Origin of the sequence: Nocardia sp. NPDC059180, from assembly GCF_042754945.1 — a bacterium.
Taxonomy (GTDB): Bacteria; Actinomycetota; Actinomycetes; order Mycobacteriales; family Mycobacteriaceae; genus Nocardia.
In genome coordinates, this window is the sequence record NZ_JBHZBU010000011.1 from 112,499 (window position 1) to 168,095 (window position 55,597).

Here is a 55,597-nt window from a genome sequence, read left to right on the forward strand (position 1 = left end):
ATCGGCGAGGAGGCCGACAGCGCGAGCAGATGCGGATACGACAGCAGCAGCGAGTTCAGGATCGGAAAGACCTTGTCCTGATGCGACACTCCGACGTGCACGTGCACGCCCCAGATCAGCATCTGCCTGCCCCACCACTGGGTGCGCTCGATCAGCTCGTCGTAATGCGGTGAGCGGGTCAGCTGCTGGGCCGACCACTGCGCGAACGGATGGGTGCCCGCGCAGAACAGGTCCACACCGAGCGGGTCGGCGGCGCGGCGCACCGTGTTCATGGTGGCGCTCAGGTCGTCGATGGCCTCACCGACGGTGTTGTGCACACCGGTGACGAGCTCGACGGTATTGCGCAGCAGTTCCTTGGTCACCTGTGGGGTGCCGTCGTGGGCACGCAGGTCACCGACCGAATCGAACACCGCCGCAGCGGTATTGGATAAATCGCGAGTCACCTTGTCGACGAGCGCGATCTCCCATTCGACGCCGATGGTCGGGCGGGGCGAACCGTGGAAGACAACCCTCTCGATCCCTGCCCCGCCCATGACGGCACGCTCCTACTGGATGACGCCGCAGGCGACACGGCCGCCCGCGTCGCCGGTCGCGAGGGTGGCCTCATCGGGGCCCTTGCCACCGTCGGCGCGGGTGTAGCGGCCGGGGATGTTGCCGAAGTTGTCGGTGTCGGCGTGGATCATCAGCGCTTTGCCGCGGATGTCGGCCATGGTGACCTTGTCGGTGGTGGTGACGAGGGTGGCGTTGCCGTCCTCACGGACCTGCAGCGAGGTCAGATCGCCGCTGGCCGGATGCGAGTTGGCGGCGCCGACCTGCAGGTGGCCACCGGCGGAGAGGAAGTCGCCTGCCGAACCACCGGTGGGGGCCACCGAATTGGGCTCGCACTTGCCGACCTGGTGGATGTGCAGGCCGTGGAATCCGGGACGCAGACCGTGGGCCTCGACGCTGATGCGCAGGAAGCTGCCCGCCTCGGTGATATCGGCGGTGCCGACGGTGGTGCCGGAGGCGTCCTTCAGCTCGACCTTCGTGCCACCGGCGGCCGGGGCCTCGCCGTGCCCACCGGTGCTGCCGCCGTGGCCGCTTTCGGTACCGGCCGGGGCGGGCGAACTCGTCCACACCGGCGGAGTCGTTCCCTGGACGTCACTCGACTCCTGGCTGTTCGTGCAGGCGGTGAGGCCGAATACGGCGATCGCCAGCACCGGGGTCACGGTCCGCCAGGACGGGCGACGAGTTGTGGACGGTGCCATCGGGGAACTCCTTTACGAGTACCGAGTTTACGAGTAAAGCTGGGTGGACACGTTTGTTTTATCGGTCAAGATGATGCCACGCCCGCCGTGTCGCTCGATTCTCGGGCCGTGTCGGGCGGCTCAGTTACCGGTCACCACGACGACCACGCCGGTCGAACCGCCCAATCCGGCGATCATCGGCGCCACGCCCGCGCCCAGCACTGCCGCAACGGCTTCGGCGGCCGCTTTGTCGCCGGCGGCCTTGCCGTAATAGACGGTGGTGGCCGCAATCGTCGAGCCCGCATAGTTGCCCGCCGAGGCGTTGGTCCAGCCATTGGCGGCGAGCTGATTCACCGTTTTGGAGGCCAGTCCGGCGACCAGGCTGTTGTTGAGCACGCGGATCGGGGTCGTCTGATCCACTACCGGCGTGGTGCTGGTGGTGGTCGGAGCAGCCGTCGTGGTGGGTACGGCGGTGGTGGTCCGCGCGGAGGTGGCCTGCGGGGCCACTGCCACCGACGTCGTTTCTGGCGCGCTGGTCTCGGCCGACTCGGTGTCGGAGTCCGCGCTCGACAGCGACATCGCGCCGAGACCGGCGAAGACGATGGCCAGTGCGATCAGCACCATCGCCAACGCTCGCAGCGGGATCCCGCCGGAAGTGGGTTTCGGATAACTCACCTGTTCGAGCCTAGTCCGTCACACCTGAAACCCGAGCCGCCGCGCGGCGCGGGCCTTCTGCCTGCTGGCCCGCAGCCTGCGCAGCCGTTTGACCAGCATCGGGTCCGCGGCGATCGCCTCGGGCCGGTCCACGAGCGCGTTGAGCACCTGGTAGTAGCGGGTGGGCGACATCGAGAACAGTTCCCGGATCGCTTCTTCCTTGGCTCCGGCGTATTTCCACCACTGGCGCTCGAAGGCCAGGATGTCGTGTTCGCGACGGCTCAGGCCGTCGTCACCGGCCTGCTGGGTGGCCGTAACCTCTTCGCTCGTAGAAGGGCTGTCCTGGATTGCGGAAAGGTCCCGCGCTGCTGCGCCGTCCATCTTGCTCCCTCGCCGAGTCACCGTCGGACGAAATGATGCTTATACGTCGCGGATCATTCAACCACGGGAATAGCCGTAAGCGCCGTCTGTACAACGGCGTGTCCGGTACCAGCGGTTACGTGTCGCGCGGGCATGGTGACAGCCCCGCTGACCGGCTTCGGCCACCTGGAAAAGCACCCGCCGAGGGGCGGCGCGCACCCGATGACGACGGGGCGGCAAAATTGTGCGCATGGCAATCCTCCCTATCGTGATCGTCGGCGATCCCGTTCTGCACAATCCGACCGAACGGGTGACTCAGTCGCCGGAGGAGCTGGCCGGGCTGATCGCGGACATGTACGAGACGCTCGACGCGGCCAACGGCGTCGGCCTTGCGGCGAACCAGGTGGGAAAGCCGCTGCGGATGTTCGTCTACGACTGCCCGGATGAGGCCGCCGACGGCACGGTCACCCGCCGCCGCGGCGCGGTGATCAACCCGGTGCTCGAGACCTCCGAGATCCCCGAGACCATGCCCGATCCCGATGACGACGAGGAAGGCTGCCTGTCGGTTCCCGGTGAGCAGTTCCCGACCGGCCGGGCCGACTGGGCCAAGGTCACCGGCGTCGACGAGCACGGCGAGCCGGTGGAGATCGAGGGCAAGGGCTTCTTCGCCCGGATGCTCCAGCATGAGGTCGGCCATCTCGACGGCTTCCTCTATGTCGACGTGCTGGTCGGCCGCAATGCCCGCGCCGCGAAGAAGGCCATCAAGCGCAGCGGCTGGGGCACACCGGGTTTGAGCTGGATGCCGGGCACCGTGCCGGATCCGTTCGGGCATGAATGATTTCGCCGATATTCCGCTCGGCCGCCGGGTGGTGCTGCGGTATCTACTACCCGAGGGCTATCCACAGCCGATGACGGATGTGATCGGCGAGCTGGTCTCGCTCGATCCGCCGACCGTGCGCGGCGCCGACGGCCAGGTCGTGTCGGTGTCCACCGATCGTGTCGTCGCACTGAAAGCGGTGGGACCGAGGCCGATTCGGACCAGCGAGATCCGTACGGTGGAAGCGGCTGCGGCCGACGGCTGGCCCGGCGCCGAACACGCCTGGATCGACGGCTGGTTGGTGCGCGCCGGGCACGGCTACACCGATCGCGCGAACTCCGCTGTACCGCTGGGTAATTCGGATGGCCCCGCGCTGGTGTCCGCGGATGCCTTGCATCGGATCGGTGCGTGGATGACCGAGCGCGGCCTGCCGTTGCGGTTGCTGCTGCCGGATCGGCTGGCGCCGCCGCCGTCGGGCTGGCATACCTGGGGCGAGACGGCCGTGCTCGGGATCGATCTGGACAACTTCGTCCTGCCGCGCGGCCCGTCGATGGTGCGAATCGCGCCCGCACCCGACGCGGCGTGGATTGAACTGCATCGTCATCGCGGCACCGAACCGGCGGACCCGAACGCTCCGAATCCCGAGCCGGATGTGCTGACTTCGGTACGCGACGGTGAGCTCGGCTTCGCTTCGCTCGGCGTCCCCCAGCCCATCGCGATCGGCCGCGGCGCGCTCACCACCGCTCCGGACGGGCTGCGCTGGGTCGGGCTGACCTGCGTGGCGACCACGGCGCAACACCGACGGCACGGGCTGGCCTCGCTGGTCTGCGCCGAGCTGATCCGCTGGGGCCGCGACCGGGGCGCGACGCATGCGTATGTGCAGGTAGAGGTGGATAACGCCGAGGCGCTGGCGCTGTACCGTGCGCTCGGCTTCCTCGACCATCACCACTACCGCTACGCCGCCCCAGGACCCCGCATCCCCGTGGTGCGGTAGAACGGGATCAGACCCTCCATTCCACCTCTCTTCGACAAGGAACCCCGTGCGCCTCGCGACCTGGAACGTCAACTCGATCCGCTCCCGGATGGACCGGGTCGCGGCCTTCCTCGACCGCCAGGACATCGACGTGCTGGCCATCCAGGAAACCAAATGCCGCGATGACCAGTTCCCGTTCGAACGGTTCGACGAGCTCGGCTATGAGGTGGCCCACCTCGGCATCAACCAGTGGAACGGGGTAGCCATCGCGTCCCGAGTCGGTCTGGCCGAGGTGGAACTGGCGTTTCCGAATCAGCCCGGCTTCGACAAGAACGCAGGCGAATCGCTGATCGCCACGCCGGTGGTGGAGTCGCGCGCTATCGGCGCCACCTGTGGTGGGGTGCGCGTGTGGAGCCTGTACGTGCCCAACGGCCGCGCGCTGGAGGACCCGCACTACACCTACAAGCTGGAGTGGCTCGCCGCACTGCGCGACAACGCGGTCCGCTGGCTGACCGAGGACCCGCAGGCCAAGATCGCATTGGTCGGCGACTGGAACATCGCCCCCACCGACGACGACGTCTGGTCACCCGAATTCTTCGCAGGCAAAACCCACACCTCCCAGCCCGAACGCGACGCCTTCACCGCCGTGCTCGACACCGGTTTCGCCGACGTCATGCGCCCCTTCGCCCCCGGCCCCGGCGTCTACACCTACTGGGACTACACCCAGTTGCGTTTCCCCCGCAAAGAGGGCATGCGCATCGACTTCCTCCTGGCCTCTCCCGCCCTCGCCGCCACGGCCACCGATGCCGTCGTCGACCGCGAGGAGCGCAAGGGTAAGGGCGCCAGCGATCACGCGCCGGTGATCGCGGAGTTCACCGACTAGGCCGGCCTGCTCGCAGTCGCGGCAAGCTCGGCGACCGCGGCAGAAGAGGCATCGGGCTAGGGGTTCATCTCGTATGCACTGGACAACGCGCGGGCCTGCTCGAAAACCCGCTCGAACCGCGTCCGGTCGGCGACAGGACGGCGGACCAGATCCATCGCCCGGGTCTGCTGGGCGGCGGTCGCGGTGGGTTTGGTGTGCAGGGTCAGGGCGTGGGTGGAGAACTGACGGACGAACAGGTCGAAGATCTGGTCGAGCACGGCGTCATCGGTGTTGTCGATCTCGGCCTGCTCCAGCACCAGTTGGGCGTAGGGCACGGCGGTGAACAGTTCACCGAAGGCAAAGAGGAAGTCGACGTCGCGTTGCTGCTGCGGGGTTGGGCCTGCGGCGACAAGCAGCGATTGGAAGGCGCGGGCCTGTTCGAGGAACAGTGCGACGTTCGGCACGTGGGCGAATCGCTCGAAGACCGCTCGCCAGTCGTCGAACCGGATCCGGCCGAGCCCGCTGCTCGGCCCCTGCCGGAACAGGAACTCGTCGTCGGAGGCGTCGCGACGCGTCGGGACCGGCGCATGTTCGGCAGCGCGCAGTTGTGCGCCGAGCGCGGGCACCGCTGCGGCAGCGCGCGGGGTGAGGCGCCTGCTCGACCAACTCAGTGCTCCGGCAGCCGCGCGGACCGCTCCCTTCGGGGCGGCACCCGCGCCGGGCAGATAACGCAGCGCCACCAGGCCGGCGTCGGATGAGTGGAACATGTAGCCGGCCATGAACTTCAGCGACAGTGCCATGTTCACGTGCACGGTGCCTTCCAGCCGCGGCAGGCCGAACAGCCCGAGCATCGCCATCGGGAAGTACATGTCCTTCTCGAACCCGCGGGCCGCGATCACGTCGGCGAGGTCTTCGATGATGCGCTGGCCCTGCCGGGTGACCGTCATCTTCTCGATGGCGTTGAACAGCAGGTAGCGGCGGTCCTGCGGCGAGGCCGAACGCATGTAGTCGATGGCTCGCGCGCTGTAGAGCTTCATCGCGATCAGCCGGGCGTAAGAATCGGTCACCAGCGCCTGCACCTGCGGGAACTCGGTCACCCGGTGGCCGAACAGGACGCGGTTGTCCGCGTGCCGAATCGCCTCGTAGAAGGCGTGTTCACAGGCGCCGATCGCACCGAAGCCGAGGTTGAACTTACCGACGTTGACGGTGTTCATCGCGGCGTGGAAGGCGGCCTCACCCCGATGCAGGATGTCCTCCTCGGCCACCGGGTACCGATCCAAATCGAAGGCCGCCACATACATCTGGCCGTCGACGACATTGCCGCGCAGCCGGTAGTTCTCGTGGCCACTGTCGGCGACGAAGAACAGGTAGCCCTCATAATCGTCCTGAGTCGGCTTGTCCCGCAGTGCCTTCGAGCTGTCGATGATCGGCTTGTCGGCGCGGCGGCCGAATACCGACACCATCGCGGCCGCATTGCCGTTGCCGATGTAGTGCTTACCGCCGGTCGCGAGAAAGCCGCCGTCGCCGGAAGGTTCGAGCACCATATCGGTGGAGTACACGTCCGCGCCGTGCTCCTTCTCCGATAGGCCGAAGGCGAAGATCTCCCCCGAATCCAGCAGTGCCGCGGCCCGCCGTTTGGCGGCGGCGTTATCGCTCTGCCAGATCGGGCCGAGGCCGAGAATGGTGACTTGCCAGACGTACCAGTACTGCATGCTGTAGAAGCCGAGGACCTGGCTCATCATCGCGATCCGCCCGGTGTCCCATCGCTTGTCCGGGTCGCCGTCGGCCTCGGCCGCCGGGGTCAAGAACGTGGCGAACACCCGCTCACGCTTGACGAAATCGAGGAACTCCGAATACCAGATCCGGTCGCGATCCTCCTGCTTCAGCACGGCCTTGCCACGCGATTCGAACCAGTCGACGACGGCGCGCAGCAGGCGCCTGGTCGTGGCATCGAACTCCGCGAATTCGCAGGTCTTGGGGTTGAACAGGGGGCCGGTCGCGCGCATCACGTCAGTTCTCCTCGGGCCGGGTCGGGCGGTCCGGCGCACAGCCGGAGGCAATTCCTACATTACCGTAGCATTATTATTCATCAGTGTAGGAATAGCCGGTAGCGCACGCAAGACCAGCGACAACGCGGACGCAGCCGCTGATATCGTGGGATTCCATGAGCACCGAATCGGCTGTGCGGCCGCGACGACGGGCGCAGCATCTCGGCCCGGAACGCCGACGGCCCCAGGTGCTCGACGCCGCGCTGGCCATCGCGATCGAGCAGGGTATCGCTGCGGTGACCGTCGCCGCGATCGCCGAGCGGATGAGCGTCACACGGCCGGTGGTGTACGCGTGTTTCCCGGACCGGGTCGCGTTGATCGAGGAACTGATTCGCCGGGAAGAGTCCTATGTGATCGGCGGGGTCCTCGGCGCGCTGCGCAAACGTGCGGTCGACGCCGGTGAGCCGGTGTTCGTCGAGGGGTTCCGGGCGCTGTTCGAGGTGGTGACCGCACGGCCGGATTCCTGGCTGCTGCTCTACGGCAACCCGGATCCCGCCGTGGCCGATTCGTTCGGGCGCGGACGCGGGCTCGTGGTCGAACGATGCACCCGCCTGCTGCGCCCCACCCTGCTCGCCTGGGGCACCGAGGACGTCGACCGCAAGCTTCCGGTCCTGGTCGAGCAGTGGATATCGGCCGGTGAGGGCGCAGTGCGGAGCCTGCTCTCCGATACCGGCGCGTGGACGCCCGAGGAGCTGGGCGCGTTCGTCGGCGCCGCCGTCTACCGGGCACTGCGCAACGCCTGAGATCGGCGCAGCAACCCGAGGCCAGATTATTCGCCCGGCGATATCGGCGGGTAATCGCTGAGCCGACCCGGGTGCCGCGAGCCGCACCTGGGTTGCGCGTGCGCGGCATACGATGGAGCTGGCTGTCCGTCCGTTCGGCGGGAGGTGTGCTCATGGCTTTCTATCGGCAGGTGGGGTCGGTGCCGCCGAAGCGGCATACCCAGCATCGTGACGATCAGGGGCGCCTGTTCTACGAGGAGCTCATGGGCGAGGAGGGCTTCTCCGGCGATTCGTCACTGCTGTATCACCGCGGCCTGCCGCCGGCGATCATCGACTCCACGGTCTGGGAGTTACCCGATCAGTCGACGACACCCAATCATCCGCTGCATCACCGGCATCTGCGATTACACGAATTGTTCCCCGGCGACAGTTGGGCAGAGGTGGACGTAGTCACCGGACGGCGGTTGCTGCTGGCGAACGCCGATGTGCGGTTGTCCTATGTCGTCGCAGGCGCCGCGTCGCCGCTGTACCGCAATGCCATCGGCGACGAGCTCGTCTACGTGGAGTCGGGCGCCGCAGTGGTGGAGACGGTGTTCGGCGCGCTGCCCGCCCGGAAGGGCGATCACGTTCTGATCCCGCGAGCCACCACCCATCGCTGGATGCCTATCGGCCCGGATCCATTGCGAGCCTATGCGATCGAGGCATCGAGCCATATCACCCCACCCAAACGCTACCTGTCGAAATTCGGTCAGCTACTGGAGAATTCGCCGTACTGCGAACGTGATCTGCACGGGCCGGGCGAACCACTGCTCGCCGTCGGCACGGAGATCGAAGTCCTGGTCAAGCACCGTCCGGGCGCCCAGATCGCAGGCACGCGGATGGTGTACGCGACGCATCCGTTCGATGTGGTCGGCTGGGACGGCTGCCTGTATCCGTTCACCTTCAATATCGATGATTTCGAACCGATCACCGGGAGGGTGCATCAACCGCCGCCGGTGCATCAGGCCTTCGAGGGTATCAATTTCGTGGTCTGCAATTTCGTTCCGCGCAAGGTGGACTATCACCCGCTGTCGATTCCGGTGCCGTACTACCATTCCAATGTCGATTCCGACGAGATCATGTTCTATTGCGGCGGGAACTACGAGGCCAGGCGCGGTTCCGGGATCGGCCAGGGCTCGATATCGGTGCATCCTGGCGGTTATGCGCACGGTCCGCAGCCGGGGGCATACGAGGCGAGTATCGGGGTGGAGTTCTTCGACGAACTGGCGGTCATGGTCGACACCTTCCGGCCGCTCGAGCTGTGTGAGGGCGCGCTGGCCTGCGAAGATCCCGGCTATGCATGGACCTGGTCGGGGCGGGGGCCGCAGTGAGGACGCGGCTCGAGGTACCGCAGGATTCGCTGTTCGGACCGCACCATCTGCCGTACGGGGTGTTCGCGCCGGGGGGCGATGATTTCCGCGTCGGCGTGCGGGTCGGTGATCACGTCATCGATCTCGCCACGGCACTCGACGATCCGGTGTTCGCCCGCCCGAATCTCAATCCCTTTCTGGCCCAGGGCCCGCAGCGCTGGGCACAGGTGCGGGAACGAGTACGTGACCTTGTCGACGGCGGTCTCTCCGCGGACGCGGTCTTCCCGCTCACAGCTGTGCACCTGGCCTTGCCGGTGCGGATCGGCGACTATGTCGATTTCTACGCCAGCATCGATCACGCGACGAATCTCGGAAAGCTGCTGCGTCCGGGATCGGAGCCACTGCTGCCGAATTGGCGCCACCTTCCGGTCGGGTATCACGGTCGCGCGGGCACCGTCGTGGTGTCGGGGACCGATATCGTGCGCCCGTGCGGACAGCGGCGAACCAATTCCGGCACACCGGATTTCGGCCCTTCCCGACGGCTGGACATCGAGGCGGAGCTCGGCTTCGTCATCGGCGTCGGCTCCGAACTCGGGAGTTCGATCGGCACCGCGGGTTTCGCCGACCACGTCTTCGGCGTCGCCCTGATCAACGACTGGTCGGCCCGAGATATCCAGGCCTGGGAGTACCAGCCCCTCGGCCCGTTCCTCGGGAAATCGTTCGCGACCTCGATGGGAGCGTGGATCACCCCGCTCGAGGCACTGGAATCAGCGCGGATCCCACTCCAACCCCAGGACCCGCCACCCCTGCCCTACCTGCGCGAACAGCATCCGTGGGGGTTCGATCTCGAGCTGTGCGTGCGATGGAACGGCGAACAGGTCGCCCGGCCGCCGTACGCCGGAATGTACTGGTCGCCGGCGCAGATGCTGGCACACCTGACCGTCAACGGTGCCGCCACCCGCTCCGGCGACCTCTTCGCCTCCGGCACCATCTCCGGCCCGGCCGCCGACCAGCGCGGATCGTTCATGGAGCTGTCCTGGGGCGGCGCCGAACCACTCACCGTGGCCGGCGCCGAACGCACCTTCCTGCTCGACGGCGACGAGGTCACCATCACCGCCACCGCACCCGGCGCCGCAGGCACCCGCCTCGGCCTGGGCGAAGTCACCGGCAGAATTCTTCCGGCCCGTAATCACTGACGCCATTCCTGTCGATGGCAGACCACAACTCTGTCGAGTTCGGCGAAAACCGGCGATGAATTCCGCCGAGAGGCGCAGTCTGCATAGATAGGGCCAGATCACTCGATCGGGAGGACAACCATGCAGAAGATCGTCACCAACCTCTGGTACGACACCCAGGCCGAGGAAGCGGCCGAGTTCTACTGTTCGCTGTTTCCGGATTCCAAGATCATCCGGGTCTTGCGCTTTACCGACTCCGGGATGCGAGAGGCCGGATCGGTCATGACGGTGGATTTCGAACTCGCAGGTCAACGCTTCACCGGCATCAACGGTGGCGGCGAGTACAGCTACACCCACGCGATGTCGCTGCTGATCAACTGTGACAGCCAGGAAGAAGTCGACCGGCTCTGGGATGCTCTGCTCGCCGACGGCGGCAAGGAGATCGAGTGCGGCTGGCTGTTCGACAAGTACGGCGTCCCGTGGCAGGTATGGCCCGCAGAGGCCGATGAGCTGCTGACCGGCGATCCGGCGGCGGTCGACCGGGCAACCGCCGCCATGCTGAAAATGAAGAAGATCGACCTTCAGCTCATGCGCGACGCCTACGCGAACGCCTGACCCAGCACAGAAGGCCGTACGTTGTTCCCCACGTTCGCGGGGATGATCCCGGAAAGCACCTGGTCATCCGCAGGTCAACTGGGCTGTTGCCACGTGCCCATTTGACCAGCAGGGTATGGTCGCCAGCGACAATTGAACACACGGGGGCTCGCACCAGCGGGCTGAGAGGACGGCTAGCCGCGAGGCGATCCAGGGCCGTCGACCGTATGAACCTGACCGGGTAATGCCGGCGTAGGGAGGAAATATGGGTTCCACTGGCCGTTCCGCGACCACGGCGGGTGTCGACACGGTGACCACCGGGCCGATCCAGGGCAGTGTCAAGCACTACGAACAAGTCGAAGCAGACGGATTGACGTTGCGTATCCCGGTGCGCCGGATCAACCTCACCACCGGCGCGCATTTCGACGTCTACGACACCTCGGGGCCGTACACCGACGACACCGCCACGATCGACCTCGAGGCGGGCCTACCCAAGCTGCGCGACGAATGGGGAAAGCCCGAGGTCGAAGGCCCGCGCACCCAGCTGGCTTGGGCGCGGGCGGGTACCATCACCGCCGAGATGCGTTATATCGCTGCACGCGAAGGGGTTTCGCCCGAACTGGTGCGCGACGAGGTCGCCGCGGGCCGCGCGGTGATCCCGGCCAACCACCGCCACCCCGAATGCGAGCCGATGATCATCGGCAAGAAATTCGCGGTGAAGATCAACGCCAATATCGGCAACTCGGCCGTGTCCTCCTCCATCGCGGAGGAGGTCGAGAAGATGGTGTGGGCCACTCGCTGGGGCGCGGACACCATCATGGACCTGTCCACCGGTAAGAACATCCACGAGACGCGCGAATGGATCATGCGCAACTCGCCGGTGCCGGTCGGCACCGTGCCGATCTACCAGGCGCTGGAGAAGGTCAACGGCGATCCCACCCAGCTGACCTGGGAGATCTACCGCGATACCGTTATCGAGCAGTGTGAGCAGGGCGTCGACTACATGACGGTGCACGCGGGCGTGCTGCTGCGCTATGTGCCGCTGACGGCCAAGCGGGTCACCGGCATCGTCTCGCGTGGTGGTTCCATCATGGCCGCGTGGTGCCTGGCCCACCATCAGGAATCGTTCCTGTACACCCACTTCGAGGAACTGTGCGAGATCCTCGCGCGCTACGACGTCACGTTCTCCCTCGGTGACGGCCTGCGCCCCGGTTCCATCGCCGACGCCAACGACGAGGCCCAGTTCGCCGAGCTGCGCACCCTCGGCGAGCTCACCAAGATCGCGAAATCGCATGGTGTGCAGGTGATGATCGAGGGCCCCGGCCACGTGCCGATGCACAAGATCGTGGAGAACGTGCGGCTGGAAGAGGAGCTGTGCGAGGAGGCGCCGTTCTACACCCTCGGCCCGCTGGCCACCGATATCGCACCCGCTTACGACCACATCACCTCGGCCATCGGCGCCGCGATCATCGCCCAGGCCGGTACCGCGATGCTGTGCTACGTCACGCCGAAGGAACATCTGGGTCTGCCCAACCGCGATGACGTCAAGGTCGGCGTGATCACCTACAAGATCGCCGCACACTCCGCCGATCTGGCCAAGGGGCATCCGCGCGCGCAGCAGCGTGACGACGAATTGTCCAAGGCGCGTTTCGAATTCCGTTGGGTCGACCAGTTCAACCTGTCGCTGGATCCGGACACCGCCCGGGAGTACCACGACGAGACCATGCCCGCCGAGCCGGCCAAGACCGCGCACTTCTGCTCCATGTGCGGCCCGAAGTTCTGCTCCATGCGGATCTCCGCCGATGTGCGTGAATACGCGGAGAAGCAGGGCCTCACCGATGTCGAGGCCATCGAGGCGGGTATGGCGGAGAAGTCCGCCGAGTTCACCGATGCAGGCAAGAAGGTGTATCTGCCCGTCGTCTCCTAGGCAGCCGATTTTCCGGCGGTGGCAGTTCGGCTGCCACCGCCGGATTCTGTTCTACTGCTGGTCGAACCGGTTGTCGACGAAATCGCTGAACGTGACTTTGCCGGGGATCGCACCCGCCTCGGTGAACGCGTCTGCGATCTCCTGTTCGGAGGCCACCACCTGATCGTCGAGGGCGACCGGCTCCTTGATCGAGCGGGTCCAGGTGATGCGGGAAGCGTCGACCGGGATCGAGGTCAGTTCGGCGTATTTGGACGACCACAGGTCCAGATTGTCGGAGGACCACTTTGTGGCCGCCGCATAGCGGGTGAAGAAGTCACGGATTGCCGCCGATTTTCCGGCATCGCCGACGGACTGATTCGAGGCGACCCAGAAGTTATAGCCGTTGGCCGCTTGGTCGGCCGAGGCAATGGATTTGGCGCCCACTTCCTTTTCCGCGATCGCGGTGTAGGGGTCCCACACTGCCCAAGCATCGACATCGCCGCGGGTCAGCGAGGCGTAGCCGTCGGCAGGGGCGAGGTAGATCGGTTCGACATCGTCGAGGCCCAGACCGGCTTTCTGCAGTTGCAGCAGCAGGTTCGCGTTGGCCGAACTGCCCTTGGTGACCGCGACCTTCTTACCTTTCAGATCGGCGACCGAACCGATCGTCGAGTCCTTGCCGACGAGGATCGCATCGCCCTTACCTGTCGCTGCCAGCGCGCCGACGATCTTGATATCCGCATTCGCGGCGGCACCGAAGATCACCGGGGTGTTGCCCGTCTGCGCCAGATCGATGCCACCCGCGCCCGCCGCCTCGATCAACGGCGGACCGGCGGTGAAGGTGGAGAACTCGATCTTGTACGGCAGATTCTCCAGCTGACCCGACGCCCGCATCAGCACCTCGATCGAAATCGCCTTCTGATCACCGACTTTCAACGTCACCGTGTTGAGGTCGACCGGACCACTCGGCGTGGGCGCAGCCTCGTCGCCGCATGCGGCGGTGGCGAACACAGCGGCGGCGACCATGGCCACACCGGCGAGACGGGATATCGAGAGTCGTTTCACGAGAACTGCTTTCCTGCTGTATCGAAAAGATGAGGTCAGGCTCTGCTGAAATGCGCCTCCACCCGGGGCCAGCCGTGGTGACGCTTCGCCGCCGCCGGGCCCTGACGGGGTCACGCGGCGACCCCGAGCAGCGCCAGCAACCGCGTGACGAACTCGGCGGCCTCGGGCGAGGAATGCGCGCGCGGACGCGGCAGATCGACGCGCAAGTCCTCGGCGATGCGGCCGTTGTCCAGCACCAGCACCCGGTCGGCAAGGGCCACCGCCTCGCCGACATCGTGGGTGACGAGCAGGACGCCGAATCCGAGCTCGGCATGCAGCCGCAGCAGCAGATCGTGCATGGCAAGCCGGGTCAGCGCGTCGAGGGCGCCGAACGGTTCGTCGAGCAGCAGCAGGGTGGGATGGGCGACCAACGCCCTGGCCAATGCGACGCGCTGGGCCTCGCCACCGGAGAGGGTGAGCGGCCAGGCATCGGCGCGTTCGCGCAGGTTGACCTGCTCGAGCAGTTCGCGGGCGGTGGTTTCGTCGTCGCGGCGGCGTCGTGGACGCGGCCGCCCGAGCGCGACATTGCGCACCACCGGCAGCCACGGGATGAGCCGCGCTTCCTGGAAGACGATGGTCGGCTGCGCGTCGACGGTCACCGCACCGCGATCGGCGCGCTCCAATCCGCCGATGATGCGCAGCAGCGTCGACTTGCCGGAGCCGCTGCGGCCGACCAGCGCGACGATCTCGCCCGCCGCGATATCGACGTCGATGCCATCGAGGACGGCATTCCCGCCGAAACTCTTGCCGAGTCCGGTGATTCGCGCGGCTGACGTGGTTGGCGTCGTGGTCTCGGTGATGGTCATCGGCGAATTCCTCGGTCGAGGGATGGGCGCCAGCGCAGGGCGCGATGTTCGAGTGCGCGCACGATCGAGTCGGTGGCCAGCCCGAGCAGGCTGTAGATGATCAGGCCGAAGATGACGATGTCGGTCCGCAGGAACTCGCGGGCATTGTTGATCACGAAGCCGAGCCCTGCGCTGGCATTGATCTGTTCGGCGACGATCAGCGACAGCCAGGCGATGCCGAGGCTCTGCCGCACACCGACCAGAATCTGTGGCAGCGCGCCCGGCACGATGAGCAGCCGCAACCGCTCGGCCAGGGTGAGCTGGAGGGTGCGGCCCAGTTCCAGCAACTTCGGGTCGAGCTGGCGGATGCCTGCGAAGGTGTTCAGGTACAGCGGGCAGAAGACGCCGAGCGCGATCAGGTAGATCTTCGGCTCCTCGCCGATCCCGAACCAGATGATGAACAGCGGGATCAGGCCGAACAAGGGAATGGTGCGCAGCATCTGCAGCGGCGGATCCAGTGTGTATTCGCCGACCTTGCTGAGCCCGGCGACAATACCGAGCACCAACGCGAGCACCGCGCCGAGCAGGAAGCCGAACAGCGCCCGCTCCCCCGACACCAGCAGCGCCTCGCCGAGTTGACCGGACCGATAGATCTCCAGACCAGCATCGAGCACCACCGACGGCGCGGGCAGCTTCTTGGCCGAGATCCAGCCGCTGGTGCTGGCGATCTGCCAGAGCAGCAGCAGCGCGAGCGGGGCGAGGGCACGCAGGAACCCCGGGCGTCGGTACAGCGGGGTCCGCCGCTCGGCGGGCACCTTGCGCCTCTCCATGAGCATTCGTGCATGATGCGGGGCGCGAGCGGGTCGCCGACAGGGTTGCGCTCACGGTGAATCGATCACCCTCACGCAATCCGGCATTAATGAAAATGGTTATCATTTGTAGATGACCATCTCGACTCCACCGCAACTCCCCGTAACCGTGCTGTCCGGGTTCCTCGGCGCAGGCAAGACCACCCTGCTCAACCACATCCTGGCCAACCGCGACGGCCGCCGCGTCGCGGTGATCGTCAACGATATGAGCGAGGTCAACATCGATGCGGCGCTGGTAGCAGGCCAGGGCCATCTCGATCGCACCGAGGAGAAGCTGGTCGAGCTGACCAACGGCTGCATCTGCTGCACCCTGCGCGAGGACCTCATCGAGGTGGTCGCCCGGCTGGCGCGGGAGGGGCGCTTCGACCAGCTGGTCATCGAATCGACCGGCATCTCCGAGCCGATGCCGGTCGCGGCGACCTTCGATTGGGAGTTCGAGGACGGTTTCACCCTCGGCTCGATCGCCCGGCTCGACACCATGGTGACCGTCGTCGACGCGTCGACCTTCCTCGCCGAGATCGCCCGCGGCCAGGCACTCGCCGAACGGAATCTACAGGCGGCCGAGGGCGACGAGCGCGGCATCGCCGACCTGCTGGCCGATCAGGTCGAGTTCGCGGATGTGCTGTTGGTCAACAAGACCGATCTGGTGAGCGAGGGCGCCGCGGGCGCGGTCGAGGCTGCGGTGCGGCGAATGAATCCGCGCGCCAGGGTCTTACGGACGCGCCACGGCATCGTCGAGCTGAGCGAGGTGCTCGACACCGGCCGCTACGACCCGGTCGCCGCCGCCTCGACCGAAGGCTGGGAGGAGGAATTGGCGGGCGGGCATGTGCCCGAAACCGAGGAGTACGGCATCAGCAGCCTCACCTACACCGCCGACCGCCCGTTCCATCCGCAGCGGTTGTCCGACGCGCTCGAACAACTGCGCGGACTGTTGCGCAGCAAGGGTTTCTGCTGGATCGCCAGTCGGCCGAAGCTTGCCGCCATCTGGTCGCAGGCCGGTCCGAATCTGGTGTTCGAGCCGGCCGCCTGGTGGACGTCGCTCGAGGTTCCGGCGGGCCAGGAGATCGTCTTCATCGGGATCAAGCTCAACCGTGACCACATCCGCGTGCTACTCGATCACGCCCTGCTCACCGATGCCGAGCTGGAGGCAGGGCCACAGACCTGGGCCACCTACTCCGACCCGTTCCCAGCCTGGGGCGAACTGCATGAGCACGCCTGATCGCCCGGCGGCGGAATCGAGCTGGTGCCGCAAGATGCTCGGTGAGGGCGCACGACGCTTGGCCGGGTAGGACGAGGTCACGCCATCCTCGACGGGGCAGGACCGAGCGATCATGACGACCGTCATCGCAGGCAAGTTACGAGACTCTTGCTATCGAAACTAAGGTTTTCATATGATTCCCGCATGGCGACGGCGAAACGAGCGAGCGGGCGCCCCCGCGAGCAGCGGGTGGACACATCGATCGCCGAGGCCGTGCATGCCTTGATCGACGAGCGTGGATACGCGGGCTTGACCGTCGACGCCGTCGCGGCGCACGCCGGGGTGAGCACGGCCGCGATCTACCGCCGCTATGCCACCAAGCAGGAGATGACCTTCGCGGTCCTGCTCCACGACATGCGGGAAGAATCACCCGCCGACACCGGGACACTGCGGGGCGATCTGCGTGCGCTCACCGAGCAGATCGCCGCGCAGGTGCGGGGCTCGGGCGCCGGTACCCTGCCGGGTCTGCTCGCCGATATCCGCGCCGACCCCGAGCTGCGCGCCCGCTTCGAGGCGACGTTCCTGACCGTGGAACGCGGCATCATCACGACATTGCTCGACCGTGCGATCACCCGCGGCGAACTGACTCGCCGCCCGGACGTGGGGCTCGTGCAGGCACTGCTGCTCGGCCCGCTGTACGCATGGCTGATCGTGCTCGACGAAGACCCCGCCTACGCACCGGAACTCGCCGACCTCGTCGCCGCGACGGCCACCGTCGCGCTCACCGCGAACCTACTGCCGGACGCGGCCTGGTCGGGGACACCGAACCCGGAATCTTTGACGTAACAACGGGTTCCTCGTCGACGAACATATTCTGCGCCGTCCTCGATTTTCTGAAGGGCGGCTGGGCCGTCCGGCCGACTGCTCATTCCGACGAGCCGAATTCGTCCGAACTCGATATCCGGGACACGAGGTTCCGGGTCCACAAAGGAGATTCATACACAATGACGCGCACTCGACGGTCACCCAAAGCGTTTCGTCTCGCTCTCGGCGCAGCCGCACTGGGAGTGGTAGCGAGCGTTACCGCTGTGGTCGCACCGCCCGCCTCGGCGACGGTCAAGAGCATCGGCATCCACCCCTCGGCGACTGTGGGCACCCATCGCTACGCGACCACCTGCTCCTACACCGTGGCGGTCACCGTGGACGACAACACCAAGCCGGTCTACTTCTTCGAAGAAGGCCAGGGCCCCACCGGATTCGCCGAGGCGATGCCCTCCAATAATGAAGCCAGAGTGACCTGGACCCCGTCCAGGACCGGCATCACCTACATCTACGCCTTCCAACCAGGGGCGACGACCCAGATGCGGCAGGACGTCGGCGGCGTCGGCAACGGGATCAACACCGGTTCCGCCTGCATCGCCCTCTGAATCGCAGCCCTGATCGGTCGGTACTCGAGCACCGACCGATCGGGGCGTGGTCCCGCCGGCTCATCTCACCTGCGCGAAGAACTGCCGGATATCGCCCACCAGCACCTCCGGCGCTTCGTGCGCGGCGAAATGTCCGGCGGCGTCGTTGGGCCCGCCGACGACCGAGCCGACGTCATAGGAGCTCCAGCTCACGATGTTGCGGTGATCGCGTTCGGCGAACCGGCGCATCGACTGGAAGTCGCCCTTGAACATGGCGAGCGCGGTCGGAGTCTTGGTCGGCTCCGACGGATGCTCGGTCGCATGGGCTTGCTCGTAATAGAACCGGATCGAGGTGGGGCCGGTGCCGGTCAGCCAGTACAGCGCGATATTGGCGATGACGAACTCCTCGTCCAGCCCCTCGCCGAACAGCTGCGCGTTCCACCCGAGGAGCCCGAGCGGGGAATCCGCCAGCGCGTAGGCCAGTGTCTGTGGTTGCTGGCTGCAGAACAGGTTGAACGCCATCTTGTTGTCCTGGAACCACTTCAGGTGCTCCAGAGCCGCCAGATCATCGGCTGAGATGCCGTCGAATTCCGCCGGGTCGCCCGACGGGAACGAGAACAGCTGCGTCACATGAACACCCACCACGCGGTCGGGCACCAGCCTGCCGATCTCCGGCGAGATCATCGAGCCACCGTCGTTGCCGATCGCGCCGAACTTGTCGTAGCCGAGCTGATCCATCAGCTCCACCCAGGCGCGGGCGGTCCGCTGGACGTTCCAGCCGGTGCTGCGGGTCGGGCCGGAGAATCCGAAGCCGGGCACTGATGGGATCACCACATGGAAGGCCGGCGCGTCATCCGATTCCGGTGCGGTCAGCGGTTCGATGAGATCGAGGTACTCCAGGACCGACCCCGGCCAGCCGTGGGTGAGGATTACCGGCAGCGCGTCCGGGCGCTGCGAGCGGATGTGCAGGAAGTGGATGCTCTCGCCGTCGATATCGGCGATGAACTGCGGATAGGCATTGAGCCGCGCCTCCACCGCACGCCAATCGAACTTCTCCAGCCAGTACTCGGCCAGGGCGCGCACCCGGTCTCCGGGCACACCGTAGGAATCGCCGACGCCGGGCAGTTCATCCGGCCACAGCGCGCGCTGCAGCCGATCGGCCAGGTCGTCGAGACGGGCCTGGGGGATATCGGCAGTGAACGGGCGGACGGTCATAACGGACTCCTTGCGGTTTGGAACGGAATGCTTTGTTCTGTTTCAAGCTATCAGAACGGAACATTCCGTTTCAAGTGCTAATCTGAGTCCATGCCGAAGACCTCCGACGAGCCGCAGGACAAGGCCCTGCCCGGCCGCAAAGCCCAGGCCGCCCGCAATGACGGCATCATCCTCGACGCCGCTCGGGCGGTGTTCCTCGCCGATGCCGGCGCACCCATCTCCGCCGTCGCCGAGCGCGCGGGCGTCGGAATCAGCGCGCTCTATCGCCGCTATCCGAGCAAAGACGTACTTCTTCGGACGCTCTGCTACGACGGCCTGCGCCGCTACAACGCTGAAGCGGAAGCGGCCCTCGAGGATTCGGACGGATGGCGAGGACTGGTCGGCTTTCTGGAGCGAGTGGTGGACGCCGATGTCCATTCACTCACGGTGCGCCTGGCGGGAGCCTTCACGCCAGACGATTCGATCGTGCCCGACGTACAGCGCTCCGGTGAGCTGACGACGGAACTGGTGCGGCGGGCCCACGCCACCGGCCGGCTTCGCTCCGAAGTGACCGACCTGGACCTCGGACTCGTGCTGGACGCCTGCGCTGCCGTCAGCACGCCCGAACCCGAACGCACCACCCAATTACGTCGGCGAGTGCTCTCCCTGCTGGTAGACGGCATGGCCGGCGTCGGCGAACTCCCCGGCCCGGCACCGCAGCCGGGTGAGTTCGCTTGGCGCTGGCAGCCGCGTACCAGCAGGTGATCGTTCGCCATCAGTTCGAGATGGCCGCAGCGCGGTGCACGTAGGTGCGGTCGATGAGCTGTTCCAGCATGAAGTCGGCGATGTCGGCGCGGGAGATCTTCAGCGCCAAGCCGGTTTCGGTGGCCGGGAAGCCGCGCCGGTAGCTGCCGGTGGCCGGGCCGTCGGTGAAGGCGCTCGGGCGGACGATGGTCCAGTCGAGGTCGCTGGCCTGCACGTACTTCTCCTGATGGACACTGTCGGCGAAGGCCGGACGCAGCAGCATGCCGAATATGACGTACTTCCAGAGGAAGTTCAGATTCCCGCTGCTGTCGCCGACGCCGAGCGTGGATTGGCAGATCAGCCGTTTCACCCCGTTCCGCTGCATCGCCGCCATGATGACGCGCGCCCCCTCGGCCCGCACCACTCCCTTGCGGCCGTTGCCGAGCGAAACCAATACCGCCTCCTGTCCGGCGACTACCTGCTCGACGGCGGCCGGATCGAGTACATCGCCCTCGATCACACGCAGCCGCTCATGTTTCTGGCCGACCCGCGTCGCGTCGCGAGTGAGAATAGTGACCTCGTGGCCCTGCGCCAGCCCACGCTCGACGACGTGGCGGCCGAGTGTTCCGGTGGCTCCGAAGATGGCGATTCGCATGATGTTCTCCTGAATTCTCGAAAGCTGTTGTTTCGTTGGTGAATCCAGTACATCAACTGTGAGCGAGACGCTCCATGGCCTGAGGTCTCGTGAACATACGCGGGCGTCTACGGATGTTGCGCCCTTACGCCCGGCCGAGCGCCAGTGCGACATTGTGCCCGCCGAACCCGAAGGAGTTGGTGAGGGCGTAGTCGATGGTTTGGGGACGTGGCGCACCGGCGACGATATCGAGGTCGACGTCCGGATTTTCCAGATTGAGCGTCGGCGGGACGACCTGTTCGCGCAGTGTGAGGGCGGTGATGACGGTTTCGAGCGCGCCGACCGCGCCGATCGAATGCCCGAGCGCCGATTTCGGAGCATAGATCGAAGCCGACGGAGTCACAGCGGTGATCGCATTGCCCTCGGAGGCGTCGCCGATCGACGTCGAGGTGGCGTGCGCGTTGACGTGCTGGATATCCGAATTCGCCAGTCCCGCAGTGTCGATGGCCTTCTGCATGGCTCGGGCGGCGCCGTTCCCCTCCGGCTCTGAAGCGACGATGTGATAGGCGTCCGAGGTGATACCCGCACCGAGGATGCGGGCATGAATGCGCGCACCCCTGGCCCGCGCATGCCGTTCGGATTCGAGGACGACCAGCGCTCCGGCCTCGCCGAAGACGAAACCGTCACGGTCCCGGTCGAACGGACGTGACGCGCGTTCGGGTTCATCGTTGCGCGTGCTCATGGCCCGCATCATGGCGAAGCTCGCGATAGGCACGGCGTGAATATGCCCCTCCACACCACCGGCGACGACCACGTCCGCCTCGCCCGTGCGGATCAACCGCCAGGCGTGCGCGATGGCTTCCGAGCCGGATGAACACGCTGACACCGGAGCGTAAACCCCTGCCCTCGCACCGATTTCGAGGCTCACCGCGGCAGCCGGGCCGTTCGGCATGACCATCGGCACCGTCATCGGCGCCACTTTCCGATAGCCACCCGCACGCATCGCGTCCACCGCGTCGATCAGGGCATCACCGCCGCCCAACCCGGTCCCGATGACAACCGCGAGCCGCTCGCCTTCTACTTCCGGCGCCCCGGCCTCCCGCCACACGCGCCGGCCGAGCACGAGCGCCAATTGCTCCACATACGAATGCCTGCGCTGCTCGACCCTGGTCAGTTCGTCGGCCGGGTTCTCGGTCAGCTTGCCGCCGATACGCACCGGGAGTCCGGCGGCGAACTCGTCGTCGAGCAGGCCGATGCCGGTGTGGCCGAGCAGCAGCTCCGACCAGGTCGCATCCATATCACCGGCCAGTGACGTGGTGGCGGCGTAGGCCGTCATGACCACACCGTCCGTCGATTTCGGAGTTTCTGAAGCGACTGTTACATCCACGATGTCATGGATACCTGTACCGATCGCTACAGTCAAGACATGGCCCGCCCACTCGACCACGCCAAACGCACCGAACTGCTGGCCGCTGTGGTGCGTTATATCTCCGAACACGGCCTCGCCGATCTCTCGCTGCGCCCCTTGGCCGCCGAACTCGGCACCAGCTCGCGCATGCTGATCTACTACTTCGGCACCAAGGAAAATCTGCTGGTCCAGGCGCTGGCCACGCAGCGGCCCGATATCGCCACCGTGTTTGCCGATGTCACCGACGCCGAAGCGTTGCGTGAGCGGCTATGGGAATTCTGGATGGCGAGCACCTCCGGTGACGGCGTTACCAGCGTCAGGGCGATGACCCAGGTGATCGGCGCCGCCTGCGCCCAGCACGGGCCCTACGCCGCCTATGCCAACGACGCCATCGCAATCTTCGTCGTCACCCTCACCGACGCCCTGCGCACCATTGACGTCGTCGACGATCCGGAAGTCGTCGCCACCATCCTGATCTCCGGTCTCCGCGGGATCCTCCAGGACCGCCTCATCACCAGCGACGTCGACCGCACCGACCGCGCGGCCCGCCGCCTGATCGACCAGACGGTGCGCTGAACCGGATTCGAGCCCAACCCGATTCACCATTTCTGTCGGTCCCCGCTGCCATACTGCCGCCATGGCCGAATCCGGTAGCCCCGCAGAGCCCACCAAAGCCATCGACACCTACGACGACCCCGACGCCCCATGGAACCGGGAGTACTCCCCCGACGAAATCGCCACTTGGAACGACGACGTCATCCGAGAGTTCCGCGCGAACGCCGGAAAGGTCGGCGGCGACTACGCCGAAGCCACCCTGATGTTGCTCACCACCACCGGCGCCAAAAGCGGACGCCCGCACCTGGTAGTCCTCGGCGCCCTCTACCGCGGCAACACCCTCTACGTCAGCTCTTTCATCGAGGACCGCTACCCGGCGTGGTACCACAACGTCCGAGCAAACCCCGAAGTGACAGTAGAACTCGGCACCACCACCTACCGCGCCACCGCCGAAGCCCTCGAAGGCGAACGCTACGACGAGTTCGCCACCTGGGTCCTCCGCGAGAACCCGTTGCTGGCCGACTTCCAGTCGAAAGTGTCGCGGCCGTTACCTTTGGTGGTCATCACCTTGGGTGATCAGGTCACAGCCGACCACTCCTGATATCGCCCACCCGGTCGGGCTGCTCATGCTCCGGTGGCGCTCGAGCCGACGGCACAAATCGCCCGGGCCGCGCCCGATAAGGTGAGCACGTGGAATTGCTGCCCTTGGTACCCAGTGGTCAGACGCCGGTTCGGGCGCTCACCATCGCCGGAACGGATTCTGGGGGCGGGGCCGGGATTCAGGCGGACTCGCGCACTATGGCGTTGTGCGGGGTGCACGCGTGTGTCGCGGTGGCCGCGGTGACGGTGCAGAACTCGGTGGGGGTGAGTGGGTTCCACGAGATTCCGCCGCAGATCGTGGCCGATCAGGTGCGGTCGGTGGTCGGGGATATCGGTGTGGGGGCGGCCAAGACCGGAATGCTGGCCTCGACCGCGATCATCGAGGCCGTGGCGGAGGTCTGCCGGGAGGTCGGGATCGGGCGTGACGGCGAGGTGCCGCTGGTGGTCGACCCGGTCGCCGCCTCCATGCACGGCGATCCGCTGCTGCACGAAGAGGCGCTCGACGCCGTGCGCAACACCCTGTTCCCGATCGCCACGATCGTCACCCCGAACCTCGACGAGGTGCGGCTCATCACCGGCGTCGAGGTCACCGACGACGCCAGCGCCCGCCGGGCAGCCGAAGCCCTGCACGCGCTCGGACCGCGCTGGGCGGTGGTCAAGGGCGGGCACCTGCGGTCCTCGGAAAACAGCACAGACCTGCTCTTCGACGGCGAACGCTTCCTCGAGTTCAGCGCACCACGCATCGACACCGGCAACGACCACGGCGGCGGCGACACCCTCGCCGCGGCCCTCGCCTGCGCCCTCGCGCACGGCTATTCGGTGCCCGACGCCTTCGAATTCGCCAAGGAATGGACCCGCCGCTGCTTGGCCGCCTCCTATGACCTGGGCAAAGGCCACGGCCCGGTGTCACCGCTGTGGCGTTTGCAGTCCACGGGCCTGTCGTGACCCGTTTTTGTCGGTGGGTCGGCGCATACTGAGGTCGTCGCAAGCACCGTTGGCCTCAATGGCGCGGCACAGCGAGAACAACGTGGTTCGTGTGTAAGCGGCAGACAATGGGGGCGGCTGCGGAGGCAGAGCGGAAGCGTGGGGGCCGCTCAGCCCGCCGTGAAGGCGAGGTGCAATGGCTGATCGGCATCGATGGTGAACCCGCTGAGCCGGGCGTCCGCGCGGACCAATGCCGAGATCATCTCGGTGAGGTAGGCGACGAAGCGCTCGACAGGCATCGGGTCCTCGCGGCGGTTGGCGCCGAGCCACCAGTCCGTGGCCGAGGCCACCGCACCGAACACCGAATAGATCACCAACTCGACACCGTTCGGGTCGATCGGGCGATCGGCCACCGAACCCATGAACAGATCCGCGACCTGCCTGGCCGCTTGCCGCGCCGACTGCAGCGAGCGCGGCGATTCCGGTGAACTGTCCTGGCGCTGCGCGAAGTGCCCGTTCAAGATGAAGCGGAACACGTTGGGATGCTGGGTCACCACCGCCACGTACTCGTTCGCACCGCGACGGATCAGCTCACGCACCGGATCGTTGGTCAGGTCGACACCGTCGACGATCCGCTCCCACAGCAGATCACGCATCCGATCCACGATCGCGTCGTACAGATCGGCCTTATCCGCGAAATGCCGATAGAGCTTCGGTTTCGCCGCCCCAGCAGCCTTCGCGATCTCCCCCATACTGACCTCGGGCCCGAACGTCCCCAACGCCTCGAACGCCGCGTCGACGAACTCCGCCCGCACCTTGACCCGATGCTCGCGCCACCGCTCGGTCCGCGCATCGACCCGCCGCCCAGGAACCTCCCCTGCACCCCGGCCACCGCGTCTCACCACAACCGGGATGGTACTCACCGGGCGATCACTGCCTGACGTGCCCGTCGGCTCGCCAACCGGCCGGCCGCGAGCCGGAGCATGAGGAGATCCCGACAGCACACCCTCGACAGAAACTAGAACTTGTTCTAGTTTCTGTGAAACCGTCCGGTACCTTCCGCCGGCAGAGTCGACCCCGAACACCGAGGACCTCCGATGGATTGGTACACCGGAAACACCGCGTATGACACTGTGCTGACGATCGCGTTCGCCTTCGCAGCGTTCGTTATCGTGGGCGGCCTGTTCATGCAGAGCCCGTACGGGCGATTCGCATCGACCAATATCGGGTTCAACCTCAATCCGAAACTCGGCTGGTGGTTGATGGAGATCCCGGCCACCGTCGTATTCGCGGTGTTCTACCTGGCCGGACCGAATCGCTTCGAGCCGACCTCGATGGTGCTGGCGGGAATCTGGCTGCTGCACTACGCCAATCGCGGCTGGTTCTTCCCACTGTCCATACGGCAGGTGCCAGGCAAACGAAGCAGTTTCAATGTTTCCGTGCTGGCAGCCGGCGTCTTCGTCACCGCGATGCACGGCTACCTCAACGGGTCGTTCTTCAGCCAGGACTACCTGAACCAGTACGGGACCGAATGGTTGACCGACCCACGGTTCCTCATAGGCGTAGTCGTGTATCTGGGCGGATTCACGCTATTGGTTCGGTCCGAGTGGATCGTGCGCAATCTGCGAGACAAGGACAACCCCGGCTCCACCGAATACCGCGTCCCCTTCGGCGGCGGCTTCCGATTCGTCAGCAGCCCGGCCTATCTCGGCGAACTGATCGCCTGGGCCGGCTTCGCGCTGCTCACCTGGTCGTTGGCCGGTGTGGTGATCTTCCTGATCACCGCAGGCAATCTGGTACCCCGCGCCTTCGCCACGCATCGGTGGTATCGAGAGAAGTTCGCGGACTATCCACGGGATCGAAAAGCCCTGGTGCCGTACCTGGTCTGAACAGCTGCGCTCACCGCCGAATGAGCTCGAGGGACACTTGCTGTCATGGCCGAGGAAATCGTTGACGTATCGATCACCGCTGGTGACACCGAATGGCTTGCCGAATTCACCCGGCGGCTGGTCACCGAGCGGCTCGCCGCCTGCGGGAACATCATCTCCGGCGTGCGCTCGATCTATCGCTGGAACGACGCGGTGCACGCAACCGGCGAAGCACTGGTGATCCTGCATACCCGTCGCTCGCTGGTGAGCGCGATCATCGAACGCGCCGATGCCGAGCATGCCGATGAGACCCCACAGGTGCTCGCCGTTCCGGTGACACAGGCGCATCCGGGGTATCGGCAATGGGTGCTGGATTCCACAACCGAGCCGACACTGTTCGCCTAGCGGGACCGAGCATCTGCTCGCGCCGAAGACTCAGGCCCCTACCTCACCCCGCTCGGGAGCAGGCTGCGGGCCGAAGCCGACGATCGGTAAGCGCAGCGCCGCGGGTGCGTCGGCCGGAACCACCGGGCGCACAGGCGACACCGGCGGGATACGCCGATGCGGGGCGCCCATCGGCGGGCGGGTGTCGGCTTCGCCCTTGTTCGGCCAGAGTGCCGCCGCGCGCTCGGCTTGGGCGGCGATGGTCAGCGAGGGGTTGACCCCGAGGTTGGCGGAGATAGCGGCGCCGTCGACGACGCTGAGGGTCGGATAGCCGAAGACCCGGTGGTAGGAGTCGATGACGCCGTGGTCGGGGTCCGCGCCGATGGCGCAGCCGCCGATGAAGTGGGCGGTCATCGGAACGTCGAACAGATCGGGCCAGGTGCTGCCCGCGGTGGCGCCGAGTTTCTCGGCGACGCGGCGGGTGGCTTCGTGGCCTGCGGGGATCCAGGTGGGGTTCGGTTCGCCGTAGCCCTGTTTGCTGGCGAACTTGCGGCCGAACAGTCCACGCCGGGTGTAGGTGGTGATCGAATTGTCCAGCGACTGCATGACCAGCAGGATCAGGGTGCGTTCGCTCCACTGACGGGTGCGCAGCAGGCGGGCTGTGCGGATCGGCTGCTTCAACGCCAGCGGCAGGACCCGGACCCACGGCGGAATCCGGTGGCCCCCGTCGATGAGGTAGGTCTGCAACAGACCCATGGCATTGGAGCCCTTGCCGTAGCGGACGGGCTCGACGTGGGTGTCGGGCGTGGGGTGGAACGACGAGGTGATGGCGACGCCTCGGGTGATGTCCATATCCGGGTCGATCTCGGTGCGTCCGGCACCGAGGATGGCTTCGGAATTGGTGCGGGTCAGCACGCCGAGCCGAGTCGACAGTTCGGGGAGCACACCGGTGTCGCGCATCTTGAACAGCAGCCGCTGGGTTCCCCAGGTTCCGGCGGCCAGGACCACCCGCCCGGCACTGAAGGTGCGGCTGCCGCGGCGGGTCCAGGATCCGGTGCGGTGAGTGTCGACCAGCCAGGTGCCGTCGGGCTGCGGCCGGATCGCGGTCACCGTCGTCATCGGATGTACCTGCGCACCCGCCTGCTCTGCGAGACCGAGATAGTTCTTGACCAGGGTGTTCTTCGCGCCGTGGCGGCATCCGGTCATACATTCACCGCATTCGATACAACCGGTGCGATCCGGTCCGGCACCACCGAAATACGGGTCGGCGACGGTCTTGCCCGGCTCCCCGAAATACACCCCGACAGGCGTGCGCACGAAGGTCTCGCCCGCCCCCATATCGGCGGCCACCGATTGGATGATGTCGTCGGCGGGTGTCATATGCGGGTTCTGCACCACGCCGAGCATTTTCTTCGCCTGCTCGTAGAACGGGCCGAGCTCGTCATCCCAGTCGGCGATATCGGCCCACTGCTGATCGGCGAAGAACGCGGGGCCCGGCTTGTAGAGGGTGTTGGCGTAGTTGAGCGAACCACCGCCGACGCCCGCACCGGCCAGGATGAAACAGTCACGCAATCGGTGAATGCGCTGGATGCCATAGCAGCCGAGCTTGGGCGCCCACAGATAGCGGCGCATATCCCAGTTGGTCGCGGCGAATTCGGCATCGGCGAACCGGCGGCCTGCCTCCAGCACGCCGACCCGATAGCCCTTTTCGACCAGCCGCAACGCGGTGACGCTGCCACCGAACCCGGAACCGACGATCAGAACGTCGACATCGAGCTCCCCGCTCATCTGACACCTCCGTCGCCGACGTTAACAGCCGTGGACGTGCGGTTTCGCAAGATTGTGCGGTATCGCAAACTACTGACGCCGCAGACTCCGACGCGTCACAACGGATGGCACTTCCTCCCACGTTCGTCAGAAGCTCAACACTCGTATGCCCCAGATCGCGCTCGAATTCCGAGCCGCCACGCACGGCTAGCGCGTGCCGTCGAGCGCGGTATGCAACGTCACCGCCCACTGATGAACGATCTGCTTACGCCGCGAGGAGTCGTCGGTCAGCACATCGGCAAGGCCGAGCCCACGCGCCATATCCAAGGTGGCCTGGACGAGGTGGTGGGCTACCGGATCGGCGTCGTCGACGCCAAGAGCCTCTACCGCGCGACGATGCGAAATCCGGCCGAAGCGGGCTTCCAGCGGGACGATGCGTTCGCGGAGCGCCGGGTCGGCGGCGGCGTGGGTCCATACCTGGAGTGCCGCCTTGAACAGCGGGCTTGTGTAGGACTCCACCAGCCCGGCCACCACGGCCTCGGTCCGCCCGACGCCGACCGCGGTGGCGGCCAGTGTCTCCGCCTCCACCTTGGCCTGCTCGGTCCTGGTGTCGAACATGTACGCCAGGGCCGCCGTGATCAGGTCTTCCCGGGTAGGGAAATGGTGCTGGGCCGCGCCACGCGACACCCCCGCGCGTTCGGCGACAACGGCCACCGTCGCAGCTGCCCAGCCCATCTCGGCCAGGCAGTCGATGGTCGCCTCGAGCAGCCGCTGCCGGGTGGCCCGGCTGCGGTCCTGCTTCGGTTCGTGGGGTGTCGCCATGGGCTTATTGTGCCCAGCTCGGCGGGCGCTTCTGCAGGAAGGCCGTCATGCCCTCGATCACCTCGGGGGTGCCGAAGAAGCTGCCCGAGCGCTCGGCCAGTTCCCCGGCCTGGGCGTCGAACCCGGCGAGCAGCTGCGCGTTGACCAATTTCTTGGACTCGGCCAGCGCCTGCGGGGATCCTTTGCGCAGCTCACCGCACAGCCGCTTGACCTCGGCCGCGGCATCGTCGGCGGCGATGGTGATGAGTCCGATCTCCTGCGCCACGGCGGTATCGAACTTCTCACCGGTGAGGTAGTAGCGACTGGCCGCACGCTGATCGAGCTTGGGCAGCAGGGTCAACGAGATCATGAACGGCGCCATGCCGATGCGGACCTCGGTGAGCGCGAAGCTGCTCGACGGACCCGCCACCACCAGATCGCAGGCGGCGATGATGCCCATGCCGCCGGCCCGGACATTGCCGTCGATCTGGGCGATCACCGGTTTCGGCGCCGCTGCCAGCGCGCGCAGCACGTCGATCATCTGGCGGGTGCGCTGATCGGCCGCGGTGGCGGGGTCGGAGTTGGCGGCCTCGCTCAGGTCCGCACCGGCGCAGAATGTGTTGCCGGTGTGGGTGAGCACGATGCCTCGCACCGTGGGATCGGTGACGGCGGCGTCGATTCCGGCGAGCAGCTCCCGAACCAGCTTGGACGAGAGCGCATTGCGATTGTGCGGTGAATCGAAGGTCAGTGTCGCGAACCCGTCGGCGACCTCATAACGCACGAACGGCGCCTCGGTTGTCTCACTCATGCCTGCACCTCTCCGGCACTCGGCGTCGAAACAACCGAGGCCTCGACTGTGTTGAATGCTCGCCCGCTGCACTCACTCATCCGAATCTCCATTCCGGACTCCGACCGTGGCCCCGCACCCAACGACGCGGGGCCAGGTCGCGCTCAGTAGGACTTCGGCAGACCCAGCGAGTGCTGGGCGACGAAGTTGAGGATCATTTCCCGGCTCACCGGCGCGATGCGGGCGATCCTGGCGGCACCGAGCATGGCCGCCAGGCCGTACTCGCGAGTCAGGCCGGCACCGCCGTGGGTCTGGATCGCCTGGTCGAGGGCCTTGATGCTGGCCTCGCCCGCCGCGTACTTGGCCATGTTCGCGGCCTCGGCGGCGCCCATCTCGTCACCGGCGTCGTAGAGGGTGGCGGCCTTCTGCATCATCAGCTTGGCCTGTTCGAGCTCGATCTTCACCTGCGCAAGCGGATGCGCGATGCCCTGGTGGGCACCGATCGGCGTCTTCCAGACCGTGCGCTCCTTGGCGTATTCGACGGCCCGGTCGATCGCGTAGCGGCCCATACCGACGGCCATCGCGGCGCCCATGATGCGCTCGGGGTTCAACCCGGCGAACAGCTGCATCAGCGCCGCGTCTTCCTTGCCGACGAGGGCGTCGGCGGGCAGCCGGACGTCGTCGAGGAACAGCGTGAACTGGTGGTCCGGCTCGATGATGTCCATCTCCTGCGGCGTCTTGATGAAGCCGGGAGCATCGGTCGGGACGATGAACAGAGCGGGCTTGAGCTTGCCGGTCTTGTGATCCTCGGTGCGGGACACGATCAGCACGGCCTCGGCCTGGTCGACACCGGAGATGAAGATCTTGCGGCCGTTGAGGATCCAGTCGTCACCATCGCGGCGGGCGGTGGTGGTGATCTGGTGCGAGTTGGAGCCTGCGTCGGGCTCGGTGATGCCGAAGACCATCTTGCCGGTGCCGTCGGAGAGCTTGGGCAACCAGGACGCCTTCTGCTCGTCGGTGCCGTATTTGGTGATGATGGTGCCGCAGATGGCCGGCGAGACCACCATGAGCAGCAGGCCCGCACCCTGGGCGGCCAGTTCCTCCATCACCAGCGCCAGCTCGTACATGCCCGCGCCACCGCCGCCGAACTCCTCGGGCAGGTTGACGCCGAGGAAGCCGAGCTTGCCCGCCTCCGCCCACAGTTCGTCCAGCGGCTCGTTGGCGCGTGCCTTCGGCAGCACGTAGTCGCGATAGTTGTACTTCGAGGCGAGCGCGGCGACCGCGGCCCGCAGTTCCTTGCGCTCTTCGGATTCGATGAAGCTCATGGTTACTCCTGATTTTCCGAGGGCTCGTCCACCACGGCGAGCACGGCGCCGACCTCGACCTGCTGGCCGACGGTGACATTGAGGGCAGTGAGGACACCGGTGGCAGGGGCGACAATGGTGTGTTCCATCTTCATCGCCTCCAGCCACAGGATGGGCTGACCAAGTTTGACCTGGTCACCGGCCGCGGCGCCGAGCCGGATCACGCTGCCCGGCATGGGCGCGAGCAGCGAACCGGCGGCCACCTGATCGGCCGGATCGGTGAAACGCGGCAGCCTGCGGACCGCGACCGGACCTAGCGGCGAATCTACGCAGACCAGATCGTCGTAGCGCGCGATCTCGAACTGCCTGCGCACCGGTCCGCGCGCACCTGGCACACTCAGCACCACTCGATCCGGCGTGAGATCGACCAGCTCGAGACCCTCATGGCCTTCGACCTGCACACCCGTCCGGGTGAAGCGGTAGCGCACCTCGTGAGTGCCGCTGGTGCGGCTCTCGTAGGACTTGGTCTGTGGTGCGGAGGCGAGATTGCGCCAGCCGCTCGGGATTCCGCGATCGGCACGGGCGGCGCGCCGGTTGGCTGCCGCGTCCGCGAGCGCGGCGGCAACGATCGACAGCGCCTCATCGGACTCGCTGGTCAGCGGTGCGGACAACGCGTCGAGTCCATGAGTGGCGAAGAAGGCGGTATCGGTGTCGCCGGCAATGAATGCCGGATGCCGCAGCACCCGCACGAGCAAATCGCGGTTGGTGACCAGACCATGGATCTTGGCTCGCTGCAAGGCCGTAGCCAGCAGATGCGCGGCTTCGGCACGGGTTTCGGCATAGGAGATGACCTTGGCAAGCATCGGGTCGTAATGCACGCCGACCACCGAACCGTCGACAACCCCCGTGTCCAGCCGCACGCCGCTGTGCTCGAGCACGGTGAATTCACCGGCGGTGAACGGGATGTCGAGCTTGTGCACCGGCCCGCTCTGCGGCTGCCAATCGTGCGAAGGGTCCTCGGCATAGAGCCGGACCTCGATCGAATGCCCGCGCTTGGCCGGCTGGGTAGCAGGCAGCGGCAGACCGGAGGCGACCTGCAACTGCAACCGGACCAGGTCGAGTCCAGTGGTCTGCTCGGTGACCGGATGCTCCACCTGGAGCCGGGTGTTCATCTCCAGGAAGAAGAACTCGCCCTTCTCATCGGCCAGGAATTCGACCGTGCCCGCACCCTCATAGCCGATCGCCCCGGCCGCGAGCCGTGCCGCTTCAAACAAGCGATCCCGCATCCCGTCGACCTTCTCCACCAGCGGCGACGGCGCTTCCTCCACCACTTTCTGATGACGACGCTGAATCGAGCATTCACGCTCGCCCACCGCCCACGTGGTGCCCGCGGTATCGGACATGACCTGGACCTCGATATGCCGTCCGGTCTCCAGGTACCGCTCGCAGAACACCGTCGGATCACCGAACGCCGATTCGGCCTCGCGCCGCGCCGCCTCGATCTGCCCGGACAGCTCGCTCAGCTCACGCACCACGCGCATACCGCGGCCGCCACCACCGGCGGAGGCCTTGATCAGCACCGGCAGATGCGCGTCGGTGACCTCGGCCGGGTCCAGTTCGGCCAGTACCGGCACCCCGGCGGCGTCCATCATCTTCTTGGATTCGACCTTCGAACCCATCTGCTCGATGGCGGCCACCGGCGGACCGATCCACACCAATCCGGCGTCCAGCACGGCGCGCGCGAATTCGGCGTTCTCGGACAGGAATCCGTAGCCGGGATGGATGGCGTCGGCGCCTGCCGCGTGCGCGGCCTCGATGATCAGCTCGCCACGCAGGTAGGTCTCGCCGGGTGTGTTGCCGGGCAGCCGGATGGCGGCATCGGCCTCGGCCACATGTGGCGCGGCCGCATCGGCGTCGGAGTACACCGCGGTGGTCGCGATGCCCATCCGGCGGCAGGTGGCGAACACCCGGCGCGCGATCTCACCACGGTTGGCGACCAGGACATTGGTAATCGCTGTAGGCCCGCCCGTCGCCCGACCGCCGCCCCTCACCGAATCGCTTCGCGATGCAGTCATTGTCCGCCTCACATTCGGAAGACGCCGAAGCCCTCGGCGCCCTGGATCGGGGCTGTATGAACGGCCGACAACGCCATTCCCAGCACGGTGCGGGTGTCACGGGGGTCGATGATTCCGTCGTCGAAAAGCCTGCCGGACAGGAACATCGGCATCGCCTCGGCCTCGATCTGCGCCTCGACCATGGCAGCGAGACCGGCGGCGGCTTCCTCGTCGAACGGCAAGCCCTTGGCCTCGGCGGCGCCGCGCTGCACGATGGTGAGTACGCCGCCCAGCTGCGCGCCGCCCATGACGGCGGACTTCGCACTCGGCCAGGCGAACAGGAAGCGCGGGTTGAACGCGCGCCCGCACATGCCGTAGTGACCCGCGCCGTAGGACGCGCCGATCAGCAGCGAGATATGCGGCACCTTCGAGTTGGCCACGGCGTTGATCATCATCGCGCCGTGCTTGATGATGCCGCCGTGCTCGTAGTCCTTGCCGACCATGTAGCCGGTGGTGTTGTGCAGGAACAGCAGTGGTGTGTTCTTCTTGTTCGCCAGCTGGATGAACTGGGTCGCCTTCTGCGATTCCTCGGAGAACAGCACGCCGCGTGCGTTGGCAAGGATGCCGATCGGGTAGCCGTTGATCTCGGCCCACCCGGTGACCAGGCTGGAACCGTAGAGCGGCTTGAACTCGTCGAAATCGGAACCGTCGACCACCCGGGCGATCACTTCGCGCGGGTCGAACGGGATCTTCAGATCCGAGGGCACGATGCCGAGCAGTTCCTCGGGATCGTAGAGCGGCGAGATCACCTCGGGGCGCGGCTCGGGGCCCTGCTTCTTCCAGTTCAGACGGCGCACGATGCCGCGGCCGATGCGGATGGCGTCCTGCTCGTCGGCGGCCATGTAGTCGGCCAGGCCCGAGGTGCGGGCGTGCATTTCGGCGCCACCGAGGGTCTCGTCATCGGAGTCCTCACCGGTGGCCATCTTCACCAGCGGCGGGCCGGCCAGAAAGACCTTCGCGCCCTCTTTGACCATCACCACGTAGTCGGACATGCCGGGGATATAGGCGCCACCGGCGGTGGAGTTGCCGAAAACCAGCGAGATCGTGGGGATACCGGCCGCGGATGCCTGAGTGAGGTCGCGGAACATCGCGCCACCCGGAATGAACACTTCCTTCTGCGTGGGCAGATCGGCGCCGCCGGACTCGACCAGCGAGATCACCGGCAGGCGGTTCTCCCGGACGATGTCGTTGATACGCAGCGTCTTACGCAAAGTCCACGGGTTGGAGGTGCCACCGCGCACGGTGGGGTCGGGGGCGACGATCATGCATTCGACGCCCTCGACGATGCCGATGCCGGCGATCGTCGACGCTCCGACGTGGAAGTCACTGCCCCATGCGGCGAGCGGGCACAGCTCCAGGAACGGCGAATCCTCATCCAGCAGCAGTTCGATGCGCTCACGTGCGGTGATCTTGCCGCGCTTGTGATGGCGCGCCACCTTGTCCGGGCCGCCGCCGGCGATGGCCTTGGCGAATTCGCCCTCGAGTTCGGTGAGCTTGTCGGTCATCGCCTCCGCGGACGCGGCGTACTCCGGCGATGACGGATCGAGGGTGGAACGGAAGGTCGTCACGACTGGTACCCCAATACTTTCGACGCCAGCATGGTCAGGATTTCGTTCGTGCCGCCGCCGATGCCGATGATGCGGACGTCGCGGTAGATGCGCTCGATCTCGGATTCGCGCATGTAGCCCATGCCGCCGTGCAGCTGAACGCCCTGGTTGGCCACCCATTCGGCAGTCTCGACGGCGGTGTTCTTGGCGAAGCAGACCTCGGCGATGAGTCCCGGCTCACCGGCGGCGTGCCGTTCGACCAGCGCGCGGGTATAGACCCTGGCCACGTCGACGCGTCGCGCCATCTCGGTGAGCGTCATCTGCACCGACTGGCGGCTGATCAGCGGGCGGCCGAAGGTCTCGCGGTTGCGGCACCAGTCGAGGGTCAGATCCAGTGCGCGCTGGGCCTGCGCGTAGGCCTGCACGGCGAGGCCGACCCGCTCGCTGACGAAAGCCGTGGCGATCTGGGCGAATCCGGTGTTCTCCGCACCGACCAGGTTCTCCACTGGAACCCGCACGTCCTCGTAGGACAGCTCGCCGGTATCGGAGGCCAGCCAGCCCATCTTCTCCAGCTTGCGCGCCACCGTGAAGCCCGGCGTATCGGTGGGCACGATGATCAGCGAGACGCCCGCCGCGCCCGGCCCGCCGGTGCGCACCGCGGTCACGACGAAGTCGGCGCGGCAGGCCGAGGTGATGAAGGTCTTGGCGCCGTTGATGATGTAGTGGTCGCCGTCGCGGATCGCCGAGGTGGTCAGGTGGCCGACATCGGAACCGCCGCCCGGCTCGGTGATCGCCAGCGAACCGATCAGATCACCGGCCAGCGTCGGCTTCGCCCAGCGATCGATCTGCTCGGTATTGCCGGAGGCGATGATGTGTGGGAGGGCGATGCCGCAGGTCATCAAGGACGCCCAGGCGCCGCCGGAGGCGCCGGCCTGGTGGAACTCCTCGCCGAGGATCACCGCATCGATGGCATCGCCGCCGGATCCACCGGCCGACTCCACGACGTCGATGCCGAGCAGACCGAGTTCACCAGCCTTCTTGTGCAGCTCACGCGGGAGTTCGCCCGCGCGTTCCCAGGCGTCGAGATCGGGCAGGATCTCGCGCTCGACGAACCCGCGCACGGTGGCACGCAGCTCTTTCCGTTCCGGTGTATCCCACACGCTCATTACTTGCCCTCCAGCAACTCGGTCGGAATGTCGACATGACGGGAACGCAGCCATTCGCCGAGCCCCTTGGCCTGCGGATCGAAACGGGCCTGATAGGCCACGCCCTTACCGAGCAGACCGGAGATGATGAAGTTCAGTGCGCGCAAGTTCGGCAGCACATGCCGGGTGACCTCGAGCGACGCGGTTTCGGGCAGCAGTTCGCGCAACCGGTCGACGGTGAGGGTGTGCACCAGCCAGCGCCACTGTTCGTCGGTGCGGACCCAGACGCCGATATTGGCGTCGCCACCCTTGTCGCCGCTGCGGGCCAGCGCGATGGTGCCGAGCGGTGCGCGCCGGGTGTCGCTCACCGCCAACGGTTCCGGCACCGCAGGCGCCGGAACAGATTCCAGCGCACGGGTTTCGGTCGCTTGCGCGATGTCGACCCGCTTGCCGTCGGCCAGTACCGCGATATGCGGCACCTCGCCCGCATCGACGAAGCCGGGTGTGTACACGCCGTAGGGCGAACCATTACCCGGCAATGTGGTGAAGCTGCACCCCGGGTAGCTGGCCAGCGCCAGTTCGACGGCGACGCTGGAAAACGCCCTGCCCACCTTGTTCGGATCCGAATCGCGGACCACACAGCGCAGCAGGGCGCTGGCCTGCTCCTCGGAGTCGGCGTCGGGGCGGTCGAGACGGGCAAGGGTCCAGTCGAGTTCGGCCGGGCGCACCGTCAGCCAGGATTCCAGCTGACGTTGCGCCAGTTCGGCTTTCGCTTCGATATCGAGTCCGGTGAGCACGAACTCCATCTCGTTGCGGAATCCGCCGAGCGTATTGAGCGAAACCTTCAACTGCGGCGGCGGCGCCTCACCGGCCACGCCGCTGATCAGCACCCGGTCCGCGCCCTCCTGCTCGACCTGGATGGTATCGAGGCGGGTAGTGACGTCCGGCCCGGCGTAGCGCGCGCCCTGGATCTCGTACATGAGCTGGGCCCGCACGGTGTCGACGGTGACCGCGCCGCCGGTGCCCGCATGCTTGGTGATGACGCTGCTGCCGTCACGCCGGATCTCCGCGATCGGGAAACCGGGGCGACCCAGATCCGCGAGCTCGGTGAAGAAGGCGTAGTTACCGCCGGTGGCCTGGGTGCTGCATTCGATGACGTGCCCGGCCACCACGGCGCCGGCGAGCCGGTCGTAGTCGGCGCGCTCCCAGCCGAAGTGCGCCGCGGCCGGGCCGACGATCACCGAGGCATCGGTGACGCGGCCGGTGACCACGATGTCGGCGCCGGAGTTCAGGCATTCGACGATGCCCCATGCGCCGAGGTAGGCATTGGCGGTGAGCGGGGAACCGAGGTCGAGCTCGGCGGCACGGCCTGCGAGATCATCGCCTTCGACATGGGCGATCTTGGCGTCGAGGCCCAGCTCGGCGGCCACCTTGCGCAGCTTCTCGGCCAGTCCGGCCGGATTGAGGCCGCCCGCGTTGGTGACGATCTGGACGTTGCGTTCCAGCGCAAGACCCAGGCAGTCCTCGATCTGCTTGACGAAGGTTTTCGCGTAGCCCAGGCTCGGATCCTTCATCCGGTCCCTGCCGAGGATCAGCATGGTCAGTTCGGCGAGATAGTCGCCGGTCAGCACGTCGAGTTGCCCGCCTTCGAGCATGTCGCGCATCGCAGTCAACCGGTCGCCGTAGAACCCGGAACAGTTGCCGATCCGGATCACGTCCGGATCGTCGGCCAGCCTACTCATCAGCGGGTATGCCTCCTGTCGCGCTGGATCGGGCCGTCGCTGGGATCAGCCGGGCGCCGCACGGCACCCGCGATCCGCGTACGACACCAGCATCACAGCCACTCCGGAAAAAATCAAGCTTGCGTGCTTGTTAATCGAGAGCTATCGTCCGCGGCAGATTTGCGCAGGCGAGACAGGCCGGACGCGGCAGTATGAGATCGAGACGGCACAATCGGCAGCATGTCCTCCGATGTCGCCGTGGTCCTCCTCTTCGCTCTCGCCGGGTTTCTCATCGGCGGGGCGTACACGACGTGGAAGACCGCGCGTCCACTCGCCATCGCGCTGGGCGTATGCGCGGTGCTTGCGGCAGCCGGCGCGGTCGTCTGGTTGATCTGAGCCGGGGCCGCGAACACGAGCCCCGCACGCACATCAGACCCTGCTCAGCCGGAAGATGCGCAGGTCATCGGGCACACCACTCAGCGGCGCCGTGAACATCCCCCGCCGATACGGCTTGACCGCGTAACCGAGTTCCTCCAGCACCCCCGGTGACACCGAACGCAGCGTTGCCTCCGACAGCATGGTCCTGCCATTGCCGCCTGCCTCCATGACGCGCGCGGCGATGGTGACGTCGACGCCGAGCCAGTCACCGCCGATCTCCCGCGGCGACCCGGTATGCAGGCCGATCCGCATCTGCGGGCGATAGCCGTCGACGCTGACCTCACCCAGCGCGCGCTTGGCCGCCGCCGCGGCGCGCACGGCCGCGTCGGCGGTCGGGAAGACCGCCATCACGCCGTCGCCCATCCGCTTCACCACCTGACCGCCCCGCTGGGCGATCGGCGGTTCGATGGCCTTGGCGACCCGGCGCAACAGTTCGAGGGTGGCCTCGTCACCTGCCGACAGCGACCATTTCGAGAACGACACCAGGTCGGTGAACATGACGGTGACTTCCTGCGTGCCCCGGCCGCGACCGACCCGCTCCAGCGCCGCCTGCCACACCTGCAGCGCACCGAAACCGATCTCCCGCGCCGCACTCGGCCTGGCACCGACGAACTTGTCCGCGGCACGCGCGACCGCGCGCGGTCCGCCGGGGCCCGATACCGAGAGCGGATCACCGAACGACGGGTCACCCGGCAGCTGTTCGCGGGCTTTGCGCAGCGCGCCGATGACGTCCGGGCGTTGGTTCGCCGCGGTCATCAGGGCCGAGATCGCGCGCGGCCGCGGGCGACGGGAGGAGCCGGCTTCCGCCGGGGGAATGATCACGCCGGGATCGACGTCATCAGCTTCCGGTTCCGGTCCGGACACCGCACCGCCGGAAGGTGTTTTGCTCACGCCCCGAGCGTATCCCAGCCGACCGGGCGCCGGTGGGGGCCGTGAACGGCGTCCGGCCCGGTGCGAAATTCGCACCGGGCCGGAAAGAACCGCACCGTCCGCCGGGCAGTGGCGGACGGTGCGCGAGGGGCGCGGACCTCCCGACAAGGTCCGGTTACCCCACAACCCGAGTGGCGAGGGAGGGCTACTCGGGTAGCCAGGTTGTTCGAGCTACGCGTCGCGTTGGTTCACCGCGAACAGCGCGGCACCGAACACGATCGCGACGAAGGCGACGAAGTACAGCAGGCTGCCCCACACGCCCCAGTGCCAGTTGCCCACCGGCCCCTCCACCGCGAGGAAGCGGTTGGCGTTCGCGAAGGGCAGGAACGGGGTCACATTGCGACCGAAGCTGCCGAACGCGCCGAGCAGCGGCTCGATGAGCAGCGACCACAGCACGATCAGCGAGATCGCCGCCGCCGACTGGCGCACCAGCACACCGACCGCGATCGCCAGCGCCACACACAGGAAGGTGTAGATGGGCAGGCCGTAGATCGTGCGCCAGTGGCCTTCCAGCACCAGGGTGGCAGCCGCCTCGGAGCCACCGACCAGTTTGCCTATCAGGAAGGCGCCGAATGCGAGCACTGTGGTCAACACGGCGCCGTAGAACCCGACGAGCGCGGTCTTGGTGAGGATCACCAGGTTGCGATGCGGAACCGCCTGGAATGTCGTGCGGATGACGCCGAAGCGGTACTCGCTGGTCACCGTCAGCGCCGCCATGATCATCAGCACCATCACACCGAAGCCGGAGACGCCCGCGGTCACGGTGCCGATGTCGAGCGAGGGCACATCACCGGAATCCGAGCCCGCTGTCCGCACCACCAGCGCGAACAGCGCCGCCAAGCCGAGGCCGAGCACGACGACGATCACCGAGCACCACCACGGCGACCTGGTCGAGGTCAGCTTGATCCGTTCCGCTTCGAGCACGCCGATCACAGCGCACCTCCCATCACCTGGTCGTTCATGGGCACGCCCTCAGCGTGATACTGCACCGCGCCGCCGGTCATCCGCATGAACGCCTCCTCCAGCGAGGCCCGCTGCGGCGCGAGTTCGAACAGCGTGATGTCGTTCGCACCTGCCAGCTTGCCGACCGAGTCACTTGTGACACCCGCGATCATGAGCGCGGGGCCGTCCTGTCCGGAGCCGTCCTCACGGACGGTCATGCCATTGGAGGTGAGGATGCTGCGCAGCTGGTCCAGCTGCGGGCTGCGTACCCGCACCGACGACTCCGAGGCGCGGTCGATGAATTCCTGCGTCGTCGAATCCGAGATGAGCTTGCCGCGGCCGATCACCACCAGGTGTTCGGCGGTCTGCGCCATCTCCGACAGCAGATGGCTCGACACGAGTACCGTGCGGCCCTCGGCGGCCAGGCGCTGCATGAACCGGCGGATCCACAGGATGCCCTCCGGGTCGAGGCCGTTGACCGGCTCGTCGAACAGCAGCACCGCCGGATCGCCGAGCAGCGCGCCGGCCAGGCCGAGCCGCTGCGACATACCGAGGGAGAATCCGCCCGCGTTCTTGCCAGCGACCTCGGACAGGCCGACCAGTCGCAGCACCTCCTCGACCCGCGATTTCGGGATGCGGTTGGAGGCGGCCATCCACTGCAGATGAGCGCGCGCGGAGCGGTTGGGATGCACCCACTTGGCGTCGAGGAGAGCGCCGACCTCGCGCAGCGGCTGGTCCAGGTCGTGGTACGGCCTGCCGTTGATCAGGGCGGTTCCGGCGGTCGGCCGGTCCAGCCCGAGGATCATCCGCATCGTGGTCGACTTACCGGCGCCGTTCGGTCCGAGGAAGCCCGTCACCTGTCCGGGGCGAACGGTGAAGGTCAGATCCTGAACCGCGACGGTCTGTCCGTAGTGCTTGGTCAGGCCCTTCAGTTCGATCATGCCTACAGCATTGCGCAGATTTCTCCAGCGCGCGTCCGTATAAAGGCTTGTCGTCGGTCATCCTCGAGGATGATCTGGACCCGGGGGTGTCCCCCTGCCGTCCCCTACAGTGCCGGGGAAGACGCCTGCGCCCAGAAGCGCTTGGGGATGCGGCCTGCCTCGCGGGCCAGGCGACCGGCCCGCACGGCATCGGCCATGGCGGCAGCCATGAGCGCGGGTTGGCGGGCGCGGGTCACCGCGGTCGCCAGCAGTACCGCCGAGCAGCCGAGTTCCATGGCCAGCGCGGCGTCGCTCGCGGTGCCGATCCCGGCGTCGAGGATCACCGGGACACCGGCCTCGGCCACGATCATCTCGATATTGTGCGGGTTGCCGATGCCGAGGCCGGTGCCGATCGGGGCGCCCAGCGGCATCACCGCCGCGCAGCCCGCTTCCTCGAGCCTGCGGGCGAGCACCGGGTCGTCATTGGTGTAGGGCAGCACGACGAAACCGGCGTCGACCAGCTTTTCCGCGGCGTCGAGCAGTTCGATCGGATCGGGCAGCAGGGTGCGCTCGTCGGCGACGACCTCGAGCTTGACCCAGTTGGTGTCGAGCGCCTCGCGGGCGAGTTGGGCAGTAAGCACCGCTTCGGCGGCGGTGCGACAGCCCGCGGTATTGGGCAGCGGGGTGATGTCGAGACGCTTCAGCAGATCGAGCACACCGGTGCCGCCCGCCGCGTCGACGCGGCGCATGGCGACGGTGGTCAGCTCGGTGCCGGAGGCGACAAGCGCCTCCTCGAGCACGGCCAGGCTCTCGGCACCGCCGGTGCCCATGATGAGCCGGGAGCCGAACTGCCTGCCCGCGATCTCCAATGGGGTATCGACGGCCGCTGCGTCATCCACCTTGGACCGCCGTCAGCACGTCGATCTGCCAGCCGCGGCCGACCGGCTCGTCCCAGCGCGACTTCGGGAACACCGCGCCGTCGACGGCCAGCGCAACGCCCTGACACGGCAACTCCAGCCGGGTGAGCAGCTCACGCACCGTGAGCGGCTCGGCGAACTCGTGGTCCTGGCCGTTCACGGTGACGCCGATAGGCACAGATATCGCGGTCATCGAACTCCTCCTGCGGATGAGACAGCCGGCGCGGACGGCGCCGAAAAGCGTTGCGGATTCGCCGATGCCACCTCGGGCAGCGGGGTACCCGCCAGCTCGGCCAGGACCGCATCGGCGGTGATGGCGGTGGTGAGCATGCCGTTGCGGCCGTGGCCGGTGGCGGCGATGATCCGGTCGGTGAGCCTGCCGATCAGCGGCAGATTGTCCGGCGTTGCGGGTCGCGAGCCCGAATTCGCCTCGGCCAGTTCGTATTCACCGATACCCGGCAGGACGGCCTCGGCGTCGGCGATCAGGTCACGGACTCCGCCGACGGTCACCGTCACGTCGGCGCCCGCCTCGTATTGTGTTGCGCCGACCACGATTCCGTCGCCGCGCGGCACCAGGTACACCGGCCTGCCGTGCACCCGTGCACGGATCACCCGGGTCGGCACCGGCTGCGCGCCGGGGCGGTGCCGCAGCCGCAGGATCTCGCCCTTGACCGGGCGCACCGGCAATCCCGCCCACAGCTGGGCCGAGGCAGCGCCCGCCGCAAGCACGATCTGATCGTGCGGCAGGGCGTCGAGATCGTCGACGGCTTCGGCGCGCACCTCGACACCCGCCGCATCGACGGCCTGGCGCAGCGCGGTGACGAGCAGCCGGTTGTCGATGGCGGGCTCTGCGGTGGCCAGCATGCCCGCGCGGACGGTACGGGCGAGTCCGGGCTCGAGCTCGCGCACCCCGGCGCGGTCGAGAATGCGCAGATCGTGGCCGTGGCCACCGACCCAGTCGGCGATGGTGCGCAGATCGGCGGCGTCGGCGGCATCGAGCGCAACGGTCAGCGTTTGGTCGGCCACATAGACCTCGGCGCCGGTCGTGGCTTCGAGCCGGGCGGCGAACTCGGGCCAGTGCGCCAGCGCGGCGGCGCCGAAAGCGAGCACGGCGTCCTCACCGGGCCAGCCCTCCGAGAGCGGGGCCAGCATCCCGCCGGCTACCCAGGAGGCGCCGGAGGCGACCGCAGGATCGAACAGCGTGACCGTCCACCCGGCCTCAGCAGCTCGCCAGGCCGCAGCGAGCCCGATGGCGCCGCCACCGACGACGGCCAGAGTCCGCATCCGTTCCTCCTCGTGTTCGCATCCCCACGGTAGCGCGGCTACGGTCGAAGGCGTGCAACCCTCCCACCCGAACCGACCGCTGCCGCCACGGGCGCGTCTGGCCACCGCGCGGTTGTATCTGTGCACCGACGCCCGCCGGGAAAAGGGCGATCTGGCCAAGTTCGCCGAGGCCGCTCTAGCGGGCGGAGTCGACATCATCCAGTTACGCGACAAGGGGTCACCGGGCGAGCAGAAGTTCGGCCCGCTGGAGGCCAAGGCCGAACTCGGCGCACTCGCCGAACTGAAGGCTGCCGCCCGCAGGCACGGTGCGCTGGTCGCGGTGAACGACCGGGCCGATCTGGCTCTCGCCGCCGGCGCCGACGTGCTCCATCTCGGTCAGGGCGACCTGCCACCGTGGTACGCGCGCCGCATCCTCGGCCCCGACGTGGTGATCGGCCGCTCCACCCACAATCGCGCCCAGGCGGGCCTGGCCGCCATCGACGAGCACATCGATTACTTCTGCACCGGGCCGGTATGGGCGACCCCGACCAAGCCGGGCCGGTCGGCCGCCGGGCTCGATCTGGTCCGCTCCACCGCCGACGCGCACCCGACCCGTCCGTGGTTCGCCATCGGCGGGGTCGATGCGAAGAAGCTGCCCGAGGTGCTGGACGCGGGCGCCGACCGGGTCGTGGTGGTTCGGGCGATCACCGAGGCGCGCGATCCCGAGGCGGCGGCACGGGAGTTGAAGGCAGCGCTGCTCGCGAATTACTGAAGCGGTTCGCGGGGCAATCTGTCATCCCTGCCGCCGAGCGTTCAGGACAAAATCTGGCCTGTGGTCAATGCCAGTGTGGTCGTCGGTGCCAAATCTGTGGCGACATCTTCGTCGGCCAGATCCGCCAGCCCCTCGACGATCGTGGCGAAATCACCCGGCCCGTCCACGACCGCGTGCAACCAGATGAAGCCCTGCTCCGCGAGGTCGACGGTGCGAGGCAGCGCGGCCGCCAACGCGGGGGCCTGGGCGATACCGGCCAAGTCCACCCGCGCGGGGACGGCGCGCAGTTCGGGCCAGGCGAGGGCGAAGCCGGGATGCAGCGGACGAGCGTCCACCTCGTCCTCGGGCACCCACGCCAGTTCGACGCTTTCCCGGTTGGCGCTGGTCGGCAGGGTGTACGCGGCATCGGCGATAACGGTCGTGTAGGTCCAGCCGCTCGGCGCGCACGCCGTCACCCGTTCGGTGCGCACCCGGACATCGGTCGAGGCGATCCCCGCTTCTTCCCAGGCCTCGCGGACCGCGGCGTGCATCGGGGTCTCATGGCTGTCGCGGGCACCGCCCGGCAGCGCCCAGGTGCCGCCCTGATGACTCCACGGGGCGCGATGCTGCAACAACACGGCCGAACCGCCGCCGGCCAGTGGGGCCCGCAGCAGCAGTCCCGCGGCACCGAATTTTCCCCAGTGGCGGACCCCGTCCGGTCCGCGCGACCAGCCGTCGCCGTCACCACGCATTTCGCACCATCCTCGTCACCAGGCCACCCCCATACTGCCCCACTCGCGGCTCCGAGCGGGTCGCGTCGATACGACTACCCGGCGGACGCGGCCGGGATCGGCGACACGCCCCACACACCGGCCGCGGGGCACTAACCTTGGCCGGTTACGGTGGCCGGTCGAGCTCGTTCGGACCGGATGAGTTGTCGGCGCACGGTACGGGGCCAGACAGAATAGGCTCCGAAACAGCGCAAACAGGCGCCCCTGAGCGGGGAGGTGGACATGACGCGGTTGGCAGCGGATCGGGCGGCGGCGGTACTGGAGCCGGCGACCGATGCCGAGCCGCCGAACGGGAGCGGGCGACGGCTCCCGGTACGTCCGCATGTGCGGGCGATGCGTGAGCAGCTCGATCCGGCGAATCTACGGTCTTTCGCCCGGTCCACACCGGGCCGGCTGATCGGCGTCGGCCTACTACTCGCCGTGGTCTGCCTGGCGGCGGGCGCGGTGACGGCGGCGACGGTCAACGATCGACAGAACGGCCTCGACATCCTGCTCGCCGAAACCGAGCCCGACGCCCATTCCGCGCACCGGATCTACACCTCGCTCTCGGTCGCCGACGCCGCGGCCGCGACCGCGTTCATCTCCGGAGGCCTGGAACCTCAGCATATTCGCGACCGCTACAGCCAGGCGGTCGGCGAATCGGCGGCCGAGCTCGCCGCCTTGTCCGGCGAGGGGCCCGACCAGAGGATCCGCACCGAGATAGCCACCGGCCTACCGGTCTACACCGGGCTGATCGAGACCGCGCGGGCCAACAACCGCAGCGGCTACCCCGTCGGCGCCGCCTACCTCAGCGAAGCGTCGAACGAGATGCAGACGAAACTGTTGCCGATGGCGGGTGAGCTACAACAGCACCGGTCCGACGCGGTCGACGTTGCGCAGCGCCGTCACGTGCGGCCGCCGTGGGCAGCGATCGCGTTGCTTGTCCTCGCGTTGGCCGGATTGATCTGGGCCCAAGTGGATTTCGCTCGCCGCTGGCGTCGCACCTTCAATCCTGGCCTGCTGCTCGCCGCCGGTGGCGTTTTACTGCTGCTGGTGTGGACGGTGGTCGCCGGATCCATCTCGGCGACGTCGATGATCCGAGGCCGCGATGACGCCGCGTTGCCGGCAGACCGCCTGACCGAGAGCCGCATCCTGGCCCAGCAGTCCCGTTCCGCCGAGACCCTGAAGCTGGTGCGTCGCGACGCCACGGGTGACTACGACCTCACCTACGACGCCAACCGGACCAGGCTCACCGAACTACTCGCCGATGACGCCCCCGGTGTTGCGGATGCCCGTGCGGCACTTGATCGTTGGCATGCCGCGCACCTGCGGATGAACGAGGCACTCGACCGCGGAGATTTCGTCGCTGCGGCCGCCGTGGCGACCGGGCCCGGCGCCGCTGATTCGGCGGCGCAGGTCGACGCCCTCGACGAGGCATTGGCCTCCGGGATCGCCGACACCCGAAACAACCTGCGCGACGACATCTCTCAGAGCGCGCGAGTATTGGACTTCCTGGCACCCGGCGCGCTGATCCTCGGCATCCTGGCCGCAGCTTGCGTCGCCCTCGGTGTCTGGCCCCGACTACGGGAGTATCGATGAGAATCGTACGCACCGCGCTGGTACTGGCCGCGGTCGCAATGATCGGCAGCTGCGCCACCGAGCCGACCACACGCACCGCCATCGACGGCGTCGATTTCACCGCACCACCGCTGCCCGCGCAGGCGAAAACGATCGAGACCGACGCGAGCCTGTCGCCGAAATCCGAACCGGATTGCGGAGACCCCACCGCGAGCCTTCGCCCCGACAATGCCACCAGCGGACCGGCTCTCGATGCCATCCGCGCCCGCGGACGACTTGTCGTCGGCTTGGATGCGGGCAGCAATCTGTTCAGCTTTCGCGATCCGATCAGCGGGGCGATCGTCGGATTCGATGCCGATATCGCCAGGGAGGTCGCGCGCGATCTGCTCGGCAGCCCGGATCTGATCGAATACCGCAGCCTGTCCTCTGCTGACCGGGAGAAAGCCCTCCAGGACCATTCCGTCGATCTGGTGGTCAAAACCATGACCATCACGTGTGACCGGCGGCAACGGGTTTCGTTCTCCACCGTCTATCTGTTGGCGCATCAGCGCGTGCTCGCTGTGAAGGGGTCCGGTATTCAGAGCCTGGCGGATCTGGCCGGTAAGCGAGTCTGCGTCGTGGCCGGAACGACGTCGGTGGACCATATCCGCCGCTACGAACCCGCGGCCACGATTCTGACCGTGCCCAGCTGGGCGGACTGTCTGGTGGTGCTGCAGCAACGACAGGTCGACGCGGTCAGCACCGATGACGCGATCCTGGCAGGCCTGGCCGCCCAGGACCCCTACACCCACGTGGTCGGCCCCAGCGTCAGCGATGAGCCGTACGGGATCGGCATCTCCAAAGGCAACGACGATCTCGTGCGCTTCGTCAACGGGACTCTGGCCCGAATCCGCGCCGATGGCACCTGGACCCGCATCTACGACCGTTGGTTGTCGGTGCTCGGCGAAACCCCTCGTCCGCCCGAGCCGGTCTACCAGGACTGATCCATGCGCGAAACCGGCGGCAGCTCAGATGAACCCGCGGCATCCAGCGATGTCGCGGGGGCTGATGATGCGCTGAACGCCGCCGGACCCGAACCGCACGGCGATGAGTCCGAGCCCACCCGTCCGGCGCCGCAGCCGGAGGAGCTAGCGGGCACCCGAGCCGCGCAGGGGATGCGGCCGGTGTACGGCACACAGGCGTTCCCCGGCACCCAGGCGACACCCGGCCGGTCCAGCGCTACCGGTCGTGATTCCGCCGCCACCATGCGGACCTCGGGCCGAAGCGTGCGTACAGCGCTGTCGCGGCCTGCGGTACGCAAGCTAGGGGCGGGGCTGGTCGAAATCCCCACGGTAGAGCCCGCGGATCCGCGTGATGCGGTGCTGGCCGATCCGATCGTCGCCGAGGGCAAGCGGTTCTGCTGGCGGTGCAGTTCGCCGGTGGGGCGGTCGACGCCGACGCATCCGGGGACCACGGTCGGCATCTGCGACAACTGCGGTGCACCGTTCGATTTCCGGCCGTCGCTGCATCCCGGCGACATGGTGTCGGGCCAGTACGAGATCCAAGGCTGCCTCGCGCACGGTGGGCTCGGCTGGATCTATCTCGCGATCGACCGCAATGTGAGCGACCGGTGGGTGGTGCTCAAGGGCCTGCTGCATGCGCGCGACGCGGAGGCGCAGGCGGTCGCGGTGGCGGAGCGGCAGTTCCTCGCCGAGGTCGCGCATCCGAGCATCGTCAAGATCCACAACTTCGTCGAGCACACCGGTTCCGACGGCACGCCGGTCGGCTACATCGTCATGGAGTATGTCGGCGGCCGATCCCTGCGCGACATCCTCGACGGCCATCCGCGCCCGGAACGGATGCCGGTCGCCGAAGCGATCGCCTACGTGCTCGAGGTGCTGCCTGCGCTGGACCATCTGCATTCGATCGGGCTCACCTACAACGATCTCAAACCCGACAACATCATGGTGACCGAAGACCAGGTCAAACTCATCGACCTCGGCGCCGTCGCCACCATCGAGGCATATGGAAACCTGTACGGCACCAGAGGTTTCCAGGCACCCGAGATCGCCAAGACCGGACCGACTGTCGCCTCCGACCTCTACACCGTCGGCCGGACCCTTGCCGTGCTCACTGTCGATATGCCGATGGAACGCGGCCGCTATCTCGACGGCATCCCCGACCCCGCCGAGCACCCGGCGCTTGCCCAGCACGAGTTCTTCTTCCGGCTGCTGCTGTGCGCGACCGATCCGGATCCCGCGCGTCGCTTCCCCTCCGCCCGTGCCATGTCCGCCCAGTTGGCCGGGGTGCTGCGGGAGATCCTCGCGATGGAGACCGGTGCCGAACATCCACAACTGTCCACAGTGTTCAGTCCACAGCGCGCCGGGTTCGGTACCGAGGAACTACTCGGGCAGACCGATGCCTACACCGACGGCGTCGCCCGCAGCGCCAAGTTGGCGGCCCGCGAGGTGGCGCCGGCTTTGCCGGTGCCGATCGTCGATCCGGCCGATCCGTCCGCTCCGCTGCTGACAGCCGCCGTGCATCCGGATCCGGACCACGCACTGGAGGCCTTGGACGACGCGCGGGAACGCGCTGCCGCCGATCCGGACAACGCACCACCGAATCTCGACGTGGAATTGCGGCTGGCCGAGTCGCGCATACATCTGGACCGCGGCGAGCCTGCGGCCGCGACCCACGTGCTCGACGGCATACCGGCCGCGGCGCGGGACTGGCGCGTCGACTGGTACACCGGCCTCGCCGACCTGGTCGAACTCGATTTCGAGAAGGCGTTCGCCCGTTTCGATTCCGTGCTGAATGTGCTCCCCGGTGAGATCGCACCCAAGCTCGCGCTCGCGGCGACCGCGGAACTCGTGCTGCAACAGTGGGATTCCGCCGACCCCGAGCAGTGGCGCGCGTATGCGGAGAAGTTCTACGCCACCGTCTGGCGCACCGACCACGGGGTGGTGAGCGCGGCCTTCGGTCTGTCCAGACAGCTCATCACCGCAGGCCGGGTCGACGATGCGGTATATGCGCTCGACGAGGTCCCGCCCACCTCCCGCTACTTCACCACGGCCCGGATGACCGCCGTTCTCCTGCTGCTCACCTCGGCCCCGCCCACCGAACTCGACGAGACCACCCTCCATTTCGCAGCGGCACGGGTACAGGCCCTACCCGCCGCCGAACACCGCGCGGTGCAATTGCGGTTGATGGTGCTCGGCGCTGCCCTGGCCTGGTTGCAGGCGGGACACACCCCCAAACGACCGGACGCCACCCTGTTCGGCGAGCCGTTCACCGAACGCGATCTGCGCGACGGCACCGAAGCAGGGCTGCGCACGTTGGCAAGAATTTCTCCCAATCGCGCGCACCGCTATGCGCTGGTCGACCTCGCCAATGCGATCAGGGCGAAGACCTGGTTCTGAGCGAACAGAGCCGGCCGCGCATGGACACGCAACTCATGCCACGGACAAAGGCAACGCCCGCGTCCGCGTCAACTGCGTAGCTCGGCGACCACCGCCTGCGCCGCCCGCGCGATGGCGAGTTCCTCATTGGTCGGAACCACGAGCACCGCGACTTCAGCATCCGGCGGCGAAATGATCCGCGCAGAACGGTCTTTCGCGCGGTTTCGCTCCGAATCGACGGCAATCCCGAACTTCTCCAGCCCGGCCAACGCATCGGCGCGCACGTCTGGGCTGTTCTCCCCCACACCCGCGGTGAAGGTGATCGCGTCAACCCCGCCCAGTTCGATCAGATACGCGCCCAGATAACGCCGCAGGCGATGGATGTAGACGTCGTAGGCCAGCTGTGCGGCGCGATCACCACTGTCGATGAGCCGCCGCAGTTCGCGGAAGTCGTTGACGCCGGACAGGCCTTTGAGACCCGAATTGCGGTTGAGCAGCTGGTCGATCCGGTCGATGTCCATATTCGCCGAGCGCATCAGATGCGGGATGATGCCGGGATCGAGGTCACCGGTGCGGGTGCCCATGACCAGGCCTTCCAGCGGCGTCAGCCCCATCGTGGTGTCCACCGGCTTGCCGTCGCGAATGGCCGAGGCCGAGGCGCCGTTGCCGAGATGGAACACGATCTGCGACACCTCGTCCGGCGCGCGGCCGAGCAGCTTCGCCGCCTGACCGGACACGTATTCGTGCGAGGTCCCGTGGAAGCCGTACCGCCGAATACCGTGAGCTGCTGCCACTTTCGCATCGATCGCGTACGTCTTCGCGGCGTCGGGCAGGTCGTGGAAGAACGCGGTGTCGAATACGGCGACCTGCGGAATGCCGGGCAGCAACGCCCGGACCGCTTCGATACCCATGACATTGGCCGGATTGTGCAGCGGAGCCAGCGCCGACAGCTCGGAGATCGTGGCGATGGCGTGATCGTCGAGCAGGGTCGGGCGGTAGAACACCTCCCCGCCGTGCACCACCCGATGCCCGACCGCTGTCATCGCCTCGGTGGTCAGATCATGGCCGGAGTCGGCGAACATCCGGAAGGCCAGTCGCAAACCGGCGGTGTGGTCGGCGATCGGGCCGTGATGCTCGACAGTGCGCCCGTCCACGGTGTGCTCGATGCGACCATCGTCCTCACCGATCCGCTCGACGAGGCCGGAGGCGGTGATGACACCGGAATCCGGTTCCAGCAGCTGATATTTGATCGATGACGAGCCGGAGTTGATGACCAGCACACGCTCGTTCCCCATCACGCCTCCTCCAACGCCGACGCGAATACCGAGTCGGCACATCCGCAGTATCCCGGCATCGAACCTGCTTGTTCCACCCTTGTGATCAGCACGACAGCCAGGTTCATTCGCCCTGCGCCTGGATCGCGGTGATGGCCACGGTGTTGACGATATCGGCGACCAGCGCGCCCCTGGACAGGTCGTTGACGGGCTTGCGCAGACCCTGCAGCACCGGACCGATCGCGATCGCACCGGCACTGCGCTGCACCGCCTTGTAGGTGTTGTTGCCGGTGTTGAGGTCGGGGAAGATGAACACCGTTGCCCGGCCCGCCACTTCGGAGTCGGGCAGTTTGGCGTCGGCCACGGTCGGCTCGATCGCCGCGTCGTACTGGATCGGGCCCTCCACCAGCAGTTCGGGCGCACGTTCGCGGACCAGTTTGGTGGCGACCCGCACCTTGTCCACATCCGCGCCGCTGCCGGATTCCCCGGTCGAATACGACAGCATCGCCACCCGCGGATCGATACCGAAACGTGCGGCTGTCGCCGCCGAGGACGTCGCGATATCGGCGAGCTGCTCCGAACTCGGGTCCGGCACCACCGCGCAGTCGCCGTAGGCGAGGACCCGATCGGCCAGGCACATCAGGAACACACTCGACACCGTCGACACACCAGGCACCGTCTTGATGATCTCGAAGGAGGGCCGGATGGTGTGCGCTGTGGTGTGCGCCGCACCCGACACCATGCCGTCGGCGATGCCCCTGTGTACCATCATGGTGCCGAAATAGGAAATGTCGGAGACGGTTTCGCGGGCGCGTTCCAGCGTCATCCCCTTGTGCTTGCGCAACTCGGTGTACTCGCGGGCGAAGTCCTCCAGGTGGTCGGAGGTGCGCGGATCGAGCACCTGGGCGTCAGCGATATCGACGCCGAGCTCGGCGGCGCGAGCGCGGATGGCGGCCTCGTCACCGAGGATGATCAGATCCGCGATCTTGCGTTGCAGCACCCGGCCGGCGGCGCGCAGGATGCGGTCGTCGTCACCTTCGGGCAGCACAATGCGTTTACGATCGGCCCTGGCCCGTTCGATCAGCTGATATTCGAACATCTGCGGGGTCACCACGGTGGAGCGCGGAACCTCCAGTCTGCGCAAGAACTCGCCGGCATCGACGTGCTGTTCCATCAGTGCCAGCGCGGTGTCGACCTTGCGCGGATTGCCCGCCGACATCCGGCCGCGCGTGCGGTAGGCGGCGCCCGCGGTGTCGTAGGTGCCCAGCGAGGTGGTGAGAATCGGCAGCTTCGGCTTCAGGCCGGTCATCAGCCGGGCGATGGCCGGATGCGGTAGCAGCCCACCGTTCATGATGATGCCCGACAGCGACGGAAACCCTTCCGCCTCATGTGCATTCACAACGCTGAGCAACACGTCGGAGCGGTCTCCCGGCGCGATGACCACCTCGCCGTCTTCCAGCCGCTCCAGAATGTGCTCGGCCGTCATGCCGCCGACCATGATCTTCATGGCCTCGCGGTTGAGCAGCTCCGGATCGCCGCTGTACATCTCGCCATCGATGGCGGCACACAACTCGGCCATGGTCGGCGCGATCAGTAGCGGCACCTCCGGCAGCGTCCACGACGGGACGTCGAAACCCGACAGCGCGGCACACACCTCGTCGAGCTGATCCGGGGCGCAGCGGTTGGCGATGATGGCGACCAACTGGGCATGCTCGGCGGACAGCTCCGACGAACACAGTTCCGCCAACTGCTTCACTTCGTCGGGGCGGCGGTCGGAACCGCGAACGACCAGCAGCACCGGCGCGCCGAGGTTCACCGCGATCCTGGCGTTGTAGCGCAGCTCGCTGGGGCTGGCCACATCGGTGTAGTCGCTACCGATCACCACGACCGCGTCGCACACCTTGGCGACCTCGTGGAACCGCATCACGATCTCGCTGATCGCGGCATCCGGATCTGCGTGCACCTGTTCGTAGGTGACACCGATGGCCTGCGCGTAATCGATATCGGCCGTGCTGTGCTCGAGCAACAGCTCCAGGATGTAGTCGGGTTCGTCGGTCGACCGGGTGATCGGCCGGAACACCCCGACCCGCGCGGTGGTCGCGCACAACATCTGCAATACACCGAGCGCCACCGTGCTCTTGCCGGTGTCGCCTTCCGGTGAGGCGATGTAGACGGTGGACGGAGCTGAGTCGGCCATAGTCGCGAGCTTAGTGAACCAACGGCAATCAGACCGGGTGACGGTAAGCGTCGGATTGTGCCGTGTACAACACCCGCCGGATATAGTCCCCGGAATGGCCGAGCCGTTTCCGAATACGCAATGGGGTTCCCGCGACAACCTGCTCTCGCGCCTCGCGCATCCGATTGCCGCGAGCAAGCCCGGTTCGTGGTTGATCCGCACCCTCACCCCCGCCGACCGAGCCGTGCTGCGCCGCACCAACGGCAAGCGCACCCTGCTCGGACCGATCGGAGCGCCGGTCATCCTGCTCACCACCACCGGACGCAAATCAGGTCAGCCGCGCACCCAGCCGCTGCTGTACGTCCACGACGGCGACACGCTGTACGTGGTGGGCAGCAACTTCGGGCAGGCGCACCATCCGGCATGGACGGGGAACCTGCTGGCAAATCCGGAGGCAACTGTCGTCATCGCGGGCGAGACCATCCCCGTCACCGCGACGCCGGTCCCAGATGACGCCAAAGACGCCATCTACCAGCGGTTCATCGAGGTCACCCCCGCGTACGGCGCCTACCGCGAGCGCACTACCCGCGATCTACGCATCTTCGCGTTGACCCGGGCCTGAACAGCGCAGAACCGGCTCGGACCGCCGCACAGGCGGACCGAACCGGTTCGGGAAAGCCAACCGGTACCGAGCAGGCACGCTCTCGACCACGGCGCGTCGGGGACCGCCCCGCGCTCAGCCCAATGCGCGCAACCGCGGTGCCAGATCGCGCTGGAACAGATCCAGGAAACGGCGCTGGTCGTGGCCCGGAGCGTGGAAAACCAGGTGGTTGAGCCCGGCGTCCAGGTACGGCTTGATCTGGGCGACAGCGGCATCGGGGTCGCTGGCGACGATCCAGCGCTTGGCGATCTGTTCGATCGGCAGCGCGTCGGCTGCCGCCTCCATCTCGATCGGGTCGGTGATGGAGTGCTTCTGCTCGGCGGTCAGCGACAGCGGCGCCCAGAAACGGGTGTTCTCCAGCGCCAGTTCCGGATCGGTGTCGTAGGAGATCTTGATCTCGATCATCCGGTCGATATCGGCGACCTCGCGACCCACCTTGGCAGCGCCCTCGGCGACCGCAGGCATCAGCTTCTCGGTGTAGAGGTCCATGCCCTTGCCGGAGGTGCAGATGAAACCGTCACCGGCACGGCCCGCGTACCTGGCCACCAGCGGACCACCGGCCGCGATGTAGACGGGGATGCCGTCCTTGGGCACGTCGTAGATCGACGCGCCGACGGTGCGGTAGTACTGCCCGTCGAAATCGGTCCGCTCACCGGTCCACAGCGCCCGCATGAGCTCGACCGACTCGCGCAGCCGCGCGAAACGCTCCTTGAATTCCGGCCATTCGCCGGTGTAGCCGGTCGCGATCTCGTTGAGCGCCTCGCCGGTGCCGACACCGAGCATCACCCGGTCCGGATACAGACAGCCCATGGTGGCGAACGCCTGCGCGATCACCGCGGGGTTGTAGCGGTAGGTCGGCGTGAGCACGGAGGTTCCGAGCAGGATGCGCTCGGTCCGCTCACCGGCCGCGGCCATCCACGCCAGTGAGAACGGCGCGTGCCCGCCCTTGTGCCGCCACGGCTGGAAATGGTCGCTGACCGTCGCGCTGTCGAGGCCGTGTTCCTCGGCCAGCACCGCAAGCTCGACCAGCTCCCGAGGCCCGAACTGTTCCGCCGACGCCTTGTACCCGAGTTTGAGATCCGCCACCTGCGCCACTCCTGTCGCTTCGTGCGGGGTCACCGCACATTCGTCACTTCGACCATAACCATCAGCGTGGCGTGTCGCCCAGAGCGCCCCATGTGGCGGCGATAGCGGACAATTGGCCGGTGACCTCCCCAGACGATCGGATCCTTTCCTACCTCACCGATATGGACGGCGTGCTCGTGCACGAGGACCACCTGGTTCCCGGCGCCGACGAGTTCCTCGCCGAACTGCGGGACAAGGAGATCCCGTTCCTGGTCCTCACCAACAACTCCATCCGCACCCCGCGCGATCTGCAGGCCCGCCTGCGCCACAGCGGTCTCGACATCCCCGAGTCGGCGATCTGGACCTCCGCGCTGGCCACGGCAACCTTCCTCAACGATCAACGTCCGCAGGGCACCGCCTATGTGGTCGGCGAATCCGGTCTGACCACCGCGCTGCACGAGATCGGCTACGTGCTCACCGACAGCGACCCGGACTACGTGGTTCTGGGTGAGACCCGCACCTATTCGTTCGAGGCGATCACCACCGCGATCCGCTTGGTCGAACGTGGTGCCAGGTTCATCGCCACCAACCCCGACGCCACCGGCCCGTCCCGCGACGGCGTGCTGCCCGCGACTGGTTCGGTCGCCGCCCTGATCACCCGCGCGACCGGCCGCGAACCGTACTACGTGGGCAAACCCAACCCGCTGATGATGCGGTCGGCCTTGCGGCGGATCGGCGCGCATTCCCGGACCAGCGTCATGATCGGCGACCGGATGGACACCGACGTCATCTCGGGCATGGAAGCCGGTATGCGGACAGTGCTGGTCACAACGGGCATCTCCACCCGCGCGTCCGTCGAGCAGTTCCCTTATCGGCCTACCCTCGTCGTGGATTCGGTCGCCGACCTGATCGGCCGCACGGCAACGCCGTTCGCGGACTGAGCCGGCAGTAAAATAGAACGTGTTACGTTTCGCGTATCCGGAAAAACGCGCG

General features: G+C 67.1%; 54 protein-coding genes and 1 riboswitch (1 of these 55 only partly in view). Of the genes, 24 read left to right on the forward strand and 30 right to left on the reverse strand.

The genetic code is table 11. The annotated features are described in order from the left end of the window. From ACFXNW_RS27640 to ACFXNW_RS27655, 4 genes are all read right to left on the reverse strand, one after another. Positions 1-533: the start of a glutamate--cysteine ligase gene (locus tag ACFXNW_RS27640; RefSeq protein WP_379420720.1), read on the reverse strand. It extends 613 nt beyond the left edge of the window; only the first 533 of its 1,146 coding nucleotides appear in the window; it begins with the start codon at positions 531-533; the stop codon falls past the left edge of the window. 12 nt (positions 534-545) lie between these two features. Next, positions 546-1,247, reverse strand: a complete 702-nt coding sequence (locus ACFXNW_RS27645; protein WP_379420721.1) for a superoxide dismutase family protein — start codon at positions 1,245-1,247, stop codon at positions 546-548. A gap of 120 nt (positions 1,248-1,367) precedes the next feature. Beyond that, entirely contained in the window at positions 1,368-1,901 is a 534-nt protein-coding gene (locus ACFXNW_RS27650) for a LytR C-terminal domain-containing protein (protein WP_379420722.1), read from the reverse strand. 18 nt (positions 1,902-1,919) lie between these two features. Further along, a complete protein-coding gene (locus ACFXNW_RS27655) occupies positions 1,920-2,261 on the reverse strand; it encodes a DUF3263 domain-containing protein (RefSeq protein ID WP_379420723.1) in 342 nt (113 codons plus the stop codon). Between the two features lie 229 nt (positions 2,262-2,490). Here ACFXNW_RS27655 and ACFXNW_RS27660 point away from each other — a divergent pair, with 229 nt between their 5' ends. Genes ACFXNW_RS27660 through ACFXNW_RS27670 form a run of 3 tightly spaced genes read left to right on the forward strand, consistent with a single transcriptional unit; the run spans position 2,491 to position 4,913 of the window. After that, positions 2,491-3,078 carry a peptide deformylase gene (locus ACFXNW_RS27660; RefSeq protein ID WP_379420724.1) on the forward strand — a complete coding sequence of 196 codons (588 nt, stop codon included), beginning with the start codon at positions 2,491-2,493 and terminating at the stop codon, positions 3,076-3,078. After that, on the forward strand, positions 3,071-4,051 hold the full coding sequence (locus ACFXNW_RS27665; RefSeq protein WP_379420725.1) for a GNAT family N-acetyltransferase: 981 nt from the start codon (positions 3,071-3,073) through the stop codon (positions 4,049-4,051). Before ACFXNW_RS27660 ends, ACFXNW_RS27665 begins: the two co-directional genes overlap by 8 nt. A gap of 46 nt (positions 4,052-4,097) precedes the next feature. Further along, positions 4,098-4,913: an exodeoxyribonuclease III gene (locus ACFXNW_RS27670; RefSeq protein ID WP_379420726.1), complete on the forward strand. Its 816-nt coding sequence runs from the start codon at positions 4,098-4,100 to the stop codon at positions 4,911-4,913. Positions 4,914-4,969: 56 nt separating this feature from the next. On the opposite strand, the gene ACFXNW_RS27675 is transcribed toward ACFXNW_RS27670, so the two are convergent. Then, positions 4,970-6,898, reverse strand: a complete 1,929-nt coding sequence (locus ACFXNW_RS27675; protein ID WP_379420841.1) for an acyl-CoA dehydrogenase family protein — start codon at positions 6,896-6,898, stop codon at positions 4,970-4,972. Between the two features lie 158 nt (positions 6,899-7,056). Between ACFXNW_RS27675 and ACFXNW_RS27680 the strand changes: the two genes are divergently transcribed. The 5 genes from ACFXNW_RS27680 (at position 7,057) to thiC (ending at position 12,707) form a co-directional block, all read left to right on the forward strand. Continuing rightward, complete coding sequence (locus tag ACFXNW_RS27680; protein ID WP_379420727.1) at positions 7,057-7,683, forward strand: TetR/AcrR family transcriptional regulator; 627 nt, start codon at positions 7,057-7,059, stop codon at positions 7,681-7,683. A gap of 152 nt (positions 7,684-7,835) precedes the next feature. Beyond that, positions 7,836-9,032 carry a homogentisate 1,2-dioxygenase gene (locus ACFXNW_RS27685; protein ID WP_379420728.1) on the forward strand — a complete coding sequence of 399 codons (1,197 nt, stop codon included), beginning with the start codon at positions 7,836-7,838 and terminating at the stop codon, positions 9,030-9,032. After that, the gene (gene fahA, locus ACFXNW_RS27690) at positions 9,002-10,207 is read left to right on the forward strand and encodes a fumarylacetoacetase (RefSeq protein WP_379420729.1); all 1,206 of its coding nucleotides are present in this window, start codon (positions 9,002-9,004) and stop codon (positions 10,205-10,207) included. The genes ACFXNW_RS27685 and fahA overlap by 31 nt, the downstream gene beginning before the upstream one ends. 120 nt (positions 10,208-10,327) lie before the next feature. Next, positions 10,328-10,801, forward strand: coding sequence for a VOC family protein (locus ACFXNW_RS27695; RefSeq protein ID WP_379420730.1), 474 nt, complete (start codon positions 10,328-10,330; stop codon positions 10,799-10,801). Between the two features lie 130 nt (positions 10,802-10,931). Beyond that, a riboswitch (TPP riboswitch) is annotated at positions 10,932-11,057 on the forward strand. Next, positions 11,046-12,707, forward strand: coding sequence for a phosphomethylpyrimidine synthase ThiC (thiC, locus tag ACFXNW_RS27700; protein WP_379420731.1), 1,662 nt, complete (start codon positions 11,046-11,048; stop codon positions 12,705-12,707). Its footprint overlaps the riboswitch before it by 12 nt. A 51-nt stretch (positions 12,708-12,758) precedes the next feature. Here the strand turns inward: thiC and ACFXNW_RS27705 are convergent, their stop codons facing one another. The 3 genes from ACFXNW_RS27705 to ACFXNW_RS27715 form a co-directional block, all read right to left on the reverse strand. Further along, complete coding sequence (locus tag ACFXNW_RS27705) at positions 12,759-13,709, reverse strand: ABC transporter substrate-binding protein (RefSeq protein WP_379420842.1); 951 nt, start codon at positions 13,707-13,709, stop codon at positions 12,759-12,761. A gap of 149 nt (positions 13,710-13,858) precedes the next feature. Then, positions 13,859-14,593 carry an ABC transporter ATP-binding protein gene (locus ACFXNW_RS27710; protein ID WP_379420732.1) on the reverse strand — a complete coding sequence of 245 codons (735 nt, stop codon included), beginning with the start codon at positions 14,591-14,593 and terminating at the stop codon, positions 13,859-13,861. Further along, a complete protein-coding gene (locus ACFXNW_RS27715) occupies positions 14,590-15,402 on the reverse strand; it encodes an ABC transporter permease (RefSeq protein WP_379420843.1) in 813 nt (270 codons plus the stop codon). The genes ACFXNW_RS27710 and ACFXNW_RS27715 overlap by 4 nt, the downstream gene beginning before the upstream one ends. Before the next feature lie 112 nt (positions 15,403-15,514). Here ACFXNW_RS27715 and ACFXNW_RS27720 point away from each other — a divergent pair, with 112 nt between their 5' ends. The 3 genes from ACFXNW_RS27720 to ACFXNW_RS27730 all read left to right on the forward strand — a co-directional run bounded on the left by ACFXNW_RS27720 (position 15,515) and on the right by ACFXNW_RS27730 (position 18,066). Further along, positions 15,515-16,660, forward strand: a complete 1,146-nt coding sequence (locus ACFXNW_RS27720; protein WP_379420733.1) for a GTP-binding protein — start codon at positions 15,515-15,517, stop codon at positions 16,658-16,660. Positions 16,661-16,843: 183 nt separating this feature from the next. Beyond that, complete coding sequence (locus ACFXNW_RS27725; protein WP_379420734.1) at positions 16,844-17,485, forward strand: TetR/AcrR family transcriptional regulator; 642 nt, start codon at positions 16,844-16,846, stop codon at positions 17,483-17,485. 158 nt (positions 17,486-17,643) lie between these two features. Then, positions 17,644-18,066 (forward strand): hypothetical protein, encoded by a 423-nt coding sequence (locus ACFXNW_RS27730; RefSeq protein WP_379420735.1) that lies wholly within the window; start codon positions 17,644-17,646, stop codon positions 18,064-18,066. Between the two features lie 60 nt (positions 18,067-18,126). On the opposite strand, the gene ACFXNW_RS27735 is transcribed toward ACFXNW_RS27730, so the two are convergent. Further along, entirely contained in the window at positions 18,127-19,260 is a 1,134-nt protein-coding gene (locus ACFXNW_RS27735; protein WP_379420736.1) for an epoxide hydrolase family protein, read from the reverse strand. Between the two features lie 90 nt (positions 19,261-19,350). On the opposite strand from ACFXNW_RS27735, the gene ACFXNW_RS27740 reads away from it, so the two are divergent. Beyond that, positions 19,351-20,004 carry a TetR/AcrR family transcriptional regulator gene (locus ACFXNW_RS27740; protein WP_379420737.1) on the forward strand — a complete coding sequence of 218 codons (654 nt, stop codon included), beginning with the start codon at positions 19,351-19,353 and terminating at the stop codon, positions 20,002-20,004. 10 nt (positions 20,005-20,014) lie between these two features. Here ACFXNW_RS27740 and ACFXNW_RS27745 read toward each other — a convergent pair whose 3' ends face one another. Both ACFXNW_RS27745 and ACFXNW_RS27750 read right to left on the reverse strand, forming a co-directional pair. Continuing rightward, positions 20,015-20,638, reverse strand: coding sequence for an NAD(P)-dependent oxidoreductase (locus ACFXNW_RS27745; protein ID WP_379420738.1), 624 nt, complete (start codon positions 20,636-20,638; stop codon positions 20,015-20,017). A 124-nt stretch (positions 20,639-20,762) separates the two neighbouring features. Next, a complete protein-coding gene (locus tag ACFXNW_RS27750; RefSeq protein WP_379420739.1) occupies positions 20,763-22,004 on the reverse strand; it encodes a KasA/KasB family beta-ketoacyl-ACP synthase in 1,242 nt (413 codons plus the stop codon). 39 nt (positions 22,005-22,043) lie between these two features. On the opposite strand from ACFXNW_RS27750, the gene ACFXNW_RS27755 reads away from it, so the two are divergent. The 3 genes from ACFXNW_RS27755 (at position 22,044) to thiD (ending at position 24,125) form a co-directional block, all read left to right on the forward strand. Further along, a complete protein-coding gene (locus ACFXNW_RS27755) occupies positions 22,044-22,601 on the forward strand; it encodes a TetR/AcrR family transcriptional regulator (protein WP_379420740.1) in 558 nt (185 codons plus the stop codon). 61 nt (positions 22,602-22,662) lie between these two features. After that, positions 22,663-23,181, forward strand: a complete 519-nt coding sequence (locus ACFXNW_RS27760) for a nitroreductase/quinone reductase family protein (RefSeq protein ID WP_379420741.1) — start codon at positions 22,663-22,665, stop codon at positions 23,179-23,181. Between the two features lie 89 nt (positions 23,182-23,270). Next, positions 23,271-24,125: a bifunctional hydroxymethylpyrimidine kinase/phosphomethylpyrimidine kinase gene (gene thiD / locus ACFXNW_RS27765; protein ID WP_379420742.1), complete on the forward strand. Its 855-nt coding sequence runs from the start codon at positions 23,271-23,273 to the stop codon at positions 24,123-24,125. A gap of 149 nt (positions 24,126-24,274) precedes the next feature. On the opposite strand, the gene ACFXNW_RS27770 is transcribed toward thiD, so the two are convergent. After that, a complete protein-coding gene (locus tag ACFXNW_RS27770) occupies positions 24,275-25,009 on the reverse strand; it encodes a TetR/AcrR family transcriptional regulator (RefSeq protein WP_379420743.1) in 735 nt (244 codons plus the stop codon). Between the two features lie 192 nt (positions 25,010-25,201). Here ACFXNW_RS27770 and ACFXNW_RS27775 point away from each other — a divergent pair, with 192 nt between their 5' ends. Next, positions 25,202-25,993, forward strand: coding sequence for a 3-oxo-5-alpha-steroid 4-dehydrogenase (locus ACFXNW_RS27775; RefSeq protein WP_379420744.1), 792 nt, complete (start codon positions 25,202-25,204; stop codon positions 25,991-25,993). 45 nt (positions 25,994-26,038) lie between these two features. After that, positions 26,039-26,377, forward strand: coding sequence for a divalent-cation tolerance protein CutA (gene cutA, locus ACFXNW_RS27780; protein WP_379420745.1), 339 nt, complete (start codon positions 26,039-26,041; stop codon positions 26,375-26,377). Between the two features lie 30 nt (positions 26,378-26,407). On the opposite strand, the gene ACFXNW_RS27785 is transcribed toward cutA, so the two are convergent. From ACFXNW_RS27785 to ACFXNW_RS27820, 8 genes are all read right to left on the reverse strand, one after another. Further along, positions 26,408-28,144, reverse strand: coding sequence for a GMC oxidoreductase (locus ACFXNW_RS27785; protein ID WP_379420746.1), 1,737 nt, complete (start codon positions 28,142-28,144; stop codon positions 26,408-26,410). Between the two features lie 186 nt (positions 28,145-28,330). Next, positions 28,331-28,945 (reverse strand): TetR/AcrR family transcriptional regulator, encoded by a 615-nt coding sequence (locus ACFXNW_RS27790; RefSeq protein ID WP_379420747.1) that lies wholly within the window; start codon positions 28,943-28,945, stop codon positions 28,331-28,333. Positions 28,946-28,949: 4 nt separating this feature from the next. Then, complete coding sequence (locus ACFXNW_RS27795) at positions 28,950-29,732, reverse strand: enoyl-CoA hydratase family protein (RefSeq protein ID WP_379420748.1); 783 nt, start codon at positions 29,730-29,732, stop codon at positions 28,950-28,952. Between the two features lie 143 nt (positions 29,733-29,875). Then, positions 29,876-31,036 (reverse strand): acyl-CoA dehydrogenase family protein, encoded by a 1,161-nt coding sequence (locus ACFXNW_RS27800; RefSeq protein WP_379420749.1) that lies wholly within the window; start codon positions 31,034-31,036, stop codon positions 29,876-29,878. A 2-nt stretch (positions 31,037-31,038) separates the two neighbouring features. Beyond that, positions 31,039-33,090: an acetyl/propionyl/methylcrotonyl-CoA carboxylase subunit alpha gene (locus ACFXNW_RS27805; RefSeq protein WP_379420750.1), complete on the reverse strand. Its 2,052-nt coding sequence runs from the start codon at positions 33,088-33,090 to the stop codon at positions 31,039-31,041. Positions 33,091-33,098: 8 nt separating this feature from the next. Next, positions 33,099-34,697 carry an acyl-CoA carboxylase subunit beta gene (locus tag ACFXNW_RS27810; RefSeq protein ID WP_379420751.1) on the reverse strand — a complete coding sequence of 533 codons (1,599 nt, stop codon included), beginning with the start codon at positions 34,695-34,697 and terminating at the stop codon, positions 33,099-33,101. Then, a complete protein-coding gene (locus ACFXNW_RS27815; protein WP_379420752.1) occupies positions 34,694-35,842 on the reverse strand; it encodes an acyl-CoA dehydrogenase family protein in 1,149 nt (382 codons plus the stop codon). The genes ACFXNW_RS27810 and ACFXNW_RS27815 overlap by 4 nt, the downstream gene beginning before the upstream one ends. Next, a complete protein-coding gene (locus tag ACFXNW_RS27820; protein ID WP_379420753.1) occupies positions 35,842-37,563 on the reverse strand; it encodes an acyclic terpene utilization AtuA family protein in 1,722 nt (573 codons plus the stop codon). Before ACFXNW_RS27820 ends, ACFXNW_RS27815 begins: the two co-directional genes overlap by 1 nt. A 219-nt stretch (positions 37,564-37,782) precedes the next feature. Between ACFXNW_RS27820 and ACFXNW_RS27825 the strand changes: the two genes are divergently transcribed. After that, positions 37,783-37,938: a hypothetical protein gene (locus ACFXNW_RS27825; RefSeq protein ID WP_379420754.1), complete on the forward strand. Its 156-nt coding sequence runs from the start codon at positions 37,783-37,785 to the stop codon at positions 37,936-37,938. A 33-nt stretch (positions 37,939-37,971) separates the two neighbouring features. Here ACFXNW_RS27825 and ACFXNW_RS27830 read toward each other — a convergent pair whose 3' ends face one another. From ACFXNW_RS27830 to thiO, 6 genes are all read right to left on the reverse strand, one after another. Continuing rightward, entirely contained in the window at positions 37,972-38,736 is a 765-nt protein-coding gene (locus ACFXNW_RS27830) for an adenylate/guanylate cyclase domain-containing protein (RefSeq protein WP_379420844.1), read from the reverse strand. 345 nt (positions 38,737-39,081) lie between these two features. Beyond that, on the reverse strand, positions 39,082-39,840 hold the full coding sequence (locus ACFXNW_RS27835; protein WP_379420845.1) for an ABC transporter permease: 759 nt from the start codon (positions 39,838-39,840) through the stop codon (positions 39,082-39,084). Next, positions 39,840-40,793, reverse strand: a complete 954-nt coding sequence (locus ACFXNW_RS27840) for an ABC transporter ATP-binding protein (protein ID WP_379420755.1) — start codon at positions 40,791-40,793, stop codon at positions 39,840-39,842. The genes ACFXNW_RS27835 and ACFXNW_RS27840 overlap by 1 nt, the downstream gene beginning before the upstream one ends. 104 nt (positions 40,794-40,897) lie before the next feature. Further along, positions 40,898-41,671 carry a thiazole synthase gene (locus ACFXNW_RS27845; RefSeq protein WP_379420756.1) on the reverse strand — a complete coding sequence of 258 codons (774 nt, stop codon included), beginning with the start codon at positions 41,669-41,671 and terminating at the stop codon, positions 40,898-40,900. Continuing rightward, positions 41,664-41,882 carry a sulfur carrier protein ThiS gene (gene thiS, locus ACFXNW_RS27850; RefSeq protein ID WP_163823531.1) on the reverse strand — a complete coding sequence of 73 codons (219 nt, stop codon included), beginning with the start codon at positions 41,880-41,882 and terminating at the stop codon, positions 41,664-41,666. The genes ACFXNW_RS27845 and thiS overlap by 8 nt, the downstream gene beginning before the upstream one ends. Continuing rightward, positions 41,879-42,973, reverse strand: coding sequence for a glycine oxidase ThiO (thiO, locus tag ACFXNW_RS27855; RefSeq protein ID WP_379420757.1), 1,095 nt, complete (start codon positions 42,971-42,973; stop codon positions 41,879-41,881). Before thiO ends, thiS begins: the two co-directional genes overlap by 4 nt. Positions 42,974-43,025: 52 nt before the next feature. Here thiO and thiE point away from each other — a divergent pair, with 52 nt between their 5' ends. After that, positions 43,026-43,724, forward strand: a complete 699-nt coding sequence (gene thiE, locus ACFXNW_RS27860; RefSeq protein ID WP_379420758.1) for a thiamine phosphate synthase — start codon at positions 43,026-43,028, stop codon at positions 43,722-43,724. 41 nt (positions 43,725-43,765) lie between these two features. Here thiE and ACFXNW_RS27865 read toward each other — a convergent pair whose 3' ends face one another. Continuing rightward, the gene (locus ACFXNW_RS27865) at positions 43,766-44,455 is read right to left on the reverse strand and encodes an NUDIX domain-containing protein (protein ID WP_379420759.1); all 690 of its coding nucleotides are present in this window, start codon (positions 44,453-44,455) and stop codon (positions 43,766-43,768) included. Between the two features lie 261 nt (positions 44,456-44,716). Between ACFXNW_RS27865 and ACFXNW_RS27870 the strand changes: the two genes are divergently transcribed. The 3 genes from ACFXNW_RS27870 to ACFXNW_RS27880 are packed head-to-tail and all read left to right on the forward strand — an operon-like array spanning position 44,717 to position 49,449. Continuing rightward, positions 44,717-46,072, forward strand: a complete 1,356-nt coding sequence (locus tag ACFXNW_RS27870) for a hypothetical protein (protein WP_379420760.1) — start codon at positions 44,717-44,719, stop codon at positions 46,070-46,072. Further along, positions 46,069-47,034, forward strand: a complete 966-nt coding sequence (locus ACFXNW_RS27875) for a glutamate ABC transporter substrate-binding protein (protein WP_379420761.1) — start codon at positions 46,069-46,071, stop codon at positions 47,032-47,034. The genes ACFXNW_RS27870 and ACFXNW_RS27875 overlap by 4 nt, the downstream gene beginning before the upstream one ends. Before the next feature lie 3 nt (positions 47,035-47,037). Beyond that, positions 47,038-49,449 (forward strand): serine/threonine-protein kinase PknG, encoded by a 2,412-nt coding sequence (locus tag ACFXNW_RS27880; RefSeq protein WP_379420762.1) that lies wholly within the window; start codon positions 47,038-47,040, stop codon positions 49,447-49,449. A 68-nt stretch (positions 49,450-49,517) separates the two neighbouring features. Here the strand turns inward: ACFXNW_RS27880 and ACFXNW_RS27885 are convergent, their stop codons facing one another. Together ACFXNW_RS27885 and pta are read right to left on the reverse strand one after the other, a co-directional pair. Next, the gene (locus ACFXNW_RS27885; protein ID WP_379420763.1) at positions 49,518-50,723 is read right to left on the reverse strand and encodes an acetate kinase; all 1,206 of its coding nucleotides are present in this window, start codon (positions 50,721-50,723) and stop codon (positions 49,518-49,520) included. 103 nt (positions 50,724-50,826) lie between these two features. Further along, complete coding sequence (gene pta / locus ACFXNW_RS27890) at positions 50,827-52,899, reverse strand: phosphate acetyltransferase (protein ID WP_379420764.1); 2,073 nt, start codon at positions 52,897-52,899, stop codon at positions 50,827-50,829. Between the two features lie 94 nt (positions 52,900-52,993). Between pta and ACFXNW_RS27895 the strand changes: the two genes are divergently transcribed. Continuing rightward, a complete protein-coding gene (locus ACFXNW_RS27895; RefSeq protein WP_379420765.1) occupies positions 52,994-53,500 on the forward strand; it encodes a nitroreductase family deazaflavin-dependent oxidoreductase in 507 nt (168 codons plus the stop codon). A 114-nt stretch (positions 53,501-53,614) separates the two neighbouring features. Here ACFXNW_RS27895 and fgd read toward each other — a convergent pair whose 3' ends face one another. Continuing rightward, a complete protein-coding gene (gene fgd / locus ACFXNW_RS27900) occupies positions 53,615-54,625 on the reverse strand; it encodes a glucose-6-phosphate dehydrogenase (coenzyme-F420) (protein ID WP_379420766.1) in 1,011 nt (336 codons plus the stop codon). 161 nt (positions 54,626-54,786) lie between these two features. Between fgd and ACFXNW_RS27905 the strand changes: the two genes are divergently transcribed. Further along, positions 54,787-55,545: an HAD-IIA family hydrolase gene (locus ACFXNW_RS27905; RefSeq protein ID WP_379420846.1), complete on the forward strand. Its 759-nt coding sequence runs from the start codon at positions 54,787-54,789 to the stop codon at positions 55,543-55,545. The last annotated feature ends 52 nt before the right edge of the window (positions 55,546-55,597 follow it).

Excerpts from the sequence above, each read along its gene's own strand:
- ACFXNW_RS27725 (WP_379420734.1), top strand. The coding sequence starts at position 16,844 with ATGGCGACGGCGAAACGAGCGAGCGGGCGCCCCCGCGAGCAGCGGGTG.
- ACFXNW_RS27775 (WP_379420744.1), top strand. The coding sequence starts at position 25,202 with ATGGATTGGTACACCGGAAACACCGCGTATGACACTGTGCTGACGATC.
- thiO (WP_379420757.1), bottom strand. The coding sequence starts at position 42,973 with ATGCGGACTCTGGCCGTCGTCGGTGGCGGCGCCATCGGGCTCGCTGCG.
- ACFXNW_RS27755 (WP_379420740.1), top strand. The coding sequence starts at position 22,044 with ATGGCCCGCCCACTCGACCACGCCAAACGCACCGAACTGCTGGCCGCT.
- fahA (WP_379420729.1), top strand. The coding sequence starts at position 9,002 with ATGGACCTGGTCGGGGCGGGGGCCGCAGTGAGGACGCGGCTCGAGGTA.
- ACFXNW_RS27875 (WP_379420761.1), top strand. The coding sequence starts at position 46,069 with ATGAGAATCGTACGCACCGCGCTGGTACTGGCCGCGGTCGCAATGATC.
- ACFXNW_RS27645 (WP_379420721.1), bottom strand. The coding sequence starts at position 1,247 with ATGGCACCGTCCACAACTCGTCGCCCGTCCTGGCGGACCGTGACCCCG.
- ACFXNW_RS27720 (WP_379420733.1), top strand. The coding sequence starts at position 15,515 with ATGACCATCTCGACTCCACCGCAACTCCCCGTAACCGTGCTGTCCGGG.
- ACFXNW_RS27680 (WP_379420727.1), top strand. The coding sequence starts at position 7,057 with ATGAGCACCGAATCGGCTGTGCGGCCGCGACGACGGGCGCAGCATCTC.
- ACFXNW_RS27760 (WP_379420741.1), top strand. The coding sequence starts at position 22,663 with ATGGCCGAATCCGGTAGCCCCGCAGAGCCCACCAAAGCCATCGACACC.
- ACFXNW_RS27675 (WP_379420841.1), bottom strand. The coding sequence starts at position 6,898 with ATGCGCGCGACCGGCCCCCTGTTCAACCCCAAGACCTGCGAATTCGCG.
- ACFXNW_RS27795 (WP_379420748.1), bottom strand. The coding sequence starts at position 29,732 with ATGAGTGAGACAACCGAGGCGCCGTTCGTGCGTTATGAGGTCGCCGAC.
- ACFXNW_RS27830 (WP_379420844.1), bottom strand. The coding sequence starts at position 38,736 with ATGACCGCGGCGAACCAACGCCCGGACGTCATCGGCGCGCTGCGCAAA.
- ACFXNW_RS27840 (WP_379420755.1), bottom strand. The coding sequence starts at position 40,793 with ATGATCGAACTGAAGGGCCTGACCAAGCACTACGGACAGACCGTCGCG.
- ACFXNW_RS27710 (WP_379420732.1), bottom strand. The coding sequence starts at position 14,593 with ATGACCATCACCGAGACCACGACGCCAACCACGTCAGCCGCGCGAATC.
- ACFXNW_RS27885 (WP_379420763.1), bottom strand. The coding sequence starts at position 50,723 with ATGGGGAACGAGCGTGTGCTGGTCATCAACTCCGGCTCGTCATCGATC.
- pta (WP_379420764.1), bottom strand. The coding sequence starts at position 52,899 with ATGGCCGACTCAGCTCCGTCCACCGTCTACATCGCCTCACCGGAAGGC.
- ACFXNW_RS27905 (WP_379420846.1), top strand. The coding sequence starts at position 54,787 with ATGGACGGCGTGCTCGTGCACGAGGACCACCTGGTTCCCGGCGCCGAC.
- cutA (WP_379420745.1), top strand. The coding sequence starts at position 26,039 with ATGGCCGAGGAAATCGTTGACGTATCGATCACCGCTGGTGACACCGAA.
- ACFXNW_RS27715 (WP_379420843.1), bottom strand. The coding sequence starts at position 15,402 with ATGGAGAGGCGCAAGGTGCCCGCCGAGCGGCGGACCCCGCTGTACCGA.
- ACFXNW_RS27655 (WP_379420723.1), bottom strand. The coding sequence starts at position 2,261 with ATGGACGGCGCAGCAGCGCGGGACCTTTCCGCAATCCAGGACAGCCCT.
- ACFXNW_RS27705 (WP_379420842.1), bottom strand. The coding sequence starts at position 13,709 with ATGGTCGCCGCCGCTGTGTTCGCCACCGCCGCATGCGGCGACGAGGCT.
- ACFXNW_RS27805 (WP_379420750.1), bottom strand. The coding sequence starts at position 33,090 with ATGACTGCATCGCGAAGCGATTCGGTGAGGGGCGGCGGTCGGGCGACG.
- ACFXNW_RS27740 (WP_379420737.1), top strand. The coding sequence starts at position 19,351 with ATGCCGAAGACCTCCGACGAGCCGCAGGACAAGGCCCTGCCCGGCCGC.
- ACFXNW_RS27865 (WP_379420759.1), bottom strand. The coding sequence starts at position 44,455 with ATGCGTGGTGACGGCGACGGCTGGTCGCGCGGACCGGACGGGGTCCGC.
- ACFXNW_RS27685 (WP_379420728.1), top strand. The coding sequence starts at position 7,836 with ATGGCTTTCTATCGGCAGGTGGGGTCGGTGCCGCCGAAGCGGCATACC.
- ACFXNW_RS27660 (WP_379420724.1), top strand. The coding sequence starts at position 2,491 with ATGGCAATCCTCCCTATCGTGATCGTCGGCGATCCCGTTCTGCACAAT.
- ACFXNW_RS27800 (WP_379420749.1), bottom strand. The coding sequence starts at position 31,036 with ATGAGCTTCATCGAATCCGAAGAGCGCAAGGAACTGCGGGCCGCGGTC.
- ACFXNW_RS27870 (WP_379420760.1), top strand. The coding sequence starts at position 44,717 with ATGACGCGGTTGGCAGCGGATCGGGCGGCGGCGGTACTGGAGCCGGCG.
- ACFXNW_RS27695 (WP_379420730.1), top strand. The coding sequence starts at position 10,328 with ATGCAGAAGATCGTCACCAACCTCTGGTACGACACCCAGGCCGAGGAA.
- ACFXNW_RS27880 (WP_379420762.1), top strand. The coding sequence starts at position 47,038 with ATGCGCGAAACCGGCGGCAGCTCAGATGAACCCGCGGCATCCAGCGAT.
- ACFXNW_RS27825 (WP_379420754.1), top strand. The coding sequence starts at position 37,783 with ATGTCCTCCGATGTCGCCGTGGTCCTCCTCTTCGCTCTCGCCGGGTTT.
- ACFXNW_RS27735 (WP_379420736.1), bottom strand. The coding sequence starts at position 19,260 with ATGACCGTCCGCCCGTTCACTGCCGATATCCCCCAGGCCCGTCTCGAC.
- ACFXNW_RS27820 (WP_379420753.1), bottom strand. The coding sequence starts at position 37,563 with ATGAGTAGGCTGGCCGACGATCCGGACGTGATCCGGATCGGCAACTGT.
- thiS (WP_163823531.1), bottom strand. The coding sequence starts at position 41,882 with ATGACCGCGATATCTGTGCCTATCGGCGTCACCGTGAACGGCCAGGAC.
- ACFXNW_RS27895 (WP_379420765.1), top strand. The coding sequence starts at position 52,994 with ATGGCCGAGCCGTTTCCGAATACGCAATGGGGTTCCCGCGACAACCTG.
- ACFXNW_RS27730 (WP_379420735.1), top strand. The coding sequence starts at position 17,644 with ATGACGCGCACTCGACGGTCACCCAAAGCGTTTCGTCTCGCTCTCGGC.
- ACFXNW_RS27665 (WP_379420725.1), top strand. The coding sequence starts at position 3,071 with ATGAATGATTTCGCCGATATTCCGCTCGGCCGCCGGGTGGTGCTGCGG.
- ACFXNW_RS27815 (WP_379420752.1), bottom strand. The coding sequence starts at position 35,842 with ATGAGCGTGTGGGATACACCGGAACGGAAAGAGCTGCGTGCCACCGTG.
- ACFXNW_RS27745 (WP_379420738.1), bottom strand. The coding sequence starts at position 20,638 with ATGCGAATCGCCATCTTCGGAGCCACCGGAACACTCGGCCGCCACGTC.
- ACFXNW_RS27790 (WP_379420747.1), bottom strand. The coding sequence starts at position 28,945 with ATGGCGACACCCCACGAACCGAAGCAGGACCGCAGCCGGGCCACCCGG.
- ACFXNW_RS27785 (WP_379420746.1), bottom strand. The coding sequence starts at position 28,144 with ATGAGCGGGGAGCTCGATGTCGACGTTCTGATCGTCGGTTCCGGGTTC.
- thiC (WP_379420731.1), top strand. The coding sequence starts at position 11,046 with ATGGGTTCCACTGGCCGTTCCGCGACCACGGCGGGTGTCGACACGGTG.